Origin of the sequence: Polynucleobacter brandtiae (assembly GCF_002797575.1) — a bacterium.
GTDB lineage: Bacteria > Pseudomonadota > Gammaproteobacteria > Burkholderiales > Burkholderiaceae > Polynucleobacter > Polynucleobacter brandtiae.
Map to the genome: position 1 here is coordinate 1 of NZ_PGTX01000001.1, position 56,159 is coordinate 56,159.

A 56,159-nucleotide genomic window follows, 5' to 3' on the forward strand; every position below is an offset into this window, starting at 1 on the left:
CAGCATTACTGGGACAGCATTAACGAAGTTCAAGAGTTCGCAACGCAATGGATGTATAAATATAACTATGAACGTCCAAATATGGCATTGGGCGGCATTACCCCAAAACAGCGACTGGCCATGGTTGCTTAACTTACTCTACCTCTGAGAGCAGTTAAAAAGGGGAGGATTACCATTGCAAAGCGGGGTTACCCTAAAGTTTTACGAAGTGACAACGGCCCGGAGTTTATTAGTACTATCTTGTTGGAATGGGCTGTAGCCAAAGGTCTACATAACCTACATATTGAACCAGGCAAGCCTTGGCAAAACGGTACTAACGAGAGCTTTAATGGCAAGTTCAGAGATGAATGTTTAGCTTTGAACTGGTTTTACAGCAGGCAGCATGCCAAGGTGATTATTGAAACTTGGCGTAAGCACTACAATTTAATCAGACCGCACTCCAGTTTGGATTATCAAACCCCGCTAGAGTTCGTATCTGAATGGCGTAATAACTTAAACCCTGGAGTCCATGTTTCTAAATGAAAATGGTCCGAAGAAACCAGACAGGTCAGGTCTGATAACCCTATATAAAAGACCCGCTAGCAATCGTTGGCAATGTCGATTTAAGTTATCAACGGGATCTTGGCATGCGGCATCAACTAATCATATTAATATTGATGAGGCCAAACACCAAGCTGGAATAATCCATGCCACAGTTCAGGCAAAGGTAGCCGCTGGATTGTCCGTAACGCAAATCAGCTTTGCCCAGCTGGCCAGAGAAGAGCTGGAAAACATCAAACAAGCTATTCGGGTACATAAGGCTAAACGCACATATGGCAACTATCCTGCCATCATTGATCGTTACCTAATTCCATTCTTTGGTCGCTATGCCATTACCGATATCACCCAAGAATTAGTAGATGACTTTGAGGCTTGGCGAGAAAGCCAAATGGGCAGAAAACCCGCAGCTAGTACTAAACGTTATCACTTGTCCGCATATAGGCGAATCATCAATCTAGCCCAGGCCAAGGGTTTATTAAATAACACCCGAAGCGTTCCAATGCTATCTGCCACAGGCGATAAAGGGCAAGCAAGACCAGCCTTTACAGATCAAGAGATTGCCCACCTAGTAAATTTTATGAAAAGCTGGGAGCAGCAAGGTTATCGACCTCAAAATACCTTAATGAGGCGCTTATTGCGTGTGTATGTGGAGTTCTTGCTCTATACAGGTATCAGGCAGGGTACGGAGTCTTGGCCTATTAGATGGCGGCATCTACAGTGGCATTACATTGGGGAGGAGCGATATCTACGCATCTGGGTGTCTGGTAAAACAGGCCCCAGGTATCTTATTGCCAAACACACATTGATTACCAGTCTTGATAGACTGATTGCTTGGCAGGGCATGGCTTATCCAAACTTAAATGCCGTTATCGAGGCAAGGTTAGATCGAAGGATCTTTGTATTTCCCGATGGAACTTATCCCTATAGTCTGGATGGCACCTTTGCCAACTTGCTACGCGATTGCCACTTACTGAAAGATAGTGCTGGTAAAAATCGCACTTTATATAGCCTAAGACATACCTACGCTACGCAGGCTCTAGCAGAGGGGATTGATATCCATACCTTAGCAAGGCAGATGGGCACTAGCGTAGGAATGATTGAGCGGCATTACAGTAAATTAACAGCAATGATGGCAGCTCATAAGTTGGCGGGGTAGAGCATGCGGTGTCGGTTTAAACCGACACCATATAACGCAGCCGCATATCAATTAATATTTGGTGAATTCAACTACGAAGTGCAACTTTGAACAACTAGGGCTAGTGGCTAAGGATGTTTTAGTATCCAAAGCTTAGGGGCCGGTAAGTCAAAGTAGCCATGACCTATCAACACCTTAGCCAAACTGAACGATATCAGATTTATATCCTTATGAAAGACGGAAAAACCCAAAGCCAGATAGCCCAGCTCCTGGATCGACATAAGTCGACCATTAGCCGAGAGCTTGCTCGCAATACTGGTAATCGGGGTTACCGTCCCAGGCAAGCCTGCCTGTTAGCAGAGGAACGTTCCCAAGGCTCTCGTAATGCCGCCCAAATCACCCCATCTGATTGGGATCAGGCTGTGGAGCGCCTAAAGGACCAATGGAGCCCCGTCCAAATTGCCAATCAGGTTGGTATTAGCATTGAAACCATCTACCGCCATGTGTACGCCGATAAGGCCGCTGGTGGCAGCCTTTACCAGCAGCTGCGCTGCCAAAAGAAACGCAAAAAGCGCTATGCCAGTGGCCGTGACCGGAGGGGTCAGATCGTCGGTAGAAGGCCCATCAGCGAGCGTCCCCAGCACATTGAAGCCAGATCCCAAATCGGCCACTGGGAAGGCGATACCGTCATTGGCGCTGCCCATAAGCAAGCCATCGTGACCTTAGTCGAGCGCAAGAGTGGTTATGCCTTAATAAGCAAAGTGAACAATAAAACCTCAGAGCTTGTCAGTAATGCCATCATTACCAAAATGAATCCCTTAAGCCGACTAGTTAAAACACTGACTTTTGACAACGGAAAAGAATTTGCCGAGCATGCCCGAATTGATGAATCGCTGCAATCAACCACCTACTTTGCAGATCCGTTTGCGAGTTGGCAACGCGGATCCAATGAAAACTTCAATGGTCTGCTGCGTCAATACATCCCTAAAAAGAGACCGCTATCTACTGTGACAGACAAGGAGCTTAGAATGATTGAAACTAAACTGAATAATCGTCCTCGCAAGAGGTTGGGATTTAAAACCCCGAATGAAGTGTTTATGCAGTCCTTAAACCGTGTTGCACTTCGTGTTTGAATCTACGATCTACTGCAATTGACCAATTTTTATTAACATCTATTGATGGTCAAAAAGGGGGATTAGATGTAGATGCCAATTTTTCTGCAGGCTCTGGCGGCGAGATTCGTTCTTTTAACCCCAGCATCACTTTTTATACAGTAGGTATATCTGGATATGATTTACAGGCAAACTATGGCGGTACTTTATATCTTGTTGATCAACAATTAAATAATGCTAGCGTGTTAAAAGATATAAACGCCAAGGCAAGTAATTACCAGGCTAAAAAACCAAACTAGAGAGCCGAACGAATAAATCCTGCGTTGTTATATTTAATTTTTTTCCTTGAATTTAATTAAGCAATTTCGTGAGTATGATCTCTACTTTAAAAGCGCTACTCTGGGTTTAATCTGTGCGTATAGCTGGCGTTGTGATAAAAGAATCCGTAATCAAATCTTGATAGGGAAAAAATGAAACACAAACTATTTGCAGCAATGTTGATTATTTTTTCTACGGCATCTCATGCTCAGATTCTGGATGCCATTACTGGCCATGCTCGTGATATTCGCTCTCGCTTTACTGAGCATCAGGTAATTAAGGGGGCAGTCCTTAAGAAGGGGGATATTGACGTTTTGGCAAAGGGCCAGGACATGATTCACAGCTCGTCAGGTACATGGAGCGTGATTCGAGTGGGCAATGATCTCTTTTTGCAATCTGGAGAAAACTTCCGATCAAGTCCAGGACCAGATTATCACGTCTACGTTAGCAAAGACCCTGCTATTAAAGATAATGAACAGTTTAGTAAAGCGCAAATTGAGGTCGGTAGACTGCTTAAGCCCAATGGTGCGGCGTATTACAAGCTCACGACAGATGATCTCGATAGCATCAATAGCGTTTTAATTTGGTGCAAGCAATTTAAAGAGTACATTGGCTCCGCTGATTTAAAGTAATAAAAATAGGTTGCGCTAAATTTTTCATGTCAGCAAAACCTCATTCATTTTTCAGGAGGTATCCATGTTGATAGTCACATCAATAATTGCCGCTGTTTTAACCATCATCTTTATCAAGTTATCCTTTGCCGTCATTAAATGGAGAAGAAAGCACAAAGTTGCATTAGGAAATGGCGGCTTTGACGACCTAGAGAGGGCGATTCGGGCTCAAGCCAACTTCTCGGAGTATGTACCGCTAGGCATCATTTTAATTGCTTGCTTAGAGCTTAATGGTGCACCATGGTGGCTAGTAAGCGCACTAGGCATTACCTTAATCGTAGGGCGCTTAATTCATGCTGTGGGTATTCAGACACCACCCCCAGATTTCAGTAAGCGTGTACTAGGCATGCAATTTACTTTCAATACTTTAATAGCTCTAGTAGTAGTAAATCTAGGTTGGTCTTTTTACTTATTTATTCAGTAAGACGCTTATTTATCGACCATGCATTTAGTGATGTCAGTAGAACCCATCTAGTACGTCGTTCATTTGATGTTAGGCCAATCGTTACTACACAAATCTCGACTCAGGAGTTAATTTTGCCTAAGCCGGTGAGCTTAGTAGGCACTCCATCAGCAAGTTCTTTGTGCTCAATGCTATTGAAATCGTGCGGAGTAGCTTAAGAGCTTTCACATTTACGGCTTGTATCTATTTCGCAATTTAAGCTGTGAGTAGCCAATAGTGTCACCAGCATGGTTACGAATATTTTTTATCAAGGCAGCAACAGCAGATTGCTTTGCTAGCCCGGTAGGCATGGCCAGAAAAAAGGTTTCAATATTCAGTGGGATAAAATGTAATTTGTATTCTTTAGCAACATGATGAAGTCCTAAACCCGCATCAGCAATATTTGCCAAAATTGCGGTAGCTACGGCGCTATGGGTAAACTCTTCGTGTTGATAGCCTTTAATTTGTTTACTAGCAATTCCTTGGGCCTCCAATAAATTATCAAGCATAAGCCTTGTTCCAGCCCCTTTTTGGCGATTAATAAACCTCACCTCAGGCCGTGCTAAATCACGAATGGTCTTTATTTTGTGGGGATTTCCCTTGGCAACAATTAATCCTTGCTCTCGTTTCATGACGGGTATGGCATCTATTCCTTGCTGCTTCAGTTCTAGGTAGATAGCCTTGATGCTTCCCTCATCAGGAACATGAAATCCAGCAATATCAGATTTACCGGCAATCAGGCTCTCAAGAGATTGTCCGGATCCCATAGTCCTTAGTTCAAAATTAGCTGATTTGCTAATGAGCTTCTCTATGATGGGGTCACTACTAGCAGCTATTTTCCACTTACTATTCAGTTGATTGGTAATGGTCATTAACTGTTCTTGAAGTTTTATCGCCTCACTAGGGAAGAGGGCGCTAAATCTATCCTCTAATTGCTTTGTGGACCCTAATAGCAGTTCGCCTGCTGCTGATAACTTACTTCCATGGCCTTTAACGGAATCGAGAAGCGCGATCCCCAATTCTTTTTCAGCTAACTTGAGATGATTCCATATCGTTCGATAGGAAATTCCTGCGGATTGGGCGGCAATAGTCATACTTTTACCCTCTTTAATGCCACTTAATAGCTCAATGACCCAAGCGAGGTCAATGGATGAGGGCTTGCCCCCGACAGTACTTATCAGAGAGATGCTGGGCTTGATCTTAATTCGCATATGTAATTATTTGCATATTGAGTAATAACTATCAAACATGGATGATAACAATCTTATTAATAAGGGACTGCCATGCTTAAAACATCTTTCTTGCGCCATGTAACTGCTTCGCTAGCTTTTGCATGCATTGCTACTACTTCTACCTATGCTATTGCTCAAAAGAACATCATTGTTTCTTCTACAACTTCGACTGAACAGTCTGGGCTATTTGGACACATTCTGCCTCCTTTTGAAAAGAAAACTGGCATTTCGGTCAAGGTGGTAGCGGTTGGTACCGGTCAGGCGCTGGATATCGGCCGTCGTGGTGATGCTGATGTCGTGTTTGTGCACGATAAGGTGGCCGAAGAAAAGTTTGTGAACGAAGGTTTTGCAGACAAGCGTATTGAGGTCATGTACAACGACTTTGTTCTTATTGGACCAAAGTCTGACCCCGCCAAAATTGAAGGTGGTAAGGATATTAAAGTGGCTCTTCAAAAAATTGCTGATAGCAAGTCCACTTTTGCTTCAAGAGGCGATAAGAGTGGCACTCATGCAGCAGAATTGCGCTACTGGAAAGATGCTGGTGTAGATATTGCTCCCGGATCTGCTTGGTATAAAGAAACAGGCTCTGGCATGGGCCCAGCATTAAATACTGCTTCTGCTATGAATGCGTACATTTTGAGTGATAGGGCAACCTGGCTGACCTTCAAAAATCGAGGTGATTTAGCCATTTTGGTTCAAGGCGACCCTAAGTTATTTAATCAATATGGCGTGATGTTAGTTAGCGCTGCCAAGTATCCGCAGGTAAAGAAAGCAGAAGGACAGGCATTTATTGATTGGCTGATATCAAAAGAGGGTCAAGATACGATTGCATCTTATAAAGTTGCTGGTGAGCAATCGTTCTTTCCTAATGCCAAGAAGTAATTAATAAATAAATGCTCATTATGACAATATCTATACGAATCGGCCTTATTGCTTTACTTTCTTTATTTGGATTGCATGCTATGGCGCAAACAGAGATAAAACCATTTGCTGTCTATGGTAATGGCTCTAATGTATTTAAATTAGCTACCGGTAGTCCAGGGGAATTAGGTTTGCTAGAAAAACTAGGCGATGCGTTTGGTAAAAAAGAGAATGCCAAGATGGAGTGGATTAAAGCTGGTAGTGGTGCGTCCTTAAATATGCTCAAGAATAAGCAAGTAGATATGATCATGGTTCATGCTCCTGAAGCAGTTAATAAAGCCTTAGCGGAAGGGTGGGCTAGTAATAGAACTTTGATTGGCTCTAATGAGTTTTATATTGTCGGCCCTAAAAGTGATCCAGCAAAAATTAAAACGGCTCGTAGCGGAGCGGATGCTTATGCCAAGATTGCCAAAGCACAGGTAAATTTTATTTCTCGTGGTGATAAGAGTGGAACGCATGTAAAAGAAATGGATATATGGAAAAAGGCTGATATCACTCCATCGGGTAATTGGTACATCGTAACCAATGATTTTATGACTGCCTCATTGAAAAGAGCAAACGATGAAAATGCTTACTTCATGACTGATAGCAGTACTTGGGTGGCTGAAAAGGCTATAGCACCAAAACTAGAAATCCAATATCGAGGCGATAAGTTCTTGGTCAATACTTATGATGCTTTGGTAGCTCCGGCAGGCAGTACTTCAGGTAGGGACACTGCCGCTAAATTTGTTCAGTTTGTCGCATCTCCTGAAGGGCAAAAGATTATTCATGACTATGGCAAAGATAAGTATCCTGAGCCACTTTATAATGATGCAGTCTATGCAAAGCAGTATATCTATTAAGGAAACGTATGAAACTCAATGTCGCTCTTAGCGCCCGCAATCAACTCCAAGGCACTATTAAAGTAATTAAGATGGGTCAAACCACATCCCATTTAAAGATTGATATCGGCGGTCATATTGTTACTTCATCTGTAACTAATGAGGCGGTCGAAGAATTGGCGCTAAAGGTTGGTGATACTGTTTGGGCAATTATTAAAGCCTCCGATGTGATGATTGCGAAGTAAACCACTTCAATATCTTCCTGTTTTCTGTGCTGTGCTTGTCATTAGACTGGCTCTGCCCCGGAGTTGTTCGATTGGTTATTTATTAATTTATAAATATAAGTAAGCAAGCTTTGTCTTTACTACTTTTTGAGATTGCACACTATGGCGCAATCAGAGATTAAAACTATTTTCTTTTTATGGTGATTGATCGTAGCTATCTAACATGGCTACTAGAAATCTAGAGGAATTAGATTTGCTAAAAATGCCAAGATGAATTGGATTACAGCACTCGATGGAGTCTTCCAAATAGGCTCAAGAGAAAGCAAGCAAATAGGATCATGAGTTCTGTCTTGTGCACTGTAATTTTTCAAGTGCTAAATTCGTATGTGGTATTGTTGTTTTTTATCAGCAATCATTAGTCTTGCTCTGCAAGCATCATCGATCATCCATCATTAAGCTAGCAGGTGTTCAATCTAGCAATAACTCCTCAGCGTTGTTAATTTTTTTAGGAGGTAGGTATGAAAGTAGGCCTTATTGGTTTTGGAAAAACAGGTCGAGCAGTTGCCACTGTTTTGCTCGAATCGAAATCTACAAACTTACAGTGGGTTGTCAGGCAATCGACCACACTCGAGCATCGTTCTGTTCCTGAGTTTTTAGGAATACAGTCTGACGAACCTGGACTTATCTATTCTAAGGATGAATTTACTGCAGATCAGCTGCTAGACCACATGCCAGTAGATGTCATTATTGACTTTTCTCACGAAACGGGAATTGATTACTACGCACAAGCTGCTGCCAAGCGCGGCATCACAATCGTTAGTGCGGTTTCGCAGTATGAGCCTGCCGCGCTTGCAAAGCTCAAAGATCTCAGTGATAAAACGATTGTGATGCATTCACCGAACATCACCCTAGGCATTAACTTTCTGATGATTGCTGCAAAGATACTAAAAAATATTGCACCTTATACCGATATTGAAATCATTGAAGAGCACTTCAAGAATAAATCCGAAGTCTCCGGTACCGCTAAGGTCATAGCGAGAGAGCTTGGTTTAGCGGAGGATGCGATTAAGACAGTCAGAGCAGGTGGCATTATTGGTACTCATGAAATCTTATTCGGCTTTCCGTATCAAACTGTTCGACTCAAGCATGAGGCCATTTCACGCGAAGCTTTTGGTAATGGCATTTTGTTTGCCGTTGAGCAGCTCAACGGAAAGTCAAAAGGCTTTTACTCCATGGAGGATTTATTGCTACCTTACTTCAAGCTTCAGGAAAATGAAGAGCAAAATATCTTGGAGAATAGAAGGCCTTGGTGGAAATTTTGGATTGAAAATGAGCAACGCTCAAAATGAAGTGTTAATACATCTGACTACTGCCGATAACACTCATCATCTAATCTAATGAGGCTCCAGATTGTTTAACAATCTTTGCCCAACGCGTAATGTCTTCCTGTAGCAGCTTTCCAAATTCGCTCGGCGTCATATTAGAAAGCTCTACACCAGATGCTTGAAGCTTCTCCTTTGAATCGGGATTAGCTAAAGTAGTTTGTAATTTGCTTGTCATATTTTTGCAACATATTTCGATATAATTGGAAATATGAAGAATATTGAGGCAATTTCCGCATTCCTTGCGCTAGGGCAAGAATCCCGCTTAAATGTATTTCGTTTAATAGTGCAGCGAGGAGAGTCTGGACTGACTCCTAGTCAAATCATTAAAAAATTAGGTATTCCGAATGCTACGCTGAGCTTTCATTTAAAAGAATTAACCCAAGCTAATTTACTGATAGTTGAGCGCCAAAGTCGAAATCTTATTTATAGGCCTAATGCCGAGTTGGTGCAAAGCTTGAGTAGTTTTTTACTCGAAAACTGTTGTGGAGGGAAGTCTTGCTTGCCCGAGAAAAAACGCAAGAAAGTAAAAGTAATATGAAATGCTACAACATCCGCTTTGTATATACCCATCATTCAGCGCGCTCTATTTTAGGCAAGTCATTGGCGTCTACTCAACCAAGCGACAGGTTTGTGGGTTTTTTAGCCGAGACCTCGCCAGGTACCTCTGTTAATCCTATTGCATCGCAAATGGATTTTATGGTTACTGTTTGTGATGATGCAGCAGGTAGGCAATCCCCATGGCCTCGTCCTAATGTAACAGCGCATTGGGGATTTCCTGATCCTTTAAAAGTACAGGGTTCTGAATTCGAAAAAAAGACTGCCTTTGTGGATGCGATGAACAGTTTAAAAATGAGTAGATATTTTGGCCTCAATGACTTTGGAGAGATTAGATTCCTTGAGTTTAAAAAATACTCATGCAATAGTATGAAAAATATTATTAGTGAATTTATTGGAACCGCTTTATTGCTCGCCATTGTTGCCGGCTCAGGATTAATGGGTGAGTCTCTAGGCGCGGGTAATGATGCTGTCGCTTTGCTGGGTAATAGTATTGCGACTGGCGCTGGTTTGTATGTGCTCATAACATTACTGGGGCCCATTTCAGGGGCACACTTTAATCCAGTGGTATCTGCTATGTTTTGGCAGTTAGGCTACATCAAAACCAGTCAAATGCTAGCCTATTGGTTGCGGCAGTTGACAGGGGCTGTAATTGGTATTTGGGTGACGCATTGGATGTTCAGTCTACCGATCATGCAGGTTTCTAGCAATATCAGAACTGGTAGCGGCATGTGGGTAAGTGAATTTATCTCCACATTAGTATTATTGGTGGTAATTCGACTTGGGGATCAGGGGGCTAAGGATAAAGTTCCCATGCTTGTGGCATTAACGGTAGTGGCGGGGTATTGGTTTACCTCATCTACCTTCTTTGCAAACCCTGCTGTAGCGATTGCCAGAAGCTTAACCAATACCTTTGTTGGCATTGCTCCCGCGGATGTCAGTGGTTTTATTGTTGCTGAAACGCTAGCAGCTATTATTTTTATCGCTTTATTTTGCCGCAAAGTAGGAAGAACAAAACCGAACCGCAGCATGTGATCAATTCACATCTGTGCGTATCCATTGTCACCAGCAGCCACCAGAGTGATCTAGGGTGCCGATAAAAAACTTAATCTTCTAATAAGCTCCTTAGCATCCACGCTGTTTTTTCATGGATATCTAAACGTTGAGTGAGTACATCAGCAGTTGGCTGATCATTGGCAATAGCGACTACCGGAAATAATTTACGTGCTGTCTTGGCAGTAGCCTCTTGTGCTTTTACCAAGTGCCTTATCATTTCTTCAGCTTTGGGGACACCCTTGATCTCTTTAATGGTGGCACGTTTTACAAATTCACCATAAGTACCAGGTGCAGGGTAGCCTAGCGCCCGAATTCTTTCGGCAATCGTATCTAATGCTATCCACTGTTCGCTGTACTGCGCCATAAACATATTGTGCAGGGTATTAAATTGTGGACCCTTCACATTCCAGTGAAAGTTATGTGTCATTAGATAGAGCGTATAGCTGTCAGCGAGCAGGTTACAAAGACCTTCTGCAATCTTTTTTCTATTTAACTCTGATATACCAATGTCGATGCCCATACTTTTGTTCTTCATAGTTGCCATATATAGCCCTTGATCTTGTCTTCATTCATCTTAACAACTAAAGGCCATTAAAAGTGGCTCATTCACTAACAACCCTCAGGTTAAGGACCTTTATCTCTATATATCAATTAATGTATAAAGAAAACACTTTTAAGTATTTGGTGAAATATAGATTGCCTTTGACAATCAGAGGCTATGTACAAATATGACAGCATTGACCAAACCCTTGTGGACCAACGAGTTTCCCAATTTCGCGAGCAGGTTGGCCGTCGCTTAAATGGTGCTTTGGGTGAGGATGAGTTCAAGCCACTGCGATTACAGAACGGCCTGTATCTTCAACGCCATGCCTATATGCTGCGTGTGGCCATTCCTTACGGCTTGCTCAGTAGTGATCAGTTAAGAGCATTAGCAGCGATCTCTGAAAAGTACGATCGTGGGTATGGCCACTTTACGACCCGTCAAAATATTCAATTTAACTGGGTCTCCTTGGAAGAGACTCCGAATATATTGGCTGAGCTTGCCAAGGTAGAGATGCATGCCATACAGACCTCAGGAAACTGCATTCGTAATATTACAAGCGATGCATATGCAGGCGTTGCGGCTGATGAATATGTTGACCCGCGTCCTATTTGTGAGCTGTTACGTCAATGGTCAACACTACACCCTGAGTTCGCCCATTTGCCTCGCAAATTCAAGTTTGCTATTAATGGTGCGAAAGAGGACCGAACAGTTTTGCTCTGTCATGACGTCGGGATTGAATTAAACATCAACGCAGCTGGCGAGCTATTAGTGGATTTATATGCTGGTGGTGGTATGGGTCGAACACCTATTTTAGGTGCTCTGATTAAGCAGGGTTTGCCATGGCAACTGCTACCAAGTTATCTCACGGCCTTACTAAGAACATACAACCGCTTTGGACGTCGCGATAATTTATATAAAGCACGCATCAAAATATTAGTTAAAGCCCTGGGGCCAGAGGAGTTCGCGCGGCAGGTAGAGACAGAATGGAGTCACATTAAACATGGTGATGATCACTTTACTATTGCTGAATGGGACCGAGTAGCCCAGTACTTTACAAAACCTGCTTACAAAACACTCACTCAAGTTCCGCTCAATGATGTAATCGACATTGCTCCTGATCAGGATCGAGCACATTTTACGCGCTGGTTAGAGCGTAATATCAGGCCACATCAGGTGCCGGGTTATGTCAGCGTCTTGCTCTCTTTAAAGCCTCATGGCACTGTTGCACCAGGAGATGCAACTACCGCGCAGATGCTAGCAATAGCGGACTTAGCGGATCTATATAGTTTTGGCGAGTTACGGGTAACGCATGAACAGAATCTGGTACTTGCTGACGTTGAGCAAAGTCAGTTATTGAGTTTATGGCAGGCTGCTAAAAACCACTTCATCGCATTGCCGAATATTGGTTTACTCACCGATATCATTGCTTGTCCTGGTGGCGACTTTTGTTCTTTAGCGAATGCTAAGTCATTGCCTATTGCAAAGGCCATACAGGAGCGTTTTGATGATCTTGATTATCTCTTTGATTTGGGGGGGATTTCTTTAAATATTTCCGGGTGTATTAATTCATGTGGTCATCACCATGTGGGTAATATTGGCATTTTGGGGGTCGATAAAGATGGTCAAGAGTGGTATCAAATCACGCTTGGTGGCGAGCAAGGATATGCTGCAGCCATTGGAAAGGTGATCGGCCCCGCCTTTAGCGCCGATGACATCCCAGACGTTATTGCACGCATTATTAACTCCTATGTTGATCAAAGATTGGATGGGGAGACTTTCATTCAAGCCTTTAGCCGACTGGGAATGCCGCCTTTTAAGGAGGCGGCATATCAGCAGATAAGTAAGCTCAAGATTGCTAGCCAGGAGCGTGGGGCATGATGGCACAGTCCAAACACATCCTCTCTTTTCCAAAAGATGGAAAACCGGCACTGATACCCAATGAGTGGCAAATTTGTTATGCGGGTGCAGAAAATGAGGACTTACTACATTCTGATTGGGGTGTTCATAAAGTATTACTACCATTTTCGTGGTGGCAAGCACACTTTAATTCAGGCAATACGAGCTCTGCGCTAGTAGCAAAAGTGAAGCAAGGCCATATAGGTGTTTGGTTTTCTGCTGAGGAGGATATTTTGCAGCACTCAGCATTAATCGAAACCGGTAAGTCACTATGGCCTATTGTGGCTTCACACTTTCCTATTTTTAGGGATGGAAGAAGTTTTAGCACTGCAGCCTTACTACGAGAGCGCTTTCAATGGCAGGGCGAGGTTCGGGCAATTGGCGATGTATTGATTGACCAACTAATACAGGGTGCGCGAGTAGGGTTTGATGCTTTTGACTTGCGCCCAGATCAGAGCCTGGATACTGCCTTACAACAACTTAATGTATTCCCCGTAAGCATGCAGAACAGTTGGCGCAATAAACGCACATTAATCGAAGCGCATGCCGATCGGTTTTTGAAATCATGAGCACCAATAAAAATGACTTAGCAACCCTGGGTAAAGTATTTCTTGTTGGCGCTGGGCCTGGCGCGGCAGATCTGATTACGGTTCGCGGTGCCAAATTATTAGCTCAAGCGGATATCGTATTTTATGATTCTTTGGTTGAACCTGAAATGCTAGCACTTTGTCCTCAGGCTATCTTAGTACCAGTAGGCAAACGTTGTGGCAAGCTATCCTCGGCGCAGTATTTTATTAATAAGCGGTTGGTAGATGCGGCTCATCAATATTCCATGATCGTTAGACTAAAGGGAGGCGATCCGATGCTTTTTGGCAGGGCTGACGAAGAGCTTAGCGCTTTAAAAAATGCCGGTATCGAAGTTGGGGTAGTGCCCGGTATTACTGCTGCATTGGCAGCCGCAGCGTCGCTTGGGCAGTCTTTAACCTTACGTGGAGTCAGTAGAAGCGTTGCTTTTGTTACCTTAGCGCAAGGGGAGGACAGTACACCATCTGTCCAACCCATCAGCACTCCTGCCGCAGATACACTGATTTATTACATGGGCCGAAAGGATGCTGTAAAGATTGCCCACCAATTGATTGAGCATTCCTCCAATCAAACTCGAGATACTCCTGTATTTATTTTGGAGTCCGTCAGTACGACCAGAGAGCGGAAATGGTCTGGCACTCTAGGAGAATTGGCGATTGGAAAAGCTGGCCCTTGGTTTAATAGCGCCTCACCGGCATTAATTATGATTGGATCCGCTTTTAGCAAAGCCGACCAGTGCGTAGAAAACTTAGAGGTGCTTGATACCAAACTTGACAATCGCTTGCAGGACAGTTTCACTCTCACCAACAGCCGGCGTTGCGCTTAAGCTTATATCTGGGTATTGACGTCTACAAGCCTCCAGAAGGACTGGAAAATCATTGCGTAAATGCCCGCCTTGACCAAAAAATACAGGCACGATTGTGATGCTGGTCGCTCCTTTGGCGCAAAGTAATCCTATTGCATTCTCGAGGGAGGGCTCCATCAACTCTAAAAAGGCAAGCTCTACGGGGGTGCTAGGAATCTGTTGGCTCCATAGCGCTGCTAAACGATCAAAGGGTTCGCGCCAACGCATATCACGTGCGCCATGTCCAAATAAGATGAGTGCTTTCATAAGATATCGTTATTTTAGGGTGAATTTGGTATTTAAAGACCTGTTTGTATTTATACTGACTTTTGATAATGTTATGGTTAATTTTTAATGGGAGACGTTTGTGAATAGTCAATTGACCAAAAGCTGTTTTGTTGCCGCCACCATTTTGTTCGGCGCTGCCAATGTGAGCGCTGCTAGTCCAACACTTGATAAGATCAAGTCGTCAGGCACGGTGACCATGGGTGTGCGCGAATCCTCTATTCCAATGTCTTATACAACCGGTGATAGCCGCTTCGATGGTTACCATGTTGAAATCTGCCGCATGATTTTGGCGGACATTAAATCAAACTTAGGCCTCAGCACTTTACGGATTAATTATCAGCCAGTCACTTCTCAAAATCGCGTACCTTTAGTTCAAAATGGCACTGTTGATATTGAGTGCGGTACGACAACCAATAATACTGCGCGCGCCAAAACTGTTGGCTTTGCTAATACGCTTTACGTTGAAGAGGTCCGAATTGCCGTAAGGGCCAACTCGGGTATTACGTCGATTGCGCAGTTGAACGGAAAAAAAGTAGCCACCACTACTGGCACGACATCCGTTCAGTTATTGCGCAAGAATGAAAAAGCGACCGGCGTTAACTTTGATGAAGTGTTTGGCAAGGACCATGCAGACAGCTTTTTATTACTTGAGTCTGGTCGTGCTGATGCATTTGTGATGGATGGTTCCATTTTGGCTGGCAACATCGCTAATTCCAAAAATCCAAAGGATTTCAAAATTGTTGGTGAAGTACTAGCAACAGAGCCTATTGCAATTATGGTGCCTAAAAATGATCCAGAATTTATGGCTGCCGTAAATGCATCTATTGCAAAAATAGTTGCTAACGGCAATATGCCCAAGCTGTGGGATAAGTGGTTCTTAAAGCCTATTCCACCTAAGAATATTGTGGTTGGACTCGAGTTATCTCCTGCAACTAAAAATGCTTGGGCGAACCTCAATGACAAGCCTGCGGAAGATTATCAAAAGTAGTAATTTTAAAATAAGCGCCTTATATGTCTTTAGATTTAGGTATTTTTTGTAAAAATACCTTGGATGGAGAAGCGGTAGAACACTGCTTCTCCGCTGTTTTTGGCCTTGCTCAAAACAGTGATCCTAGTTACCTGGATTGGTTGTTAAAAGCCTGGGGTTGGACCTTAGCGGTCGCCGGCCTTGGTTTAGTGATTGCCTTGATTTTGGGCGCACTCATGGGTACACTGCGCACCCTTCCCAATAGCAGTAATTTGAATAACGTATTAGTGAGACTTTCTACAGCCTGGGTAGAGCTATTTAGAAACATCCCTATTCTGGTTCAGGTATTTCTCTGGTACCACGTGATTCCAGCTTTCATCACTCCTCTTAAAGAGCTGCCATCGTATTGGTTGGTCAGCATTGCGCTTGGGTTTTTTACTTCGGCGCGCATTGCAGAGCAGGTGAGGGCTGGTATTGGTGCATTGCCCAGCGGTCAGAGGGCAGCTGCTACCGCACTCGGTTTAACCACGGCGCAAAGTTATCGCTTCATCATTTTGCCTATGGCGCTGCGAATTATCATTCCGCCTCTGACATCAGAGTGTATGAATCTAGTGAAGAATTCTTCGGTGGCCTTTGCAGTTTCGGTACCCGAGCTCACATTATTTGCCATGCAGGCACAAGAGGAGACCTCTAAAGGAGTAGAGGTCTACTTGGCTGTCACACTACTGTATGCGTTGACCGCCTTCTCAGTAAACCGGGTAATGGCATATATTGAAAAAAGAAGCCGCGTTCCAGGATTTATTGTTTCCAACGATGCGAGTTTGGCTCATTAATGGATGGCACTTTATTTAGCCTAGATCTTAGTTTTTATAACTGGGAGCTGTTTACCAATTACATTCTCAAGGGCCTGTTATTTAGCTTGCAGTTGACACTTTTTGCTACGGTGGGCGGGATTATATTTGGGACATTTCTGGCTTTAATGAGGTTATCTGGCCGCTCAGTATTGGTTTATCCAGCCACCTTTTATGTCAACACTATGCGGTCCATCCCGCTAGTCATGGTGATTCTTTGGTTTTTCTTGCTCATTCCGCTTTTGATTGGCCGGCCGATAGGTGCAGACCTTTCGGCTACGATCACCTTTATTGCTTTTGAGGCAGCGTTTTTTTCAGAAATTGTGCGTGCTGGCATCCAGTCGGTACCCAAGGGCCAGACTTATGCTGCTCAAGCGATGGGGATGTCTTACAGTCAAAATATGCGATTTATTGTGTTGCCACAAGCATTTAGAAATATGATTCCGGTATTCATGACGCAGACCATTATTTTGTTTCAAGACACTTCGTTGGTTTATGCGATTGGTGCCTATGACTTGCTCAAGGGATTTGAGATTGCCGGTAAAAATTATGGTCGTCCTATTGAGACTTATATCTTGGCTGCGGTAACTTATTTCTTGATTTGCTTTTCTTTGTCGAAATTGGTGCGCAGAATGCAGGCTAAAGTCGCCATCATTCGTTAAATATTTTTTAAATGGTCTAGATCATTATGATTGAACTTCAACACGTCTCTAAATGGTATGGCGCTTTTCAGGTGCTTACTGACTGTACGACCACAATTAATCAGGGTGAAGTGGTGGTCATTTGTGGCCCCTCCGGATCTGGTAAGTCCACCCTGATTAAAACCATGAATGCCCTAGAGCCATTTCAGGAAGGCGAAATTACGGTTGATGGTGTGAATTTGCACGATCCCAAAACTAAGCTACCAAAGCTCCGGGCAAGAGTGGGTATGGTGTTTCAGAATTTTGAACTCTTTCCGCATCTCAGCGTTACTGAAAATTTGACGCTTGCCCAAATTCAAGTGCTCAATAGATCGGCTGACGAGGCCAAGGTACAAGGCTTAAAGTATCTGGATCGAGTTGGGCTTATTGCTCAAAAAGATAAATTCCCAGGTCAGCTTTCGGGTGGTCAGCAGCAACGGGTTGCAATTGCCCGTGCCTTAAGTATGGATCCCATCGTGATGTTATTTGATGAGCCAACTTCAGCCCTAGATCCCGAGATGGTTGGCGAGGTCTTGGATGTCATGGTAAATCTTGCTAATGAAGGAATGACAATGTGCTGTGTAACCCATGAGATGGGTTTTGCACGCAAGGTTGGAAATCGAGTCATTTTCATGGATCACGGTCGCATCATCGAAGACTGTACTAAAGAAGAATTTTTTGGCAACCCAGATGCGCGCTCACCAAGAGCAAAAGATTTTTTGTCTAAGATACTGGCGCATTAATTCAGGGCTTTTTAACTTTCAGATACCCATCTCTGTAAATACCTCTTTGGCGCAACGAAAGCTATCGATTGCTGCGGGCACTCCACAATAAATAGCTGTTTGTAAAAAGATCTCTTGAATATCTTCCTTGCTTAAGCCGTTATTGATAGCGCCCTTGATATGAAGTTTGAGCTCATGAGGGCGATTTAATGCGGTAATCATTGATAAATTGATAATGCTGCGGGTACGGCGATCTAAGCCAGGACGATTCCAAATTTCATTCCAGCAGTACTCTGTCACCAATTCTTGCATTGGCATATTAAATGCATCTGCATTTTCAATGGACTGATCAACATACTCGGCCCCCAATACTTCACGACGGGTTTTTAAGCCCTTTTCAAATGCCTCTTTGTTCATGAATTTCTCCTTTATTTCTTGCGTGTTATGGATACCTCAATATTGCCACTATTCATAGAGGATTGTTTGCCATAAAATTCGATACATGAATATTATTAATCTGCCTGCATTATTACTATCCGTTTTTACTTTGCTAGGACTATCAGCGTGTAGCACTGATAAGCTAGAGGCTCGACTTCAGGCGGATCCTCAATGTAAATCTGTGATGAATCAGAAAACAGGAGCTCTGATGCCTTGTCCTGGATCAGATAAGGCATTCTATAAGTCAATTCCTTCGCTTAACCCAGTGCCGCCCAAGACAGCGGTAGTGCTTACTTCTGGCTCTCAGGCTTCACCCAACTTGCAGTCAGATTCTGCAAAGCCCAGCGCGATGCCCCTTGAGTGCAAGCCTCAGTTACACCAAAAATCTGGGAGCTTGATGCCTTGCCCAGCTCCTTAGCCTTTGTCGAGGGGTATGATGGTCTGTCTGACTTTATTGGCAGGCCAATTTTTATTGTCAATCCTTATCAGTAAGCTTCCTTAGCAATCTATTCCACCGGATCCCCTTATGAAAATACTTCGCACCTCCATTGCAGCAGTAACAACGGTAATACTGGTAACAGCGTGTAGTAATACGCCTAAATTAGCTAGTCAGCCAATGCCCAAATCAGGCTTTCTACCAAACTATGCTCTTTTAGTGCCGATGGCCACCAGTGAGTCAGATACGCGCATCTGGAGATATCGTAAAGAGGGTGTCAATCCTGGAATGTACAAGGCGGTGATTCTCGATCCGATCTATCTAAATCAAGGCGCTACTAAAGAAGTGACTGCTGAGGCAATCAATCAGGCAAAAGTTGCACTACAAGCCTCCATGGTCGAGGCTGTCAGTAGTCGCGGCAATATCCAAATTGTCAGTCAGCCCGGCCCAGGTGTAGCCCGTATTTCAGTGGGTATTACGGGTGCCGAGAGTTCGACGGACAGTTTGCAGCCTTGGAGCTTCACTCCGGTAGGCCTGGCCTTAAATGCTGCCGCCTTTGCGGGCGGTGTTAATTCTAAGACTCCTGCCATGTTAGTAGAAAGCAAAATTACCGATAGCCAATCCAAAGAAGTTATTGGTGAGGGCCTAGTGACCATTCAGGGCGAATCTTTCAGAACGGGTGGGGGTTCAGTAGAGTCATTTGTAGCAATGGCTAAAAAGGTGGTTCGCGTTGCTATGGAGACTGCAGCCAATACAAGTGCTACTAACGCTTCCGCTACCTCTAAATGAATCCACAGACATTGCGGTAATGGCGAACAGCTAGTCAGTTCAATTTCTATTTTTTAGGGTATTCGAGATGACTTTTATCATTCCGGGATTTCATGAGCAAATTATGACCGTGCCGTCCTCTGATGGCCCGATCAATATTGCCTGCCAAACTGCTGGCTCAGGACCTGCTCTATTGTTGTTGCATGGATTTCCTCAAACAAAAGCCATTTGGCATCGAGTAGCCCCTGAGCTGGCAAAGTCTTTTTCAGTAGTAGTGGCCGATCTTCGCGGCTATGGGGCTTCATCTAAGCCCGAGGGTCAAGAAGACCACTCCACCTACTCAAAAAAGGCTATGGCAGGAGATCAGCATGCCCTCATGCAATCATTGGGTCATGCTAAATTTTTCTTGTTAGGCCATGATCGCGGGGGTAGGGTGGCGCATCGCTTAGCAGTAGATTTTCCAGATAGCGTTGAGCGCTTAATGTTGCTTGATATTTCTCCTACGCTGACAATGTATGAGAATACGTCGATGGCCTTTGCCAAAGGTTACTGGCATTGGTTTTTCCTGATTCAGCCTTATCCTGTGCCAGAGACTTTAATTGGCGCTAATCCAGAGTATTGGCTAAAAAATCATATGGGACGTCATGGAGGCACCCAGATATTTGACCCACAGTGTTGGGCTGAATATCTGAAGGGTGCTAGCGATCCTGAATCAATGCACGCGATGTGCGAAGATTATCGGGCTGCCGCTACCATTGACCTAGTTCATGATCGAGCAGATCGCTTGTTGGGTAAAAAGTTATTGATGCCACTGCGAGTAATTTGGGGTAGTAATGGTTTAGTCAATCAATGTTTCTCGCCGCTGGATGACTGGAGGATAGTCGCAGAAGATGTTTCTGGCACGACCTGCGATTGCGGACATTACATCCCAGAAGAGCTTCCTGAAATGCTGATCAAAGAGGTTAAGCAGTTTTTTGTAGCTCGGCCTGAAGTCTAGTCACTTTGCTAACTTTGGAAGATTTTTAGAGTGCGCCGGCCATCGGAATGCAATATGAGGGTCAAGCTTTAAAAGCGACTGGTCCTTACCCTCATAATGAACTCGCGACAAGAGATCTCGAATAAGATTCAGATGGGTTAATTTTTTATCGTTAGCGTCAATAATGGTCCAAGGCGCATCTTCGCTATTGGTCTTTCTTAACATTTCATCGCGTGCATCGGAATAGGCATCCCATCTTTGCTGAGCTTGCTGATCTATGGGGCTAATTTTCCACTGTTTGAGAGGATCCTGAGCGCGCTCCAGTAGGCGAGCTGATTGCTCTTCCTTAGTGATGTCTAGGTAATATTTAATAATCTGAATATCGGATTGAACCAAGAGGGATTCAAATGTATTAACGGTGGACATGAATTGCTGATGTTGATCAGCCGTACAAAATCCCATAACCTTTTCAACCCCAGCCCTGTTATACCAACTACGATTGAACAGTACGCACTCTCTAGCCAATGGTAATTGCGCTACGTATCTTTGAAAATACCACTCATCTGCTTCGCGAGAGGAGGGTTTGTTGAGGGCGACTACTCTAGTATCGCGTGGACTCAAATGTTCAGTAATCCTTTTAATGCTGCCATCTTTGCCGGCGGCATCCCTTCCTTCGAGGATAACTAATAGGCGAGTACCTTGATGAATGATTTCTCGCTGGAGTTTGACGAGCTCAATTTGCAACAACCGTAAATCTGCCTCATAAGCGTTCCCCTTGCTTGGGTTTTTACTCATGGGCAGTTTTACTCAATACCCTACTAATTATGTGGCGCTTGTATTTACGATTGCTTTATTAGCCACCGTCTTTTTAGCCGTAACCTTTTTAGCAGGTGCTTTCTTAGCTGCCACCTTTTTAGCCGCTACTTTTTTCACCGGCGCTTTTTTTGCCGCCACTTTTTTAGCTGCTATTTTTTTGACGGGAGTTTTTTTCGCAGGCGATTGCGCTTCTAGCTTATCAAGTGCCTTGGCTAATTTATCGATGAGTTTTTCTCTATCAGACTCTAGTTTGTCGAGTTTTTTTAATAGTTGTTTTACTAATTTCTTTTGGCTCATGATTTATTCCTATTCTTGAAGTTCAATATAGTCAGTTGTTTTCCGACTCAAGATCATCCTACGTTTTATTGTGGATACTTTCAAGCATTTGTGACAGATTTAGATACTTTTAGATACTTTGTTCTGGCCAGCTGTCAGAAAGATTTAGCTCATAGCGACGCATCAATCGGCGATGATTTTCAGTATTTTTGATTGCGACATCAAAAGCAGCTTGGGCTCGTAGGGCCCCCATGAAAACATTCACAATAAAAAAACTCCAGATAAAACGCTAGTCTGGAGTTTTGCTATGAAAGAGAAGATCTCTCTACAAGAAATTTATTCTGGATGGAAATTATTGCTCGCCATAAAACTAATAGTCCGTTCAAAACCGAGAATACGGATATAGCGCCAAGCGATATCTCGATATTTTCTATCTAAATAAGCTATTGCGACTTCAGGATCATTCCCCTTGGATAAGTCGATCTCTTGAATTGCGCGGGCCCAGCGTTTTAGTCTTGTTGACATGATTGTTGCCTCCATGAGCATACAACGCCTACAAAAGTGGCTGAGATGACAGGAAATACGATTATTTTTCAATATTTGACAAAAACAGCGCTAAAAGGCGGTTATTTCATGATTTAGGGCTCCCAGCCTCCTTTTTTAAAGCTTTAGCACGTGCCTTAATGGGCTTGAGGAAAGCAAGTAAACAGATAAAACCAATCGTCCCAAGAGTGGTTTCCAGGGTGGCCATCCAAAAATTGGCGCCGGTTTCTAAAATTCGAACGAGGCCTTCAGTGATGTAGAGCAATACCAGCATGGAAGCCCACTGCATGGTGTAAATATTGCCTTTCCATAGCCCAGGAATAGCGAATAGCAGGGGAATGGCTTTTAAGATGAGCCAGGATCCCCCTGGCCTGAGCGGGGAGATGAACCATTCCCATGCGACGCATAGAATAAATAGGTCAACAAAAGCAGCCGTTGCAATGAGTTGATAGGGGTTTTTGGCCAGCCATTGCTTGATCATTTGGAGCCTAGGGTCAATTTAAGAGCGGTTTGTGCAAGACGCTTTCCTTGGGCTCTTGCAAGGCGCTGTTCTTCTGGACTAATAGGCGCACGGCCGTCAGCATGGGCTAAGTGGGTAAGTCCATACGGGCTGCCACCAGTCGTTGTGCTCATGAGATCAGGCTCACTGTAGGGGAGGCCCATGATCATCATGCCATGGTGAAGAAGTGGAATCATCATGGTGAGCAGGGTGCTTTCTTGGCCTCCGTGCAGGCTTCCAGTACTAGTAAAGACACAGGCAGGCTTGCCAATGAGGGCGCCATTAAGCCACTCTGATGAGCTGCCATCCCAAAAATATTTCATGGGGGCAGCCATATTGCCAAAACGCGTTGGGGAGCCTAGGGCCAGCCCAATACATTCCTGAAGATCCGTATATTCAGCATAAGGGGCGCCATCCGAGGGCACTGCTGACTCGGTTGCCTCGCACACGGTAGAAATGGCTGGGACAGTTCTTAGCCTTGCATTGGCTCCTGGTACGCTTTCAATACCCTCGGCGATAAAGCGTGCTAGGTCACGGGTAGCACCATAGCGGGAGTAGTACAACACCAAAATATCTGCTTGACTCATCTTCATCTCTTGTTCGTTATCTTTTATGATGTGGGCAATGCGCCTCATCCGTAATCCTCAATTATGGCTCTCTCTTGCAAAAGAGATCCGGGAGCGCAACCGTGGTCAAAATCTCAAGCAAATTGCTGCTAGCTTAGCCTTCACAACAACCCTGGCTTTGGTTCCTATGCTGACGGTAGCGTCTATTCTTATTGGGTATTTGCCCAGCGTGATCCGAATTAAGTACGCATTTCAGGGGTGGCTACTAGATTCCTATATGCCGGGAGGCTTAAACCAACAGGTATTTAATTATTTGGATAGCTTTTCTTCTCAGGCCAAAGGGTTAACTGTGATTGGACTGATTGGCTTGGTGATTACCACCATCATGACAATGGGGGTGATTGAGAGCGCCTTCAACCAAATATTTCGGGTGGTGGAAAAGCGGCCCATTTTGAGAAAGATTGCGATCTACTCCGCTGCAACAATCTTGGGGCCCATACTGCTGGGTGTAGGTACTTATCTCAGCGGTCTGATGCTCGGTGCAGTAGAGGGCTGGATAGAATCACTAACCTTTGGCTTCAGTTTAATAGCCACCACGGTACCGGTCTTATTGGAGATGGCCGTTTTTTCAGTGGCTTACAAAATATTGCCGTATACAAAAATTCAGTGGCGTGACGCGTTCGGTGGGGCTTTTTTTGCAACGGTCACTTTCGAGCTGATGAAATTTGGATTTGCACTATTTTTGACTAATGTGGCCTTCTATAAAACCGTATACGGCGCCTTCGCCATTTTCCCCTTGGTCCTCATTTGGATTTATTTAACCTGGTGGATTACCTTAGCCGGTGCAGTATTGGTATCGAATTTGCCCAGTCTCCGAAGTGGCTTTATTAGGGTTATTCGTTACTAAATCTGCCTGTTTCCGCCTTGATTCTGCCAAGGCTTGAGCATATATTGTATTAATAGACTGTTATCTGGAGATTAAATGAAAGTTCATGACATATTGCGTCTAAAGGGCAGTACGCTCTTTACAGTGGCTCCTGATACTGCCCTCCAGACTGCTGTCTTGGTGATGAGTGAGCATGACATTGGTTCATTAGTGGTGATGGATTACGACAGGCTGGCGGGAATTCTGACTTTTCGCGAGGTAATTGCTGCCTTAGCTCGGCACCATGGCAAGCTGGATGACATCAAAGTGCATTCGGTGATGAACGCTAATCCGCTCACTTGCAATATGGAAACTGAGATAGATGAAGTTCGGCGCATGATGCTGGTTGATCATGCCCGCTATCTGCCGGTCATTGACCAAAAAATGTTGATGGGCGTCATTTCTTTTTATGACGTCGCTAAATCGGTAGTTGAAGCACAGGACTTTGAAAACTCGATGCTCAAGGCCTACATCCGTGATTGGCCTGAAGATACTGAAAAAGCCCCAGCTCAGTAGGCACTCATCCGTCTCTGGCCAGCTTCCCTCTGACAGATGACATAATGTCAATATGTCAGGAAATTCACTAGGCCTTCTCTTTACTGTCACCACTTTTGGTGAATCCCATGGTCCCGCGATTGGCGCTGTTGTCGATGGCTGCCCCCCGGGTATGGCCCTTTGTGAGGCGGACTTACAGTTTGACTTAGATCGTCGTAGGCCAGGCACGTCACGTCACGTCACCCAGCGTCAAGAGGCTGACACCGTTGAAATTCTATCTGGTGTCTACCAAGGAAAAACAACCGGTACACCCATTGCGCTATTGATTCGCAATACCGATCAGCGCAGTCAAGATTACGGCAATATTTTAGAAACGTTTAGACCTGGTCATGCTGACTATGCCTATCACTACAAGTATGGTTTGCGCGATCCACGCGGCGGCGGCCGCTCTTCTGCACGACTTACTGCACCGGTAGTAGCGGCTGCGGCCATTGCAAAAAAATGGCTACTGGAGCAATATGGCACGCAAATTTATGGCTACATGAGTCAGCTTGGGGAAATTGATGTTCCCTTTGAGGATGCGACATTCATTGCGGATAACCCTTTTTTTGCTGCGAATGCGCAGATCATTCCTGAGCTTGAGGCTTATATGGATAGCCTTCGTAAGGCGGGAGATTCATGCGGGGCGCGGATTGAGGTGCGAGCACGCAACGTACCTATTGGCTTAGGTGAGCCCTTATTCGATAAATTGGATGCCGACATTGCACATGCCATGATGGGTATTAATGCAGTTAAGGGTGTCGAAATTGGCTCTGGTTTTAAGTCTGTTACGCAACGCGGTAGCGAGCATGGAGATGAGCTTCACCCAGATGGCTTTGCTACGAACCATTCTGGTGGCACCCTCGGCGGTATTAGTACGGGCCAAGACTTACGTATCTCTATTGCCATCAAGCCAACATCCAGTATCTTGAGCCCCAAAGAGTCGGTAGATTTAGAGGGCAAGCCAATGACCGTACAAACCAAGGGGCGCCATGATCCTTGTGTTGGCATTCGTGCCACTCCAATCGCGGAAGCGATGTTGGCTTTAGTCTTAATGGATCATGCCTTGCGGCACCGCGCTCAATGTGGTGATGTGCATCATGCTTTTCCATCGATTCAGGCTGCGCGTCCTGGTTCAGCTGCAGACTGAGCTCGGCGAAGTTCAGGACATCACTAACATCAATCAATCGCATTAATCTATAACAAGTAATACCTAAAGAGAAACAAGATCATGACCTCCTCAGTGCGGTGGGCCTTTGGGGCCTTTTTCTTTTTATACTTTGCGTATGTTGGTTTAGTTTCCCCTTATGCCAGTCTATTTTTTTTAGACCGTGGCTTCAGTGTCATGGAGATTGCAATCCTGATGTCGATGTTGCAAATTACGCGCATCATAGGGCCTTTCTCTTGGGGCTGGCTGTCAGATTACCTCTCTAACCGAATTGGCATTATTCGCTTTAGCGCTTGCTTAGCTGCTGCAGTCTTCTTATCCATCTTTTATCTACAGAGCTACACCGCTTTCTTCATATGGATGTTTGTTCTTCATACGATCTTAAGTAGCCTGATGCCTTTGGGTGAGTCTGCAACCGTTCATGCTTTATTTAAAGACAATTCATTTGATCAGCGTTATGGTCGCCTGCGTTTATGGGGCTCTATTGGCTTTATTGTGATGGTGCTTTTTGCAGGTGAGTTTTTTCAGCGCCAGGGTATTGAGTTGTATCCCATAGTGGGCGCCGTTGTACTCTTAGCGCTAGCTTTGGTGACTTTCCGTTTACACGAGCCCAAGATGGAGCGCCGCAAGATGGTCAAGGGCGAGCTCTTAGTGGTTTTATTTAATCCTGATGTACGCTGGTTTTTATTATCAGGATTTTTTATGATTTTTGCGCATGCGGCGCTCTATGTCTTTTATTCTTTATATCTCTCAGACCTGGGCTACAACAAGTTTCAAATTGGATTGTTCTGGGCTTTGGGTGTCTTTGCTGAAGTGATCTTCTTTTATTTCCAAAGCAAAGTGTTGAGTCGACTAGATGCTGAGGTGGTATTACAGGTGGCATTTGGTATTGGAGTAATTCGTTTTGCCTTAATTGCCTTTTATCCTGTTACTTGGGTATTGGTTTTTGCGCAGTTAATGCATGCTGGTACATTTGGGGCTCATCATAGCGCCGCAACAAAACTGCTACAGCGCTGGTTTACTGGTCCCTTGCAGGCACGTGGTCAAGCGCTGATGGCCACGATCTCTTATGGTCTTGGTGGAACGCTAGGGGGCTTACTAGCCGGATGGTTATGGGAAAGTACTCAACCCCGCAATGTTTTTGTGACGTCTGCCTTAGCTTGCGGTTTGGCTGGCATGGCGATTCAAAAACTGAGACCAAGGCACTACGCATCAGCCTAATTTACATGGATGCGTAGTTTGGTCCCCCGCCACCCTCTGGCGTAATCCAAACAATATTCTGACTTGGATCCTTAATGTCACAGGTTTTGCAATGGACACAATTTTGGGCATTAATTTGCAAGTGGGATTGCCCATCTTTTTCAACATACTCATAAACCCCGGCAGGGCAGTAGCGTTGCTCTGGTCCGGCATACGTTTTGAGATTTAGACTGACCGGAACCGAGGCATCTTTCAGCGTTAAATGTACTGGCTGATTCTCGGCATGGTTGGTATTGGAAATAAATACCGAAGAGAGTCGATCAAATGTAATCTTCCCATCTGGCTTTGGGTAGTCAATGGGCTGATGCTGAGCAGCGGGCTCTAAACACTCATGGTCAGCATGGCGGTTATGAATGGTCCAGGGAACCTTGCCCCCAAAGAGTTTTTGTTCTATTCCTACCATCAGCGTGCCAACATAAAGCCCCTTAGACATCCAAGATTTGAAATTACGCGCCTGACTTAATTCTGTATGTAGCCAGCTATTGTTAAAAGCCAGCGGATAGGCTTCCAATACATCAGCGGAACGATTGGCATTGATCGCAGCAACTGCGGCTTCGGCTGCCAGCATGCCAGTCTTGATAGCAGCATGACTTCCCTTGATGCGTGAAGCGTTTAAAAAGCCTGCGTCACAACCAATTAATGCCCCGCCGGGGAATACCGTTTTAGGCAAACTATTTAGCCCTCCAGCTGTCAGCGCACGCGCTCCATAAGCAATACGCTTGCCACCCTCAAAAGTATCTCGAATTTTAGGGTGTAACTTATAGCGTTGAAATTCTTCAAAGGGGGAGAGGTAGGGGTTCTTATAAGCAAGACCTACCACCAACCCAACAGCAACTAGGTTGTCACCCAAGTGATAGAGAAAAGAACCGCCGTAGGTATCACTTTCTAGCGGCCAGCCTGCGGTATGCACCACTAAGCCAGGCTTACTTTTAGAGGGCTCGACTTCCCACAGTTCTTTAATGCCCAAGCCATAGCTTTGAGGGTCTGCATCGGCATCTAAGGCAAAGCGATTCATGAGTTGTTTGCCTAAATGCCCACGAGAACCTTCAGCAAACAAAGTGTATTTGGCTCGCAATTCCATGCCCAGTTGAAATTGATCCGTTGGCAGACCTTCTTTATCAAGGCCCATCGATCCTGTAACGACTCCACAGACGGCGCCTTGATCGTTGTATAAGATTTCTGCTGCTGGAAAACCAGGGAAAATTTCTACGCCCAGGTTTTCAGCTTGCTGCCCAAGCCAGCGGGTAACGTTTGCAAGGCTGACAATATAGTTGCCTTCATTTTTAAAGCAGTGGGGCAGCATCCAGTTGGGCACTTGATACCCACTGTCTTTTGTGAGAAATAAGAACTGATCTTGAGTGACTGGCGTATTTAAGGGCGCGCCTAATGCTTTCCAATTAGGAAAAAGCTCAGTAAGTGCTTTGGGGTCCATGACGGCGCCTGACAAAATATGGGCGCCGATTTCTGATCCTTTTTCGAGAATGCAAACGCTGATCTCCTGGCCAGCAGTTTGTGCGAGTTGTTTTGCTTTAATGGCAGCAGATAAGCCCGCAGGGCCGCCTCCAACGATGACGATGTCATAGTCCATGGATTCTCTGGGGCCAAATTGCTCGATTAGTTCTTGGGAATGCATTTTGTTTCTCCGACGTGGCTTAGGTGCGTATGCGGCAACTTCCTGCTCACTTAACGTTAAATCATTGCATTAGTGTAAATCCCCGAGCCAAAACCGGCTTATCAGCCTGGGACTAATCGTTTTTAAGGGGCTAAAGCGTTATGATCACGTATGACCCATTTTTATTGATTCTTGGCAATATTAGGACGAATGTATGAATAAAACTTACCCATCCGCAGTCGAGGCCCTCAAAGACATTTTAAAGGACGGTCAAAAACTGGCTGTCGGCGGTTTTGGCCTTTGTGGTATCCCAGAAGCATTAATTCAGGCAGTGAAAGATTTGGGTGCTCAGAACCTGACTGCTATTGCCAATAATGCCGGAGTTGATGGTTTTGGACTTGGCCTTTTGCTCAACTCTAGGCAGGTCAAAAAAATGATCGCCTCTTATGTGGGTGAGAACAAAGAATTTGAACGTCAATACTTGGCAGGCGAGCTGGAATTAGAATTTACTCCGCAAGGCACTCTAGCTGAAAAACTCCGCGCTGGTGGCTGCGGCATTCCTGCTTTTTATACTAAAACAGGTGTGGGCACTTTGGTGGCTGAAGGTAAAGAGGTCAAGGAATTTGATGGCGAAAAATACATCATGGAGCGTGCGCTTATTTCAGACATTTCCTTAGTAAAGGCTTGGAAAGCGGATCGCTCCGGTAACTTGATCTATCGCTACACCGCACGCAATTTCAATCCAGTAGTAGCGATGGCGGGCAAGATTACCGTAGCAGAGGTAGAAGAAATCGTAGAAAACGGCACACTAGATCCTGACCAAATCCACACCCCAGGTATTTATGTCCACCGCTTAGTGCTCAACACGACACCAGAAAAACGCATTGAGCAGCGCACTTTAACAACAGTGGCGTAAAAGCCTAAACACAATAGCAATTTTAGGAAGATCAATATGCCTTGGAATAGAGATGAAATGGCGGCACGAGCTGCCAAGGAACTAAAGGACGGCTACTATGTTAACTTGGGAATCGGTATGCCAACCTTGGTGGCTAACCATGTTCCTAAGGACATGGAAGTGTGGCTTCAATCTGAAAATGGTTTGTTGGGTATCGGGCCCTTCCCGACGGAAGCAACAATTGATGCCGACTTAATTAATGCTGGTAAACAAACGATTACCACTTTGCCAGGCTCATCCATCTTCTCTTCAGCAGATTCCTTTGGGATGATTCGAGGCGGAAAAATCAATATTGCCATTTTGGGTGCAATGCAAGTGAGTGAGCACGGAGACCTAGCCAACTGGATGATCCCAGGAAAAATGGTGAAAGGCATGGGCGGTGCAATGGATCTAGTTGCCGGCGTAAAACATGTTGTTGTCTTGATGGAGCATGTAGCCAAGAAAAAAGACGGCACTGAAGAAATTAAAATACTGCCCAACTGCACATTACCGCTAACAGGAGTTGGCGTTATCAGTCGTATCATTACCGACCTTTGTGTTTTAGACATTACTCCAAAGGGGTTGAAGTTAGTTGAATTAGCGCCAGGCGTAAATAAAGATGAGGTCTTGGCTAAAACAGGTGCGCCTGTTGATACCGCGGGCTTCTAATGCTTTGTATCCCACTATCCTCAATAGGATAGGGATCTTCTATGTCTGATTCTGCTCATTCTCAATCATTGCACGCCCATAAGAAGGGCGATGCCAAGCATTCTCACAGTAAAGAAACGGCTAATCAGAACTTATTACTGATTGCTCTGATCTTGACCTTAGGATTTGCTGGGGTTGAAGCCACTGCTGCTTATTTTGCGGGCTCTTTAGCATTAATTTCAGATGCAGGGCATATGGTTACCGATGCAGCTGCATTAGGGCTTGCTCTATTGGCGCAAATGATTGCAAGACGCCCACCGTCGGCTAAACACTCTTTTGGCTTTGGTCGTGCGGAAGCACTGGCAGCGTTTGTAAATGGTATTGCCATGTTGGCCCTTGTGGCCTGGATTGTGGGAGAGGCGCTTACCCGTTTCTTTACCCCACATCAAGTAGACGGCCTAACGGTATCCATAGTTGCAGCCGTTGGTTTGCTGATGAATATTTTAGTAGCCTGGGTGCTGTCGCATGATCTTAAGAGCGTCAATACCCGTGCAGCCTTAGTGCACGTCATGGGCGACCTCCTTGGTTCAGTCGGGGCACTCGTTGCCGGTTTAGTGATTCAATTTACCGGATGGATGCCCATTGATGCGTTGCTATCTATTTTTGTTTCCCTACTTATTTTAAAGTCCACTTTTTCGATCTTGCGTGAGTCTTATCACTTTCTTATGGAAGGTGTTCCTTTGCACATTGATTATCTTCAAGTGGGCAGTGATTTAAAAAAGATACCTGGTGTTTTAGCGGTTCATGATTTGCACGTTTGGGAAATGACTCCTAGTTTCCCGGCCCTTATTGGGCATATTGAAATTGAGAAAATGCAGGATTGGCCAGAGATCATGGCTCGTATTAATGTGATGCTACTCGATCAGCATGGTATTGATCATGTGACTTTGCAGCCAGAGACTGATGCTGATACTAGTGCTGAGATAGCTAGTCCAATGGGATCAAATAATCTGCCAGTACGCAGGGAAGCCAAGGAGCCCAAGGAACCCAAGGCACCATTAGCTGCTCAAGCTCAATCAAGCCATCAGGGCAATACATTCTTTGTTGGCTGTACTAGTCCTGACGGCCCTCATCAGATGGCTTATCACGTGTGGGGCGATCCTAGCAATCCTGTCCTCATGTGTGTGCATGGCCTGACTCGACGCGGAAGTGATTTCACAAGCCTGGCACAAGCGATGTGCGACCAATACTATGTTGTGTGCCCTGACATTGTTGGACGTGGTGATTCAGATCATTTGCATAATCCAATGTTGTATGCCGTTCCACAGTATGTAGCCGATATTGATTGTTTAGTTAAAGCATTGGGTGTGAAGCAAATCGATTGGTTTGGTACTTCGATGGGGGGCTTGATCGGTATGGTGTATGCCTCGATGCCCAATAATCCGATTCGACGCATGCTGATTAACGATGTTGGTCCTACGATTGAGCCTGAGGCTATTGAACGACTTGGCGCTTATGTTGGGCAACCTTTTGCCTTTGCGCAACGTGCCCAAGCACTCTCTCGTTTGAATACTATATGTGCAACGTTTGGCGAGCACACATCAGAAGAGTGGGAGATCTATAACGGTCCTATGTTGATTCAAAAAGATGGCTTATGGCTTATGCACTACGACCCTAATATTGCAGTGCCATTTGCTTCGGTCAATCCCGTGATGGCAAAAGTAGGTGAGATGGCGTTGTGGCATGCGTTTAAGCAAATTCATATTCCGATGCTGATTGTGCGCGGGGGTGATTCTGATTTGTTATCAGCAAAAACGGTAGCGCGGATGTGCAAGGACAATCCTTACTTGCGCAGTATCGAGATCCCAGGTGTAGGGCATGCACCTGCCTTTGTTAAAGCTGAGCAGATTGCTTTGGCCAAAGAATTCTTTAGTTAAGATATTGATTGATCTATGTCAAATGCGGCTAATGCATCTGAGAAATTTAAAATAGTAGATGGCTGGTATGGTGAGCCTGCTCAAGATCATGCTATCGGCGTATTACAAGTTCTGACGAGTTTGCATTTAGACGAGTCGACCCTAACGGCAGCTAGTAACATTGCCCGCACCCATGGCAAAGAAGCGTTAATCAAGTTAATTGGTGAGGAGCCAGCAAAGCTATTAATTGGATATCGAGGGCTAAGACAGGCGCAGGGAAAGTTGGTACGTGATGATGGCGGCCTCACCATTTCCGGACAAGAAGAAATGCTCCGAAAAATGCTATTGGCCTTTGGTGATGATTTGCGAGTGGTATTAATTTATCTTGCTTCGCGCTTGCAAACCTTGCGTTGGATTACCCAGGAGGGGATTGTCATGCCCGTCTCCTGGGCACAAGAGATTCTGAATATCGATGCCACGCTTGCGAATCGATTGGGTATTTGGCAGATGAAATGGGAGATGGAGGATTTAGCCTTTCGGACGCTTTCTCCAGATACGTATCGTGATATTGCGAAGATGCTGGATGAAAAGAGGGTAGAGCGAGAATCTTTTATTGAGCACATTGTTACTCAGCTCAAAACAGAATTGAGTAGTTCAAATATCGTAGGTGAAGTGCAGGGTCGCCCTAAGCACATCTACAGCATCTGGAAAAAGATGCAAGGCAAGTCTTTAGACTTTGCTAATCTTTATGACGTCAGAGCGTTTAGAGTCTTGGTGGATGACGTCAAATCTTGTTATGCGGTTTTGGGTTTAGCTCATAATATTTGGCAACCTGTGCCGCGCGAGTTTGATGACTACATCGCCAGGCCAAAGCTAAACGGATATCAATCTTTGCATACGGTAGTGATGGATGAGCATGGCGCCGCTTTTGAAATTCAGGTGCGTACGCATGAGATGCACCAACAAGCGGAGTATGGTTTGGCGGCTCACTGGCGCTACAAAGAGGGGGCTTACACCGGCGAGGCTACCCCTCGTAAACAAAATAAATTGCCCAACACGCATGCTGATTTAGCAAAGTCTGCGCATCAATCAGGAACGCACAGCGCTGCAGTAGCTTATGAGCGTCAAATTGCATGGGCTAGGCAGCTGATTTCTTGGAAAGAGGATGCTTGGGAGCAGCTCAAACATCATGAGATTGACGACCATATTTATGTGCTTACCCCATTAGGAAAAGTGATTTCTCTTGAGAAGGGTTCAACGCCGATTGATTTTGCTTATGCAGTCCATACCGATTTAGGGCATCGTTGTCGTGGGGCGAGGGTGGATGGTGCTATGGTGCCTTTAGAGACAGCATTAAAAAACGGTCAGACTGTTGAGGTCATTGCCGTAAAGCATGGCGGACCATCCCGCGATTGGATCAGTCCAAGCCACCAATATTTATCCTCTCAGCGTGCCCGTACTCGGGTGCGGGCCTGGTTTAATGCCGTAGACGATGAGGAGGCTGGCGTTGGAGCTAAGTCGACTGAGCTTAAGCATGACCTGAAGCTGGAAAGTAAGGTCGGCACAGCAGAGCCTGAGATTATTCTCAAGCAGAGCACGCGCAAGCAAGGTCAAGCTGGGGATGTTTTGGTTGTTGGAGTCGACTCTTTAATGACACAGTTAGCACGCTGTTGCAGGCCCGTACCCCCGGATGGCATTGCTGGTTTTGTGACGCAAGGTCGCGGCATATCGATTCATCGACGCTCCTGTAAGACCTTCAGAGGCCTTCTAGAGCGGGCACCTGAGCGCGTTATTCAGACATCATGGAATGGAACCTCTCCAGAAAAGTCTACCGGTGGTGATCCCCAAAAGGTCTTTCCTGCAGATTTGGCCATTACAGGTGTTGACCGTCCTGAGCTCATGCGGGAGCTATTTGAGATTTTGACGAGGCAGGGCATCCATGTGATTGATCTACGTAAGTCAGCTAAGCGAGGCATGACTCAAATATTGCTGACAGTCGAAATTCAGGACTCTGATGCCTTAAGATTCATTCAAAATAGCCTCGAAGAGGTCAAAGGGGTGACACAGGTACGCCGCCGGTGATAAACTCTAAGTCGAAATAGGCTCGTAGCTCAGCTGGTTAGAGCACCACCTTGACATGGTGGGGGTCGTTGGTTCGAGTCCAATCGAGCCTACCAACGAATAAAGACCAAAGAGCGCGGTTGCCGAAATGCTTCCGCGCTTTCTTTTTTGGTCAGTAAATAAGATGGGGTTGTCATGCTTGTAGTTACTCTGCCAGATGGATCCAAACGTGAGTTTGATGCCCCTGTACGCATTCTTGATGTTGCCCAAAGCATTGGTAGCGGCCTCGCTAAGGCTGCGTTGGGCGGCATTATTGATGGCAAGATAGTGGATGCCAGTTATGTCATCGACAAAGATAGTCAACTCTCCATCATTACGGACAAAAGCCCAGAGGCTTTAGAGATTGTTCGTCACTCTACCGCACACTTATTGGCCTATGCCGTCAAAGAATTGTTTCCGCAGGCTCAGGTCACTATCGGGCCAGTGATTGAAAACGGCTTTTATTACGATTTCTCGTTTCATCGCCCATTTACACCTGAAGACTTGGTAGCGCTTGAGAAGAAGATGGCTGAGCTTGCCAAAAAAGATGAGCCAGTCATTCGTACTGTGATGCCGCGAGATGCTGCAGTACAGTTTTTCAAGGATCAAGGCGAGCACTACAAAGCAGAAATTATTGCCAGCATTGCACAAGGTGAGGATGTTTCTCTCTACACAGAGGGCAAATTTACCGACTTATGTCGCGGCCCCCATGTCCCGTCCACTGGGAAGCTTAAGGTATTTAAGCTGTTGAGTGTTGCTGGCGCTTACTGGCGTGGCGATAGCAAAAATGAGATGTTGCAGCGGATTTACGGCACTGCCTGGCTTCGAAAAGAAGATCAAGAAGCCCATTTGCATATGCTCGAAGAAGCTGAGAAGCGTGACCATCGTCGCCTTGGTAAGTTTTTGGATCTTTTCCATTTTCAGCCCGAAGCCCCAGGCCTCATTTTTTGGCATCCTAAGGGTTGGTCCATTTGGCAAGAAGTAGAGCAGTACATGCGCCGCGTATACCAACAAGAGGGTTATCAAGAGGTTAAAGCCCCACAGATTTTAGATCGTGGACTTTGGGAAAAGTCAGGCCACTGGGATAACTATAAAGAGAACATGTTTACGACAGAGTCGGAGAATCGTGCTTATGCATTAAAGCCGATGAACTGTCCTGGGCACGTGCAAATTTATAACGCTGGCTTGCATAGCTACCGTGAGCTGCCATTGCGCTTCGGTGAGTTTGGTCAGTGTCACCGCAATGAGCCATCAGGCGCCTTGCATGGCTTGATGAGGGTGCGAGGGTTTACCCAAGATGACGGTCATATTTTCTGTACAGAAGATCAAATTCAATCAGAAGTTGCTGCATTCGATAAAGCGGTTCGTGCTGTTTATCAAGATTTCGGCTTTACCGAGGTAGCTGTAAAGCTGGCTCTTCGTCCTGCAAAACGCGTTGGTGATGATGCTATTTGGGATAAAGCGGAATATGCGCTCAGAGGGGCTTTGACTGCCTCAGGTCAAACTTGGGATGAATTGCCAGGTGAAGGTGCATTTTATGGCCCAAAAATTGAATACCACCTCAAGGATTCGATTGGGCGTACTTGGCAGTGCGGCACTATCCAGGTGGATTTCTCAATGCCGGCGCGTTTGGGTGCTGAATACGTCACAGAAGACAATACTCGCAAGACTCCTGTAATGCTCCACAGAGCAATAGTGGGCTCTTTAGAGCGCTTTATTGGTATTTTGATCGAAAATCATGCTGGAAACATGCCTGTTTGGCTTGCTCCAACTCAGGCAGTAGTACTCAATATCTCTGGTAATTCTGCTGCTTATGCACAGAAAGTTCAGCAATTGCTGAAAAAACAAGGGTTTAGAGTCGAATCTGATTTGCGAAATGAGAAAATTACGTATAAAATACGCGAGCACGCATTACAGAAGATTCCTTTTTTATTGGTTGTAGGTGATAAAGAAGCTGAAAGTAATACGGTGGCCGTTCGTGCCCGTGGCGGAGTTGATTTAGGTGTAATGCCTCTCGATGACTTCGTTGCCCGACTCCAGCAGGATATTGCCCATAAGGTCGGACCCGAGCAAAGCTAGGGGCGGAATGGTTTTGATTGTTTTTTTAAGGGAATTAAGAAGATCGCTACTGATAAATCGCAGCGCATAAATCGGGAGATTACTGCTCCTGAAGTGCGTCTGGTTGGACTAGATGGGGAGCCCATCGGTGTAGTAAGTTTGAGTGAAGCCCTGGCTTTAGCAGAAGAGAAAGAAACCGATTTGGTTGAAATTGCTCCGACAGCTGTGCCACCTGTAGTCCGTATCATGGACTTCGGCAAATTCAAGTACCAAGAAGCCAAACGTTTGCATGAAGCGAAGCTCAAGCAAAAAGTGATTCAGGTGAAGGAAGTTAAATTTCGTCCCGGCACAGATGATGGTGACTATGGTGTGAAACTACGCAATCTAATCCGCTTTTTGGAAGATGGCGATAAGACAAAGATTACGCTGCGGTTTCGGGGTCGTGAAATGGCACACCAAGAAATCGGAGTTCGAATGTTGGAGCGCTTAAAGGTTGACCTGATTGAGTTTGGTCAAGTTGAGCAGTTTCCAAAGATGGAAGGTCGCCAGATGGTGATGGTTTTGGCCCCCATTCGCAAGGTTAAGTAATTAGCGATCTCTATAGAGTTTGCTGGTTGTTAAGTAGTGAGGAGTCGAAAGACTCTGGTTGTCAGAAGTGCTTCTAGGTACAGGAAGCGTAACCGTCGGTTACCACCTATGTCGCACATGCAGAAGAAGGGGTGCTTTATGCCCAAGATGAAGAGCAAGAGTAGCGCCAAAAAGCGCTTCACGGTTCGCGCAGGCGGAACGATTAAACGAGGTCAGGCTTTTAAACGCCATATCCTTACCAAAAAGACTACCAAGAGCAAGCGTCAATTGCGTGGTACTACTGAAGTTTCGAAAGCGGATGTTAAATCTATCCGTTCGATGCTTCCATACGCTTAACCTCAGACTAGATTAGGAGAAATAAATGCCAAGAGTCAAACGTGGGGTTACAGCAAGAGCCCGTCATAAGAAAATCACCGATGCTGCAACAGGCTATCGTGGACGTCGTAAAAACGTATTCCGTGTTGCTAAGCAAGCAGTTATGCGTGCTGGTCAATATGCCTATCGTGACCGTCGCAATAAGAAACGTGTATTCCGTGCATTGTGGATTGCCCGTATCAATGCGGCAGTTCGTCAGCATGACATGACCTATAGCGTATTCATGAATGGCATGAAGAAGGCTGCGATCGAACTTGACCGCAAAGTGCTTTCCGATATGGCAGTTAGGGACAAGCCGGCTTTTGCCGCCTTGGTTACTCGGATTAAATCCGTAGTAAACGCTGCAGCTTAATTTTTAGCTTATCTAAAAAACTAAGCTGCAATGGTTTCTCTCGACCACATTGTCGAGGATGCTAAACGCGATTTCCTCGGAGCTGCAGATGCTGCAGCTCTGGAGGACGCGAAAGCCAAGTATCTCGGTAAATCAGGTGTTCTCACTGAGCGTCTCAAAGCGCTTGGTGGAATGTCGCCTGATGAACGCAAGAGTACTGGCGCCCAAATAAATCAAATCAAAACTCAGGTAGAAGCTGCACTACAAGAGCGTCGCCAAGCCTTGGCTGATGCGGTATTGCTCAATCGCCTTGCTGCTGAATCTATTGATGTTTCTTTGCCAGGGCGTGGTCAGGCAGTTGGTAGTTTGCATCCAGTGATGCGAACCTGGGAACGCGTTGAAGAAATTTTCCGCTCCATTGGTTTTGATGTGGCTGACGGCCCTGAAATAGAGACGGACTGGTTTAATTTCACAGCTTTAAACAGCCCTGAGAATCATCCTGCTAGATCAATGCAGGACACGTTTTACATCGACGGCAATGATTCCTTAGGGAAGCCTTTGTTATTGCGCACACATACCAGCCCCATTCAGGTTCGCTATGCTAGTGAGCACGTTAAAAAATATGCGCATGCTGGTGTCATGCCGCCAATTAAAGTGATTGCACCTGGTAGAACCTACCGTGTAGATAGTGATGCCACCCATTCGCCGATGTTTCATCAGGTTGAAGGCCTATGGATTGCCGAGAGCGTTTCTTTCGCTGATCTCAAAGGGGTTTATACAGACTTTTTGAGAACCTTTTTTGAGACTAATGAGCTGCAGGTTCGTTTTCGTCCCTCCTACTTTCCATTCACAGAGCCCTCTGCTGAAATCGATATGGCTTTTGGCAGTGGAAAACTGGCGGGCCGTTGGCTAGAAATTTCTGGTGCAGGCCAGGTGCATCCCAACGTACTACGTAATATGGGTATCGATCCCGAGCGCTACACTGGCTTTGCCTTTGGATCTGGTTTGGAGCGCCTTTCAATGTTGCGTTATGGCATTGATGATTTGCGCCTCTTCTTTGAGAATGATCTGCGCTTCTTGGCACAATTTCCAGCTTAAGAAAGTCACAATAAGACGATGCAATTTTCTGAATCCTGGTTACGCCAGTACGTCAATCCAGACTTAGATAGCAAGGCCCTTGGTCATGCAATGACGATGGCTGGACTCGAAGTAGAGGAGCAGCATGCCGTTGCTCCTGCCTTTACTCAGATTGTGGTGGCGCAGATTCTGTCTGCAGAGCAGCATCCAGACGCAGATCGTTTGCGCGTTTGTAAGGTTGATGTTGGAACTGGTGAAGCTTTACAAATAGTTTGCGGCGCACCCAATGCACGTGCCGGGATCAAGATTCCATGCGCATTAGTAGGTGCGGTATTGCCCCCCTCTGAGGCTGGTGGAAAACCTTTTCAGATCAAAATAGGTAAGCTACGCGGCGTTGAAAGTCAGGGCATGTTGTGCTCTGGCCGTGAACTTGGCTTGGGTGATGATCATGAGGGCATCTTGGAATTACCACTAGATGCCCCAGTCGGAAAAGACATTCGGGCATTTTTAGATCTTGACGATCAAATTTTTGTGATTAAGCTAACGCCCAATAAGGCAGATTGTTTATCTCTGCTTGGTATTGCCCGTGAAGTTTCTGCTATTACTGGCGCTGTTTTATGTAAGCCACAGTGGACTAATGTCAGTAGCTCTATTCAAGACAAGCTGAAGGTTACTGTTGAGGATATAGACTTATGTGGTCGCTTTGCTGGCCGCGTCATTCGCGGCGTCAATCCGCAAGCAAAAACACCTGAACACATTGTGCAGCGTTTAGCTCGCGCAGGTCAGAGAAGTATTTCAGTATTAGTCGATTTATCTAATTACGTCATGCTGGAGATGGGGCAGCCTACCCATGTATTTGATATTGATCAACTGAACGGCGACCTTGCTGTTCGCTGGGCAAAGCCTGGAGAAAGTTTAGTGCTTTTAAATGGCCAAACAGTGACTCCAGTCCCTGTTGATCCGATTGGTAAAGTGCTGGCAGTCGGTGTTGTGGCCGATCAATCTGGCCCAGTCGCATTGGCCGGTGTGATGGGTGGAAACCATTGCGCTGTTACTGACAACACCCAAAATATTTATGTTGAGGCAGCCTTTTGGAAGCCCTCCGCCATACAGGGACGTGCTCGATCCTTTAATTTTAGTACTGATGCAGCCCATCGTTTTGAGCGAGGAGTGGATCCTCAAAATACGGTTCACTGTCTTGAGTATTTAACGGCATTGATTGTAGAAATTTGCGGTGGTGCTGCGGGCCCAATTGACGACCAGGTATTAGCATTGCCAGAAGAAAAGCCTGTGAGTATGCGTTTAGCGCGGGCCGTGAAGGTCATTGGCATTCCACTAACAAATACGATTGTGAGTGATGTTTTTAATCGTCTTGGTTTTCAATTTAAGCTTGAAGCAAACGATGTTTATGTAGTGACCCCACCTAGTTATCGCTTTGATATTGAAATTGAAGAAGATTTAATAGAGGAAGTCGCTCGGATGTATGGCTTTGAAAACATTCCAGATACACCGCCAAGAGCCTCATTAAAGATGAGTGCTAAAGCTGAGGCAAAACGAGGCGTGCATCTATTACGTCAACGTTTTGCCCTGCAGGGTTACCAAGAGGCAGTGAACTTTGGATTTACGGATTTAGAAAGCGAGCAGCGTTTAGCTGGTGCAACGGAGCAAGACATCATTGCTGTAGTAAACCCGATTGCCAATCAATATGGTGTGATGCGCAGTAATCTTTGGGGTGGTTTGTTAGCGAACTTAAAAAGCAATCTAAACAAAGGTGCCGCTCGTGTTCGCTTGTTTGAAGCGGGGCGCGTTTTTAAGCGTCATGCTGCTATTGAAGAGGCGGCCGGTCAGGTTGCCGGTTTCTATCAGCCTCAGCAAGTGGGTGGCTTAGCTTATGGCTCCTTTGTTCCTGAGCAGTGGGCTAGCATTAATCGACTCGTTGATTTTTTTGATGTGAAGGGTGATTTACAGCGAGCGCTAGATCCTTTATCTTTTACAACTGAGGTGGCGGTACATCCTGCATTGCATCCAGGCCGTAGTGCCCAGATTTTGCTGCACACAACCAAGGGTAGAGCGCCTATTGGTTGGATTGGTGAGTTGCACCCCGGTCTTCAGCAGGTGTATGAGTTGCCACAAGCCCCCGTGTTATTTGAATTAGATTTAGAAGCTATTTTGAACCTCGGACTTCCTCAACCAGAGGAGCTCAGCAAATTTCCTGCGGTGCAGCGAGATTTGGCAGTAGTGGTCAAACAGTCTGTTTCAGCGCAGTCTCTATTAGATGCGATGGCGGCAAGCCGCCAACAATTAGTTACTGATGTCGTGCTTTTTGATGAGTTTAAGCCTAAGGCCGGCTCTAGCAGCATGAGTGATGATGAAAAGAGCTTGGCTTTTCGGGTGACTTTGCTCAGTAAAGCGGAAACACTGCAAGAGGCTCAAATTGAAATAGTAATGAAGTCTTTGCTAGGGGCGCTTGAAAAAAATTGCGCAGCTCGACTTCGCTAGTTTAGTATTGACCCATTGCGCATCTTTGTATCTCAGTTTTATTCAAATAATTAGTAGTAAATATCGCACGAAAAGAGTGACAGCATGACTGAATTAGCCATCAACGATACGGTTACTAAAAATGAGCTATCGGAAGCGCTCTTTGATCAGGTTGGCCTGAATAAGCGAGAAGCTAAAGATATGATTGACGCTTTTTTTGATCATATTGGCCAGTCCCTTGAGGCTGGTGTGGAAGTAAAAATCTCTGGGTTTGGTAATTTTCAGCTGCGAAATAAGTCTGCCCGTCCAGGCAGAAATCCCAAAACAGGTGAGATGATTCCGATTGCAGCCCGTCGTGTAGTGACATTCCACGCTAGTCAAAAACTGAAGGATGTAGTGGAGTCACATGCTAGACAAAACCCTATTTGAGGCTGGCTCGGCATTGCTGAGCTCACAACTTCCGCCTATTCCGGCTAAGCGATATTTCACAATAGGTGAAGTAGCTGACCTTTGCGGAGTCCGGTCACACGTTTTGCGTTACTGGGAGCAGGAGTTTTCCCAGCTAAGCCCGCAAAAGCGCCGTGGTAATCGTCGCTACTATCAGCATCATGAAGTCGTTCTAATCCGCAAGATTAGGGCACTTTTATATGAAGAGGGCTTTACTATCAGCGGTGCACGTAATCGCCTTGAAGAGGCTCGAGGGGAGTTACGCTTGCGCGATGAACTTCAAGCGGTGTTGCAAATTCTGTCCCAATAGTTGCTGATACAATTTTCTATTCCGTCGGGGCGTAGCGCAGCCTGGTAGCGTACATGCATGGGGTGCATGTGGTCGGAGGTTCAAATCCTCTCGCCCCGACCATTTTCTTCTGATTTATGGAAATCCAATGCTCATGGACTCAACTCCAAACACGCTCTATTTTGGTCTTAATATTCCTTTCTTGGCGCATTTAGGGGTAGTTCCTGAATTTGCAGCAGGTGGTAAATCCCAGATAAGCCTGGAAATCAAGCCCGAGTTCGAGAACAGCTTTCATATTGCCCATGGTGGTGTAGTGATGACTCTATTAGATTTTGCAATGGGTGCTGCAGCTAGGAGCGTCTCAAATGAGCCCCTAGGAGCCATGACTATTGATATGAACGTTAGTTTCTTGCGTCCCAGCGTAGGAAAAATTATTGTGCAGGGCAGCGTCCTCAAGTCTGGCAAGACGATTCATTATTGTGAGGCTGTTGTTTTGAACGAGGCTGGTGAGGTTACCGCTAAATCTAGTGGCACCTTTATGCTCAGAAAGTAGCCTTAAACAGTGGTATTAAATATATTATTTATAATGATTATATAATCTATTTTATCTATTAACCTTTGTTTAGAAAAGGTTTTTTAGAAATATCAACTTTATTGCTCATTATTTAATATCGATTTATAATAAATATCAGTAATTCTCATGGATTACTTGTTCATAACATTTATTATTGGAAAAATATTAACCATGTCATCCTATCAAGACCTTCTAGCTCAACGTGAACAATTAGATAAGCAGATTAAAGAGGCTATTGCCCATGAAAAGGCAGATGGCATTGCAAAGGCCAAGCTGATTATTGACCAATATAAACTGACAGCGTCAGATTTGTTTAGCCGTAAATCAGGTTCTCGTGACCCGGGCGGCAAGGTTGCCCCAAAGTACCGCAATCCCAATACCGGCGATACCTGGACTGGTCGAGGTAAGGCTCCTAAGTGGATTGAAGGTAGAGATCGCAGTAGCTTTCTGATTTAAGCTATTGAATTAAATCAATTTATTTAAAAAATAATGGGCCGATTGGTAAAAACGAATCGGCCTTTATTGCTACTAGTTACACTTTTTACTGAGGGCGTCAATAAAGAGATGCTCTAGTAGTCGGTATCGTTGGCTTCCGCCCAGCGATGTCTCCATTTCAGGGTTGGTTGCTGGATAGCCAATAATCAATGGGTTTTGATCAATTAAGCCATTTTCCAGCTCTTCTTGAAGTATTTCCGGGTATTTCGATTTCATGCCAATCGTATTTTCATCTGCTAAGCCCATCACTCCGGGGTGAAGCTTAATAAAACCTTCATCTACTAAAATAGGAATACGCTGCGTGTCATTGTTTTTGCTCAGATAATGAATTAAATGAACCTGTTCAACTGGCGGTATTAAGGCATCCAGAAAGATTAAGTCCGGGGTGATAGAAACGGCTTTCATTAAGCCTTCAAGGCTATCAATGGAGACCTCCATATCTACCTTGAGTTGCCATAACTGCATAGATTCTAGTAAATCATGACTGTTTTCTACTCTTCTGAATATTCCCATGGCGATACAGTTTTGAGTAGTTTTTTGACGCATAGACCGTTTTCGACGGGCTAATTGCTGATCTAAAGAGCTTGCTAGGATTCGGCGATGCCCGCCACGTGTTTTCCAGGCGATTAATTCCCCCAATTCAACCATTTTCTGAACGGTTCCAAGGGAGACCTGCAAAACCTGAGCGCTTTGACGGGTACTCAAATACTCCATTTCTGGGGTGATTGCTTTCATATACTCTTGGTTTCCTTAAACTTATTAATTCATTTGAAGATTTAGAGAATACGAATCAACTTTGAGAGAATCTGTCGGGAGGTACTTAAACCTAGGTAGGAAAATTCTTATTTAGATGAATATGAAGGGGAATTTGCCTTTTATCCCGCCAAGCTATGAAAAGTCCTTTATCTGGCCAAGGTTAATCGTGTTAAATTAGATGGGTACTATTTGAATTCGCACAGATCAATTCGCTCGGCGGTGAAGCCGTAGGGTGAATGGTTATAACCACAGTTTTGATTCGGGAAACCCGATGAAAGGTGAGCATCATGATGCAGGATCAAAGAGATAGTTCCTATCTCTTCGGCGGAAACGCACCCTACGTAGAGGAACTCTACGAATCCTACTTGCACGATCCTGCTTCGGTGGCAGATCACTGGCGAGACTATTTTGATAATGTGAAGCAGGTTCCAGCGGCTGATGGCTCGTCTAGGGTGGATATTGCCCACGCGCCTATCGTCGCCTCTTTTGCTGAGCGAGCCAAGCAAGGACCTATAAGAACAGTTTCAGCAGATTCCGCAGATTCAGAAATGGGTCGTAAGCGAGTTGCAGTTCAGCAGCTCATTGCCGCTTATCGCAACGTTGGTAATCGTTGGGCTGACATTGATCCCTTGAAGCGCCAAGAGCGCCCAGACATTCCTGAGCTGGATCCTGCTTTTTATGGCTTTACTGATGGCGATATGGATATCGTCTTTAATACCAGCAACACTTTTTTTGGCAAGAATCAAATGTCCTTGCGGGATCTACTGCAAGCCTTGCGAGAAACGTACTGCGGCACCTTGGGTGCAGAGTACATGTTTATTGCCGACCAGAAGATCAAAAAATGGTGGCAAGAAAAATTAGAATCTATTCGCTCAACAGGGCACTTTAATGTTGAGCAAAAGCGCGTCATTCTCGATCGTGTTACTGCTGCTGAAGGCTTAGAGCGTTACTTGCAAGCAAAGTATGTTGGCCAGAAACGATTTTCTTTGGAGGGTGGTGAGAGTTTCATTGCCTGTATGGATGAGTTAATTAGTGAAGCAGCTGCAAAGGGCGTGCAGGAGATTGTTATTGGCATGGCACACCGTGGCCGCCTTAACGTGCTTGTAAATACCCTGGGCAAAATGCCGACGGATTTATTTGCAGAGTTTGAGCATAAGGGCCCAGAAACACTGCCTGCTGGTGATGTGAAATACCACCAAGGTTTTTCAAGTGACATCTCGACAGCAGCGGGCCCAGTGCATCTGTCATTGGCTTTTAATCCATCGCATTTAGAAATCGTAAACCCAGTAGTTGAGGGATCTGCGCGAGCCCGTATGGAGCGTCGCGGCGATCTACTGGGTGAGCATGTCTTGCCAGTATTGGTGCATGGTGATGCCGCAATTGCTGGGCAGGGCGTCATGCAGGAAACGCTGATGATGGCCGAGGTGCGGGGTTACTCCACTGGCGGCACTATCCATATAGTGATTAATAACCAAATTGGCTTTACAACCTCCGATCCGCGCGATTTACGCTCTAGCCTTTATTGCACTGATATCATGAAAGTGATTGATGCGCCGGTATTGCATGTCAACGGCGATGATCCTGAGGCGGTGGTATTGGCAACTAAACTAGCGGTCGAGTTCCGCAGTCAATTTCATAAAGATGTGGCGATTGACATTGTGTGCTTCAGAAAGCTGGGGCATAACGAGCAAGATACCCCTGCGATGACTCAGCCATTGATGTACAAAATCATCGCCGCCCATCCAGGTACTCGCAAACTCTATGCCGATAAGTTAGAGGCTCAAGGTGTACTGCCTGCAGGTACTGGCGATTTGATGGTCAAGGAATATCGCGCAGCAATGGATGCCGGTAAACAAACCTCAGACCCAGTATTGAGTAACTTCAAAGGAAAGTTTGCGATTGATTGGTCCCCATTTTTAAATAAAAAGTGGACTGACGAGGCCGATACTGCCATTCCGCTAACAGAGTGGAAGCGATTGGCCGAGAGAGTGACCTCAGTTCGCGAAGGATTTAAAGTACACCCATTGGTTGAGAAGGTGTTGAAAGACCGCTCCGCCATGGGAAGGGGCGAGGCCAATATCGATTGGGGTATGGGAGAGCACATGGCTTTCGCGTCCTTGGTGGCTAGTGGTTACCCAGTACGCCTATCTGGTGAAGATAGTGGTCGCGGAACTTTTACCCATCGGCATGCTGTTTTGCACAACCAGAATCGAGAAAAGTGGGATTCTGGTATCTATATTCCTCTGCGCCATATAGCAAAGGATCAGGCGCCATTTGTGGTGATTGACTCGATTCTGTCAGAGGAGGCGGTACTCGGCTTTGAATATGGGTACGCAGCTGCAGAGCCAAACACACTAACTATTTGGGAAGCGCAGTTTGGTGATTTCGCAAACGGTGCCCAAGTAGTTATTGATCAATTTATTGCCTCTGGTGAAGTGAAGTGGGGCCGTGCAAATGGTCTAGTGATGATGTTACCTCACGGTTATGAGGGGCAAGGCCCAGAGCATTCCTCCGCGCGCTTGGAGCGTTTTATGCAGTTGTGTGCTGATACAAACATGCAAGTGATTCAGCCAACAACTGCGGCACAGATTTTCCATGTGCTGCGACGTCAGATGATTCGTCAATTTCGCAAGCCATTGATTTTGATGACACCAAAATCGTTGCTTCGTAATAAGGAAGCGGCATCACCGTTAATTGAATTTACCAAGGGTGGCTTTCAAACGATTCTGCCTGAACGAGATGCTGCAATTGATGCCAAAGAAGTTACGCGCTTAATTATGTGTTCGGGTAAGGTTTTCTACGATCTAGCTAAAGCACGTGTAGAGAAAAAACAAAACGAAGTTGCGATTATTCGTCTGGAGCAGTTATATCCATTCCCTCACAAAGCCTTAGCAGCGGAGATGAAGAAGTATCCAAAACTAGCGGAAGTAGTGTGGTGTCAGGATGAGCCGCAAAACCAAGGTGCCTGGTTCTTCGTTCAGCATAATATTTTAGAGAATATGTCTGAAGGAATGAAGATGGCTTATGCGGGTCGTCCTGCATCTGCTTCTCCTGCATGCGGATATGCTCACCTTCACCAAGAACAACAAAAGTCACTTCTTACAGCAGCATTTGCAAAACTTAAGGGTTATGTCATTACGAAGTAATCGTAGACATCATCCATCACAAAACATTTAATAGGATTCCTCATGGCCATTTTCGAAGTTAAAGTTCCCCAACTCTCTGAGTCCGTAGCAGAAGCTACTTTGTTGCAATGGAAAAAGAAAGTAGGCGATGCTGTTAGTCAAGATGAGATCTTGATTGAAATTGAAACTGATAAGGTGGTTATGGAAGTTCCTGCTCCGTCCGCTGGTGTGATCACTGAGATTCTGATGGGTGATGGTGACACTGTTATTGCTGAGCAATTAATTGCAAAGATCGACAGTACTGCAGTAGCCTCAGCTGCTCCAGCAGCAGCTTCCACCGCGCCTACAGCAAAAGCAGCGCCAGCTCCAGCTCCAGCTGCAGCCGTTGCTCCCGCTGCTAAAGTAGCCGCACCTGCTGCCCCTTCAGCTGCCAAGTTAATGGCAGAAAGTAATGTCAGCGCTGCCCAAGTTGCAGGCACTGGCCGGGATGGTCGGATTACCAAAGGGGATGTAATTAGTGCAGTAGCCGGCGGCACAAAATCAGCAGCATTACCCATGGCTGCATTGCCATTGGGCGACCGCCCAGAAGAGCGTGTACCCATGAGTCGTTTGCGCGCTCGTATTGCTGAACGTTTGTTAGAGTCCCAGGCAAACAACGCCATCTTGACCACATTTAATGAGGTTAACATGGCCCCTGTTATTGCAATGCGCAATAAGTACAAAGATCAATTTGAAAAAGTGCATGGCGTGAAGTTGGGCTTTATGTCCTTTTTTGTGAAGGCAGCCACGCACGCATTAAAGAAGTTCCCACTACTGAATGCCTCAGTCGATGGTAACGATATCGTGTACCACGGTTATTTTGATATTGGTATCGCAGTAAGTTCACCGCGCGGTTTAGTAGTCCCCATTTTGCGTGACGTTGATCAAATGAACCTAGCAGACATTGAGAAAAAAATTGCCGAGTACGGCGCAAAAGCACGTGATGGTAAGTTGTCTATCGAAGACTTAACCGGTGGTACCTTCTCAATTTCTAATGGCGGTGTATTTGGCTCAATGCTGTCTACGCCTATTATTAATCCACCGCAATCCGCTATTTTGGGCATTCATGCGACCAAAGAGCGTGCCGTAGTTGAGAATGGGCAGATTGTGATTCGCCCAATTAATTATTTGGCTTTGTCTTATGACCATCGCATTATTGATGGTCGTGAAGCGGTGCTGGGTTTAGTTGCAATGAAGGATGCTTTAGAAGATCCTTCACGCCTCTTGCTTGACTTGTAAGAAGGAAAAATCATGAGTCAATCATTTGATGTTTTAGTTATTGGTGGTGGTCCTGGCGGCTACATTGCTGCTATCCGTGCAGCTCAGTTGGGTTTTAAGGTAGCCTGTGCAGAATCCAATGCCTACGATGATCCAAAGGGCGATGTACGCCTGGGCGGCACTTGCTTAAACGTTGGCTGCATTCCTTCTAAAGCCTTGCTCGCCTCATCTGAAGAGTTTGAAAAAATTAGTCACCATGTAGCTGATCATGGCATTACTGTTGGCTCTGTTAAGTTAGATTCAAACAAAATGATTGCGCGTAAAGATGCAATTGTGAGCAAGATGACAGCTGGTATTCAGTTTTTATTTCGCAAAAATAAAATTACCCTCCTCAAAGGGCACGCTTCATTTCTTCCTAAGAGTGTTGATGGTTATCAGGTGCAGATTGATGGTAAAGAGCAGTCGGTAGTCATCGCTAAAAATGTCATTATTGCCACCGGATCAAAGGCGCGCCATTTGCCTAATATTCCTGTGGATAACGTCCTCATCAGCGATAACGAAGGCGGATTAAAATTTGATTCGATTCCAAAAAAATTAGGCGTGATTGGTGCCGGTGTCATTGGTCTTGAGCTTGGCTCAGTATGGCGACGCGTAGGTTCAGAAGTTACTATTCTGGAGGGTTTACCAACATTTTTGGGCGCCGTTGATCAAGGCGTTGCCAAAGAAGCGCTCAAGCTGTTTACCAAGCAAGGTTTAAATATCAACTTAGGCGTTAAGATCGGCGAAGTCAAGGCTGATAAAAAAGGGGTGGTGGTTCACTACACAGATAGTGCTGGTAAAGCTCAGAAATTAGAGTGTGACCGCTTAATTATTTCAGTTGGTCGTGTGCCCAATACGGATAAGTTAGGTTTAGATCACATTGGTCTGAAGGTAGATGAGCGCGGTTTTATTCCTGTCGATGATCACACCTGTCAAACCGCGGCGCCTGGTGTGTACGCAGTAGGCGACGTAGTTCGTGGCCCGATGTTGGCACATAAGGCCGAAGATGAGGGTGTTTTAGTTGCTGAGGTGATTGCTGGTCAAAAGCCCCATATTGATTACAACTGTATTCCTTGGGTAATTTATACCGATCCAGAAATTGCCTGGGTAGGGAAAACTGAGCAGCAATTAACCGAGGCCGGCATCGCTTATAAAGCGGGTCAGTTCCCATTTGCTGCGAATGGCCGGGCTTTAGGAATGGATCGCTCTGATGGCTTTGTCAAAATATTGGCCGATGCCAAAACAGATGAAATCTTAGGGGTACATATTATTGGTGCAAATGCATCTGATTTAATTGCGGAGGCTGCTGTAGCAATGGAATTTAAGGCTGCTGCTGAAGACATCGCCCGTATTTGTCATCCACATCCGAGCTTGTCGGAAGTGATGCGCGAAGCAGCATTGGCAACGGACTCACGTGCATTAAATATGTAATTGAAAGCATTAGAGTACTACCATCAAGAATTAATAGCGCGCGGGTATCAAAGCGATCCCGCGCAGCTTGTTGCTATTGAGCGCTTACAGCACTGTGAAGATGAGTGGATTGCTTACAAAGAAATTCGTAGCAATAGTTTAAAAAAGAAATTCTTTAAGCCAAGACTTCCCCGCGGTATTTATTTGTGGGGTGGGGTGGGTCGGGGTAAGTCTTTCCTGATGGATTGTTTTTTTGCCGCCTCTCCTTTAGAAAAGAAGATCCGGATTCACTTTCATGAATTCATGCGCGAGGTCCATCGAGAATTGCATGAGTTATCTGGCATGGCTGATCCATTAGATGAACTCTCCAAACGCATTGCTGAGCGTTATCGCCTCATTTGTTTTGATGAATTTCACATAAACGATATTGCTGATGCGATGATTTTGTATCGCTTGTTGACGGCACTATTTAAAGATCGTGTTCAATTTGTGATGACATCCAATTACGCACCTAGCCAGCTTTATCCAAATGGCTTGCACCGCGATCGTTTGTTGCCAGCAATTAAATTATTAGAAGAACAGTTGGATGTACTGAACGTCGACGCTGGCAGCGACTACCGTAAATTGCAGATGGCCCAAGTGCAAGCTTACCTGACTCCGTTAAATTCAGGAACACATCTGGCGTTAATGCAGATGTTTCAGCGGCTTATTGGCAATCAGAAAGAGACAAAAAGACCGGTGTTGCGTATTGAGTCTCGAGAACTAAGGCCTCTACATATGGCCGAGGGGGTGGTGTGGTTTGACTTTCAGACACTCTGTTGTGGTCCCCGCTCTCAAAATGATTATCTAGAGATTGCCAAACTGTTCCATACAGTAATCCTATCTGAAGTGTCCTATATGCCTATGAGTAAGACGAATGAAGCGCGCCGTTTTATATGGTTAATTGATGTCCTGTATGACCATAAGATCAAATTAATCATCTCTGCAGAGGTCCCTGCGGTCGATTTGTACACTGAAGGCCAAATTATCAGTGAGTTTTCTAGAACCGTGTCTAGGTTGATTGAAATGCAGTCTCGAGATTATTTAGATGCGCCTCGTCGGGTAATTGACGCCAGCTTGACCTAAAATAGGACATGAACTCATTTTCCAGTCTGAACGCTGACTTGCACTGCCACTCTGTGGTGTCAGATGGTACGTTAACGCCTGAGGCGCTGGCAGAGCGAGCCCATGCCAATGGAGTGCATTTGTGGGCATTAACTGATCACGATGAGCTAGGCGGACAGGAGAGGGCACGCAGTGCCGCTAGCGTACTGGGCATGCAATATGTTTCGGGCGTGGAGATTTCAGTTAGCTGGATGGGTCAAACAATACATATTGTGGGCCTGGGAATTGATGCATTCCATGCTGGTATTTTGGAGGGATTGCGGCGGACGCGGGATGGACGCAGTAATCGAGCCAAGCTGATGGCCGAGCAATTATTGAAAGTGGGCATCCCTGGAGCTTATGAGGGCGCTCTGGTTTTTGCTGGCAATCATGATCTGATTTCGCGTACTCACTTCGCCCGTTTTTTAGTGGAGCAGGGGGTTTGTCGCAATACTGAGCAGGTATTTAAAAACTACCTCATCGATGGCAAGCCCGGCTATGTACCTCATGTTTGGGCAACCTTGGACGATGCTGTTGCTTGGATTACCGAAGCAGGTGGTGTTGCTGTGATTGCTCACCCCGGCCGCTATAAGTTGAGTGCTATGCAGATGGATGAGCTCTATAAGCACTTTAAGGAAATCGGTGGCCTAGCTATTGAAGTTATTACCGGTAGCCACAGTCCAAGTCAATATCAAACCTATGGCAAGATTGCCCAGCACTATGGATTTTTAGCTTCTCGCGGATCCGACTTTCATGATCCTAAAGAAAGTTATATTGATCTTGGTACGTTGCCCCATTTGCCCGATCATTTAACGCCGGTATGGTCACTGTTTCATTAAGCTCTGATATATTTCCAAACTTGCCCTTACCCTTAAAGAATAGATATTAAGATGTTTGCTGAACGCGTTCTCTCTGGCATGCGACCTACGGGCCATTTACACTTAGGTCACTACCACGGTGTCTTAAAGAACTGGGTGCGACTGCAGTCTGAGTATCCCTGTTTCTTTTTTGTGGCTGACTGGCATGCGCTCACCACTCACTACGAAACCCCTGATGTGATTGAGCAATCCGTATGGGATATGGTGATTGACTGGCTTGCTTGTGGTGTGGATCCCAATCAAGCAACTTTATTTATACAAAGTAAGGTACCTGAGCATTCAGAACTATTTTTGCTTTTGGCGATGGGTACGCCATTAGGTTGGCTTGAGCGTGTGCCGACCTACAAAGATCAAATTGAAAAGCTAAAAGAAAAAGACCTGCAAACCTACGGTTTCTTGGGTTACCCCTTGCTGCAGGCCGCTGATATTTTAATTTACCGTGCACAGTTTGTTCCCGTTGGAGAAGATCAAGTGCCGCACGTAGAGATGACGCGTGAGGTAGCGCGGCGTTTTAACTATCTGTATGGCCGTGAACCTGGCTTTGAGGAAAAGTCGCTTGAGGCGGTAAAAAAATTAGGCAGTAAGCGTGCAAAAATGTATGCAGAATTGCGGGTGGCATTTCAGGAGCGCGGAGATGATGAGGCTTTAGAACAAGCCAAAGCTTTGCTGCAGGATGCCCAAAGCCTCTCTATGGCAGATCGCGAAAGATTGTTTGGTTTCTTGGAGGGTGCTCGAAAGATCATTCTTCCTGAGCCGCAAGCCTTACTTACTTCAGCTTCGCGGATGCCTGGTATTGACGGTCAAAAAATGTCTAAGTCGTATGGCAATACGATTGATATTCGTGAAAAGCCAGAAGAAGTGACTCGCTCTATTCGAACGATGCCTACTGATCCAGCCCGCGTGCGTAGAACTGATCCAGGAGATCCGGCACGGTGCCCTGTATGGCAATTGCATACGGTCTACTCCGACGAAGATACGAAAGCTTGGGTGCAAAAAGAATGTCAGTCAGCTGGTATTGGTTGCCTAGAGTGTAAGCAACCCGTGATTGACGCTATTCTGGCTGAGCAGCAACCGATGTTTGAGCGTGCGCAGATGTATTTGGATGATCCAAGCTTGTTGCGTTCCATCATTGCTGATGGTAGCGATAAGGCACGCAAGGTTGCCCAAGAAACTATGCGCGAGGTCCGTGAGTCGATGGGCCTAGCTTACGATTGAGTGGGTGTTACAGGCTCCTCTGATGCATGACGTAATCCTGGATTCATCCGCATGGGTAAGACGTTATGCGCCCCTGATTTCTGATTCAGGGGCGGTGTTGGATTTGGCTTGCGGGTCTGGTCGCCATAGTGGTTTGTTGGCCTCTATGGGGCACTCCGTTTTGGCGGTGGATCAAAATATCCCTTCAGCAGATATATTTAACACCTCCTTCATTGAATTCTTAAAGATGGATTTAGAAGGGGAGATCTGGCCTTTAGAGGGGCGGATGTTTTCCGCTATCGTGGTTACTAATTACCTTTACCGTCCCTATTTAAATAGATTACCGCAGATGCTTCTTGATGGGGGTATTCTGATCTACGAAACCTTTGCCCAGGGTAATGCCCAATTTGGCAAGCCATCTAACCCTGATTTTCTTTTAAATCCTGGTGAATTGCTGGTTCTTGCCGCCCAACATGACCTAAGGGTACTCGGCTATGAGGATATTCGTCTTGAAGAGCCTAAACCAGCCATGGTTCAGCGTATCTGTGCTGTAAAAGGGCAGCTGAAGGGCAACTGAAGGGTAGCCAAAGCCTAGTTAAAGCCTAGTTGCGGTCAAGTTAGGGGATTATCAAAACAATAGTAAAAAGGGCGCATTCCGTTACAATTTCAAGGTAGTGCAGTCAATGCACTGAGATCCAACTAACGCACAATTGGTAACCACTTGGTGACAAATACAACACAAGCTCAAGGTAGTAAAAAGCCCATCGCTGGAAGCATGCCTGCGATAGTGACTCCAATGCATGAGGATGGCAGCCTAGATTTTCCCGCCCTACGTTCTTTATTGGACTGGCATGTTGCAGAGGGCTCTGATGGCATTGTGATTGTAGGTACTAGCGGTGAATCCCCAACAGTGTCGGTTGATGAGCATTGTGAATTAATTCAGGTCACAGTCGAGCACATCGCAGGGCGTATTCCTGTTATTGCGGGCACGGGCGGAAACTCAACTGCTGAGGCTATTGCACTGACGCAATTTGCAAAGTCAGTCGGAGCAGATGCCAGCTTGCAGGTAGTTCCTTATTACAACAAGCCAACGCAAGAGGGTATGTATGCCCACTTCAAAAAAATTGCTGAAGCGGTCGATCTTCCGGTGATGCTGTACAACGTGCCCGGCAGAACCGTAGCCGACTTAGCTGGTGAGACTACAGTCCGCTTAGCGGGAGTCCCTGGGATTATTGGTATTAAAGATGCCACCGGCAGTATGGAGCGAGGCACCCTTTTGCTAGCGGATTTAAAACGGGCTGGTCATGAAGATTTTGCTGTATTTTCGGGTGACGATTTGAGTGCTGCCATGTTGATGCTGATGGGCGGTAAAGGCAATATTTCGGTGACTGCCAATATTGCTCCGCGCCTCATGCATGAATTATGTTGTGCTGCGATGTCAGATGACGTCATCAAAACACGCGCTATTCAATACCAATTACTGGACGTTCATAGAGCCATGTTCACTGAAGCAAACCCAATTCCCGTCAAATGGGCACTCCATGAAATGGGTAAGATCACTTCAGGTATTCGTTTACCCTTAACCCCTTTAAGCGTTTCCTTGCGTGAACCTTTAAAGATTGCAATGAAACAGGCCGGCTTACTATGATTAATTTTATGCAATCTTTGCGCCGCTACTGCGCAGCATCCTTGATTCTTGCTACTGCAACCTTCGTTTTAGTTGGATGCAAAACAGTTACTTCAAACGATACGGTTGACTACAAGTCGGCTGGGGCAGTTCGCGGTCCTAATTTATCGTATCCACCAGATCTCATTACCTCTCAGGCAGATCGCCGCTATATTGTTCAAGACGGTTCTGCAACGATGTCTGAATACAATGCGGCAGTAAAAAAATCAGTCCAGACTCGCAAGAATGTCATGACCGGTATTCCCGGAATGCGGATTGCACGTGATGGTGAGCGTCGTTGGTTAGTTGTTGAGAAGCCCGCGCCTGAACTCTACCCACAGGTAAAGGATTTTTGGCAGGAAAATGGTTTTCTGTTGGTAACGGATTCACCATCAACCGGCATTATGGAGACGGACTGGGCTGAGAATCGCGCTAAGATTTCTCAGGACTTCATTCGTTCAATCGTTGGTAGTGCATTAGATTCCATTTACGATACCGGCGAGCGCGATAAATATAAAACCCGTCTAGAAGTTAGTAAGCCTGGCGAAACAGAGATTTATATTACTCAGCGTGGCGCTATTGAAAAATGTACAACAGATTCGACGGGTGCTTGTATTTCTACAATTTGGACGGCTCGTCCAAACGACCCAGAACTTGAAGCTGTCTTTTTGGCGCGCTTAATGGAGCGATTGGGAATGACGCAAGAGCAGGCTAAAGCTCAAGTGGCTGCTCCATTGGGTCCAAAGACACCGAAGGCTAAGTTGGTTCAAGAGGGTGTAAACACGGCTCACATTGTTATTGCTGCTAGTTTTGATCGCGCATGGCGTGACACTGGGCTAGCGCTAGATCGCTCTAACTTTACCGTGGAAGATCGCAATCGCACAAATGGTGTTTACTACGTTCGCTATGTCAATCCAAAAGATCTCGGTGATACCAAAGGATTCTTTACGAATCTCTTTAGCAGCAAAGATGACTCAAGCTTGAAAGCGAAAAAATACAGTGTGGTCGTCAAATCTACTGGTGAAAATAGCGCTAGCGTCTACGTACAGGATGCAGATGGAAAGCCTGAAAATACCGCCGCTGGTCTACAACTACTAACGTTATTAACAGAGCAGTTGTCTAGGTAGGTTCAGCGTTCTCAAAATTAGGGTAATAAAAAAGCCGCTTTTCAGCGGCTTTTTCTCTTCAAAGAGAAGATTACTTCTTAGCGTCAGCAGCAGGAGCAGCAGCAGGTACAGCAGGAGCAGCAGCAGGTGCATCAGCAGCAGGAGCAGCAGCAGGTGCCATTGGAGCAGCTTCAACTGGCTTAGCTTCTTCTTTCTTACCGCAAGCTGCCAAAACGATTGCTAACATTGCTACTAGGGCTAGTGATTTCTTCATTTGTAATTTCCTCTTTAAAAAATATTAATTACCGGTAATGGATCCATGAAATGCAAAGGGAAACCCCTTAAGTACATCCCATGATTGATTATAGCCAACCTGGAGCAAAACCCTCAAATATTAACCAGCCATCCTGATAGGCCTGATAAAGACTATTTTCAGTATTTATTGCGTCAATTTGGACCTTATTGAGAGATTTTTTTGCAGCAATGCACTGCCAGGCTTTTTGGGTTGCCAGCGTTTGCTTGCCAGTCATTTCCTCGCCATTGCAAAAAACACATTTTTTGAGTGTCAGCAGTCGTGTTTGGGGGTGGGGCACTAATACGAATTTGGATAGTGCGACTGAAAATTGAGCGGGGGTCAGATTGGACGACGAGCCATCAAAAATGGCCTGA

At 45.5% G+C, this 56,159-nt stretch carries 63 protein-coding genes, 2 tRNA genes and 1 pseudogene (1 of these 66 running past the window's edge); 52 read left to right on the plus strand and 14 right to left on the minus strand.

Annotated features, from left to right (window positions below; translation table 11 throughout):
• From B0G85_RS00005 to B0G85_RS00035, 7 genes and pseudogenes are all read left to right on the plus strand, one after another.
• A partial coding sequence (locus tag B0G85_RS00005; RefSeq protein WP_157799255.1) for an integrase core domain-containing protein occupies positions 1-132 on the plus strand: 132 nt, incomplete at its 5' end.
• A gap of 42 nt (positions 133-174) precedes the next feature.
• A pseudogene (locus tag B0G85_RS00010) lies at positions 175-468 on the plus strand (integrase core domain-containing protein); the annotation flags it as partial.
• Positions 469-508: 40 nt separating this feature from the next.
• Positions 509-1,696 (plus strand): tyrosine-type recombinase/integrase, encoded by a 1,188-nt coding sequence (locus B0G85_RS00015; protein WP_100378416.1) that lies wholly within the window; start codon positions 509-511, stop codon positions 1,694-1,696.
• A 158-nt stretch (positions 1,697-1,854) separates the two neighbouring features.
• The gene (locus B0G85_RS00020; protein WP_100378417.1) at positions 1,855-2,808 is read left to right on the plus strand and encodes an IS30 family transposase; all 954 of its coding nucleotides are present in this window, start codon (positions 1,855-1,857) and stop codon (positions 2,806-2,808) included.
• Positions 2,805-3,086: a hypothetical protein gene (locus tag B0G85_RS00025; RefSeq protein ID WP_232725872.1), complete on the plus strand. Its 282-nt coding sequence runs from the start codon at positions 2,805-2,807 to the stop codon at positions 3,084-3,086. Before B0G85_RS00020 ends, B0G85_RS00025 begins: the two co-directional genes overlap by 4 nt.
• A 171-nt stretch (positions 3,087-3,257) precedes the next feature.
• The gene (locus B0G85_RS00030) at positions 3,258-3,737 is read left to right on the plus strand and encodes a DM13 domain-containing protein (RefSeq protein WP_100378418.1); all 480 of its coding nucleotides are present in this window, start codon (positions 3,258-3,260) and stop codon (positions 3,735-3,737) included.
• 64 nt (positions 3,738-3,801) lie between these two features.
• Entirely contained in the window at positions 3,802-4,200 is a 399-nt protein-coding gene (locus tag B0G85_RS00035) for an MAPEG family protein (RefSeq protein ID WP_100378419.1), read from the plus strand.
• 209 nt (positions 4,201-4,409) lie between these two features.
• Here the strand turns inward: B0G85_RS00035 and B0G85_RS00040 are convergent, their stop codons facing one another.
• Positions 4,410-5,429 carry a substrate-binding domain-containing protein gene (locus tag B0G85_RS00040; protein WP_100378420.1) on the minus strand — a complete coding sequence of 340 codons (1,020 nt, stop codon included), beginning with the start codon at positions 5,427-5,429 and terminating at the stop codon, positions 4,410-4,412.
• Positions 5,430-5,501: 72 nt separating this feature from the next.
• Here B0G85_RS00040 and B0G85_RS00045 point away from each other — a divergent pair, with 72 nt between their 5' ends.
• The 4 genes from B0G85_RS00045 to B0G85_RS00060 all read left to right on the plus strand — a co-directional run bounded on the left by B0G85_RS00045 (position 5,502) and on the right by B0G85_RS00060 (position 8,765).
• A complete protein-coding gene (locus B0G85_RS00045) occupies positions 5,502-6,332 on the plus strand; it encodes an ABC transporter substrate-binding protein (protein ID WP_100378421.1) in 831 nt (276 codons plus the stop codon).
• A 20-nt stretch (positions 6,333-6,352) separates the two neighbouring features.
• Positions 6,353-7,213, plus strand: a complete 861-nt coding sequence (locus B0G85_RS00050) for an ABC transporter substrate-binding protein (protein ID WP_100379110.1) — start codon at positions 6,353-6,355, stop codon at positions 7,211-7,213.
• Positions 7,214-7,221: 8 nt separating this feature from the next.
• The gene (locus B0G85_RS00055; protein WP_100378422.1) at positions 7,222-7,437 is read left to right on the plus strand and encodes a TOBE domain-containing protein; all 216 of its coding nucleotides are present in this window, start codon (positions 7,222-7,224) and stop codon (positions 7,435-7,437) included.
• 497 nt (positions 7,438-7,934) lie between these two features.
• Positions 7,935-8,765: a 4-hydroxy-tetrahydrodipicolinate reductase gene (locus B0G85_RS00060; RefSeq protein ID WP_100378423.1), complete on the plus strand. Its 831-nt coding sequence runs from the start codon at positions 7,935-7,937 to the stop codon at positions 8,763-8,765.
• Positions 8,766-8,805: 40 nt separating this feature from the next.
• On the opposite strand, the gene B0G85_RS10215 is transcribed toward B0G85_RS00060, so the two are convergent.
• On the minus strand, positions 8,806-8,976 hold the full coding sequence (locus B0G85_RS10215) for a tripartite tricarboxylate transporter substrate-binding protein (RefSeq protein WP_157799257.1): 171 nt from the start codon (positions 8,974-8,976) through the stop codon (positions 8,806-8,808).
• Between the two features lie 33 nt (positions 8,977-9,009).
• On the opposite strand from B0G85_RS10215, the gene B0G85_RS00065 reads away from it, so the two are divergent.
• Complete coding sequence (locus tag B0G85_RS00065) at positions 9,010-9,339, plus strand: ArsR/SmtB family transcription factor (protein ID WP_100378424.1); 330 nt, start codon at positions 9,010-9,012, stop codon at positions 9,337-9,339.
• A complete protein-coding gene (locus tag B0G85_RS10330) occupies positions 9,336-10,391 on the plus strand; it encodes an aquaporin (RefSeq protein WP_232725873.1) in 1,056 nt (351 codons plus the stop codon). The genes B0G85_RS00065 and B0G85_RS10330 overlap by 4 nt, the downstream gene beginning before the upstream one ends.
• A gap of 70 nt (positions 10,392-10,461) precedes the next feature.
• On the opposite strand, the gene B0G85_RS00075 is transcribed toward B0G85_RS10330, so the two are convergent.
• Positions 10,462-10,947, minus strand: coding sequence for a Dps family protein (locus B0G85_RS00075; protein ID WP_198508693.1), 486 nt, complete (start codon positions 10,945-10,947; stop codon positions 10,462-10,464).
• 183 nt (positions 10,948-11,130) lie between these two features.
• On the opposite strand from B0G85_RS00075, the gene B0G85_RS00080 reads away from it, so the two are divergent.
• The 3 genes from B0G85_RS00080 to cobA are packed head-to-tail and all read left to right on the plus strand — an operon-like array spanning position 11,131 to position 14,263.
• Positions 11,131-12,834 (plus strand): nitrite/sulfite reductase, encoded by a 1,704-nt coding sequence (locus B0G85_RS00080; RefSeq protein WP_100378426.1) that lies wholly within the window; start codon positions 11,131-11,133, stop codon positions 12,832-12,834.
• Entirely contained in the window at positions 12,831-13,421 is a 591-nt protein-coding gene (locus B0G85_RS00085) for a DUF934 domain-containing protein (RefSeq protein ID WP_100378427.1), read from the plus strand. The genes B0G85_RS00080 and B0G85_RS00085 overlap by 4 nt, the downstream gene beginning before the upstream one ends.
• Positions 13,418-14,263: a uroporphyrinogen-III C-methyltransferase gene (cobA, locus tag B0G85_RS00090; protein ID WP_100378428.1), complete on the plus strand. Its 846-nt coding sequence runs from the start codon at positions 13,418-13,420 to the stop codon at positions 14,261-14,263. The genes B0G85_RS00085 and cobA overlap by 4 nt, the downstream gene beginning before the upstream one ends.
• Here the strand turns inward: cobA and B0G85_RS00095 are convergent.
• Positions 14,186-14,548: a sirohydrochlorin chelatase gene (locus tag B0G85_RS00095; protein WP_100378429.1), complete on the minus strand. Its 363-nt coding sequence runs from the start codon at positions 14,546-14,548 to the stop codon at positions 14,186-14,188. The genes cobA and B0G85_RS00095 overlap by 78 nt on opposite strands.
• 112 nt (positions 14,549-14,660) lie before the next feature.
• On the opposite strand from B0G85_RS00095, the gene B0G85_RS00100 reads away from it, so the two are divergent.
• Genes B0G85_RS00100 through B0G85_RS00115 form a run of 4 tightly spaced genes read left to right on the plus strand, consistent with a single transcriptional unit; the run spans position 14,661 to position 17,810 of the window.
• A complete protein-coding gene (locus B0G85_RS00100) occupies positions 14,661-15,557 on the plus strand; it encodes an amino acid ABC transporter substrate-binding protein (RefSeq protein WP_415836311.1) in 897 nt (298 codons plus the stop codon).
• A 23-nt stretch (positions 15,558-15,580) separates the two neighbouring features.
• A complete protein-coding gene (locus B0G85_RS00105; RefSeq protein ID WP_100378430.1) occupies positions 15,581-16,369 on the plus strand; it encodes an amino acid ABC transporter permease in 789 nt (262 codons plus the stop codon).
• Positions 16,369-17,049, plus strand: a complete 681-nt coding sequence (locus B0G85_RS00110) for an amino acid ABC transporter permease (protein ID WP_100378431.1) — start codon at positions 16,369-16,371, stop codon at positions 17,047-17,049. The genes B0G85_RS00105 and B0G85_RS00110 overlap by 1 nt, the downstream gene beginning before the upstream one ends.
• Before the next feature lie 26 nt (positions 17,050-17,075).
• On the plus strand, positions 17,076-17,810 hold the full coding sequence (locus B0G85_RS00115) for an amino acid ABC transporter ATP-binding protein (protein ID WP_100378432.1): 735 nt from the start codon (positions 17,076-17,078) through the stop codon (positions 17,808-17,810).
• Positions 17,811-17,828: 18 nt separating this feature from the next.
• Here the strand turns inward: B0G85_RS00115 and B0G85_RS00120 are convergent, their stop codons facing one another.
• Entirely contained in the window at positions 17,829-18,206 is a 378-nt protein-coding gene (locus B0G85_RS00120) for a carboxymuconolactone decarboxylase family protein (RefSeq protein ID WP_100378433.1), read from the minus strand.
• An 85-nt stretch (positions 18,207-18,291) separates the two neighbouring features.
• Here B0G85_RS00120 and B0G85_RS00125 point away from each other — a divergent pair, with 85 nt between their 5' ends.
• The 3 genes from B0G85_RS00125 (at position 18,292) to B0G85_RS00135 (ending at position 20,428) form a co-directional block, all read left to right on the plus strand.
• The gene (locus B0G85_RS00125; RefSeq protein ID WP_100378434.1) at positions 18,292-18,645 is read left to right on the plus strand and encodes a hypothetical protein; all 354 of its coding nucleotides are present in this window, start codon (positions 18,292-18,294) and stop codon (positions 18,643-18,645) included.
• 108 nt (positions 18,646-18,753) lie between these two features.
• On the plus strand, positions 18,754-19,452 hold the full coding sequence (locus B0G85_RS00130) for a DUF3313 domain-containing protein (RefSeq protein ID WP_100378435.1): 699 nt from the start codon (positions 18,754-18,756) through the stop codon (positions 19,450-19,452).
• Between the two features lie 67 nt (positions 19,453-19,519).
• Positions 19,520-20,428: an alpha/beta fold hydrolase gene (locus B0G85_RS00135; protein ID WP_100378436.1), complete on the plus strand. Its 909-nt coding sequence runs from the start codon at positions 19,520-19,522 to the stop codon at positions 20,426-20,428.
• Here the strand turns inward: B0G85_RS00135 and ppk2 are convergent, their stop codons facing one another.
• The 5 genes from ppk2 to wrbA form a co-directional block, all read right to left on the minus strand.
• Complete coding sequence (gene ppk2 / locus B0G85_RS00140; protein WP_100378437.1) at positions 20,429-21,202, minus strand: polyphosphate kinase 2; 774 nt, start codon at positions 21,200-21,202, stop codon at positions 20,429-20,431.
• A gap of 27 nt (positions 21,203-21,229) precedes the next feature.
• Complete coding sequence (locus tag B0G85_RS00145; protein WP_100378438.1) at positions 21,230-21,520, minus strand: serine/threonine protein kinase; 291 nt, start codon at positions 21,518-21,520, stop codon at positions 21,230-21,232.
• A gap of 315 nt (positions 21,521-21,835) precedes the next feature.
• Positions 21,836-22,024 (minus strand): hypothetical protein, encoded by a 189-nt coding sequence (locus B0G85_RS00150; protein WP_157799258.1) that lies wholly within the window; start codon positions 22,022-22,024, stop codon positions 21,836-21,838.
• A gap of 106 nt (positions 22,025-22,130) precedes the next feature.
• Positions 22,131-22,523: a DUF2069 domain-containing protein gene (locus B0G85_RS00155; RefSeq protein WP_100378440.1), complete on the minus strand. Its 393-nt coding sequence runs from the start codon at positions 22,521-22,523 to the stop codon at positions 22,131-22,133.
• Positions 22,520-23,128: an NAD(P)H:quinone oxidoreductase gene (gene wrbA, locus B0G85_RS00160; protein WP_100379113.1), complete on the minus strand. Its 609-nt coding sequence runs from the start codon at positions 23,126-23,128 to the stop codon at positions 22,520-22,522. The genes B0G85_RS00155 and wrbA overlap by 4 nt, the downstream gene beginning before the upstream one ends.
• Positions 23,129-23,165: 37 nt before the next feature.
• Between wrbA and B0G85_RS00165 the strand changes: the two genes are divergently transcribed.
• From B0G85_RS00165 to B0G85_RS00180, 4 genes are all read left to right on the plus strand, one after another.
• On the plus strand, positions 23,166-24,014 hold the full coding sequence (locus B0G85_RS00165; protein WP_100379114.1) for a YihY family inner membrane protein: 849 nt from the start codon (positions 23,166-23,168) through the stop codon (positions 24,012-24,014).
• Positions 24,015-24,089: 75 nt separating this feature from the next.
• Complete coding sequence (locus B0G85_RS00170) at positions 24,090-24,548, plus strand: CBS domain-containing protein (RefSeq protein WP_100378441.1); 459 nt, start codon at positions 24,090-24,092, stop codon at positions 24,546-24,548.
• Positions 24,549-24,600: 52 nt separating this feature from the next.
• A complete protein-coding gene (gene aroC / locus B0G85_RS00175) occupies positions 24,601-25,716 on the plus strand; it encodes a chorismate synthase (protein WP_100378442.1) in 1,116 nt (371 codons plus the stop codon).
• An 81-nt stretch (positions 25,717-25,797) separates the two neighbouring features.
• Positions 25,798-26,955, plus strand: a complete 1,158-nt coding sequence (locus B0G85_RS00180; protein ID WP_100378443.1) for an MFS transporter — start codon at positions 25,798-25,800, stop codon at positions 26,953-26,955.
• Position 26,956: 1 nt separating this feature from the next.
• Here the strand turns inward: B0G85_RS00180 and B0G85_RS00185 are convergent, their stop codons facing one another.
• Positions 26,957-28,627, minus strand: a complete 1,671-nt coding sequence (locus B0G85_RS00185; protein WP_100378444.1) for an electron transfer flavoprotein-ubiquinone oxidoreductase — start codon at positions 28,625-28,627, stop codon at positions 26,957-26,959.
• Positions 28,628-28,820: 193 nt separating this feature from the next.
• Here B0G85_RS00185 and B0G85_RS00190 point away from each other — a divergent pair, with 193 nt between their 5' ends.
• The 16 genes from B0G85_RS00190 (at position 28,821) to B0G85_RS00265 (ending at position 42,877) form a co-directional block, all read left to right on the plus strand.
• Entirely contained in the window at positions 28,821-29,522 is a 702-nt protein-coding gene (locus B0G85_RS00190) for a CoA transferase subunit A (RefSeq protein ID WP_100378445.1), read from the plus strand.
• Between the two features lie 36 nt (positions 29,523-29,558).
• Positions 29,559-30,209, plus strand: a complete 651-nt coding sequence (locus B0G85_RS00195; RefSeq protein ID WP_100378446.1) for a CoA transferase subunit B — start codon at positions 29,559-29,561, stop codon at positions 30,207-30,209.
• 41 nt (positions 30,210-30,250) lie between these two features.
• Positions 30,251-32,125, plus strand: a complete 1,875-nt coding sequence (locus B0G85_RS10435) for an alpha/beta fold hydrolase (protein WP_100378447.1) — start codon at positions 30,251-30,253, stop codon at positions 32,123-32,125.
• Positions 32,126-32,140: 15 nt separating this feature from the next.
• Positions 32,141-34,186 carry a RelA/SpoT family protein gene (locus tag B0G85_RS00205; protein ID WP_100378448.1) on the plus strand — a complete coding sequence of 682 codons (2,046 nt, stop codon included), beginning with the start codon at positions 32,141-32,143 and terminating at the stop codon, positions 34,184-34,186.
• Positions 34,187-34,204: 18 nt separating this feature from the next.
• Positions 34,205-34,281, plus strand: a tRNA-Val gene (locus tag B0G85_RS00210).
• 79 nt (positions 34,282-34,360) lie between these two features.
• Complete coding sequence (thrS, locus tag B0G85_RS00215; protein ID WP_100378449.1) at positions 34,361-36,283, plus strand: threonine--tRNA ligase; 1,923 nt, start codon at positions 34,361-34,363, stop codon at positions 36,281-36,283.
• 33 nt (positions 36,284-36,316) lie between these two features.
• Complete coding sequence (infC, locus tag B0G85_RS00220) at positions 36,317-36,850, plus strand: translation initiation factor IF-3 (protein WP_415836312.1); 534 nt, start codon at positions 36,317-36,319, stop codon at positions 36,848-36,850.
• 138 nt (positions 36,851-36,988) lie between these two features.
• Complete coding sequence (gene rpmI, locus B0G85_RS00225; RefSeq protein ID WP_100378451.1) at positions 36,989-37,186, plus strand: 50S ribosomal protein L35; 198 nt, start codon at positions 36,989-36,991, stop codon at positions 37,184-37,186.
• Positions 37,187-37,211: 25 nt separating this feature from the next.
• The gene (gene rplT / locus B0G85_RS00230; RefSeq protein ID WP_100378452.1) at positions 37,212-37,577 is read left to right on the plus strand and encodes a 50S ribosomal protein L20; all 366 of its coding nucleotides are present in this window, start codon (positions 37,212-37,214) and stop codon (positions 37,575-37,577) included.
• Positions 37,578-37,607: 30 nt separating this feature from the next.
• Positions 37,608-38,654: a phenylalanine--tRNA ligase subunit alpha gene (gene pheS / locus B0G85_RS00235; protein ID WP_100378453.1), complete on the plus strand. Its 1,047-nt coding sequence runs from the start codon at positions 37,608-37,610 to the stop codon at positions 38,652-38,654.
• A gap of 18 nt (positions 38,655-38,672) precedes the next feature.
• A complete protein-coding gene (gene pheT / locus B0G85_RS00240; RefSeq protein WP_100378454.1) occupies positions 38,673-41,132 on the plus strand; it encodes a phenylalanine--tRNA ligase subunit beta in 2,460 nt (819 codons plus the stop codon).
• Between the two features lie 84 nt (positions 41,133-41,216).
• Entirely contained in the window at positions 41,217-41,540 is a 324-nt protein-coding gene (locus tag B0G85_RS00245; RefSeq protein ID WP_100378455.1) for an integration host factor subunit alpha, read from the plus strand.
• On the plus strand, positions 41,518-41,868 hold the full coding sequence (locus tag B0G85_RS00250) for a MerR family transcriptional regulator (protein ID WP_100378456.1): 351 nt from the start codon (positions 41,518-41,520) through the stop codon (positions 41,866-41,868). Before B0G85_RS00245 ends, B0G85_RS00250 begins: the two co-directional genes overlap by 23 nt.
• A gap of 25 nt (positions 41,869-41,893) precedes the next feature.
• Positions 41,894-41,970, plus strand: a tRNA-Pro gene (locus B0G85_RS00255).
• Positions 41,971-42,001: 31 nt separating this feature from the next.
• Positions 42,002-42,400: a PaaI family thioesterase gene (locus B0G85_RS00260; protein ID WP_100379115.1), complete on the plus strand. Its 399-nt coding sequence runs from the start codon at positions 42,002-42,004 to the stop codon at positions 42,398-42,400.
• 192 nt (positions 42,401-42,592) lie between these two features.
• Positions 42,593-42,877: an H-NS histone family protein gene (locus B0G85_RS00265; protein ID WP_100378457.1), complete on the plus strand. Its 285-nt coding sequence runs from the start codon at positions 42,593-42,595 to the stop codon at positions 42,875-42,877.
• A gap of 72 nt (positions 42,878-42,949) precedes the next feature.
• On the opposite strand, the gene B0G85_RS00270 is transcribed toward B0G85_RS00265, so the two are convergent.
• Complete coding sequence (locus B0G85_RS00270; RefSeq protein WP_100378458.1) at positions 42,950-43,651, minus strand: excisionase family DNA-binding protein; 702 nt, start codon at positions 43,649-43,651, stop codon at positions 42,950-42,952.
• Between the two features lie 308 nt (positions 43,652-43,959).
• Between B0G85_RS00270 and B0G85_RS00275 the strand changes: the two genes are divergently transcribed.
• The 9 genes from B0G85_RS00275 to bamC all read left to right on the plus strand — a co-directional run bounded on the left by B0G85_RS00275 (position 43,960) and on the right by bamC (position 55,511).
• Positions 43,960-46,818: a 2-oxoglutarate dehydrogenase E1 component gene (locus B0G85_RS00275; protein ID WP_100378459.1), complete on the plus strand. Its 2,859-nt coding sequence runs from the start codon at positions 43,960-43,962 to the stop codon at positions 46,816-46,818.
• Between the two features lie 42 nt (positions 46,819-46,860).
• A complete protein-coding gene (gene odhB / locus B0G85_RS00280; RefSeq protein WP_100378460.1) occupies positions 46,861-48,075 on the plus strand; it encodes a 2-oxoglutarate dehydrogenase complex dihydrolipoyllysine-residue succinyltransferase in 1,215 nt (404 codons plus the stop codon).
• Between the two features lie 12 nt (positions 48,076-48,087).
• Positions 48,088-49,524 carry a dihydrolipoyl dehydrogenase gene (gene lpdA / locus B0G85_RS00285; RefSeq protein WP_100378461.1) on the plus strand — a complete coding sequence of 479 codons (1,437 nt, stop codon included), beginning with the start codon at positions 48,088-48,090 and terminating at the stop codon, positions 49,522-49,524.
• Positions 49,525-50,628 (plus strand): cell division protein ZapE, encoded by a 1,104-nt coding sequence (gene zapE, locus B0G85_RS00290; RefSeq protein ID WP_100378462.1) that lies wholly within the window; start codon positions 49,525-49,527, stop codon positions 50,626-50,628.
• Between the two features lie 8 nt (positions 50,629-50,636).
• Positions 50,637-51,485, plus strand: coding sequence for a 3',5'-nucleoside bisphosphate phosphatase (locus B0G85_RS00295; protein ID WP_100378463.1), 849 nt, complete (start codon positions 50,637-50,639; stop codon positions 51,483-51,485).
• Positions 51,486-51,536: 51 nt separating this feature from the next.
• Entirely contained in the window at positions 51,537-52,739 is a 1,203-nt protein-coding gene (locus B0G85_RS00300) for a tryptophan--tRNA ligase (RefSeq protein ID WP_100378464.1), read from the plus strand.
• Between the two features lie 22 nt (positions 52,740-52,761).
• Complete coding sequence (locus B0G85_RS00305) at positions 52,762-53,295, plus strand: class I SAM-dependent methyltransferase (RefSeq protein ID WP_100378465.1); 534 nt, start codon at positions 52,762-52,764, stop codon at positions 53,293-53,295.
• A 198-nt stretch (positions 53,296-53,493) separates the two neighbouring features.
• Positions 53,494-54,366, plus strand: a complete 873-nt coding sequence (dapA, locus tag B0G85_RS00310) for a 4-hydroxy-tetrahydrodipicolinate synthase (RefSeq protein WP_100379116.1) — start codon at positions 53,494-53,496, stop codon at positions 54,364-54,366.
• An 8-nt stretch (positions 54,367-54,374) separates the two neighbouring features.
• A complete protein-coding gene (gene bamC / locus B0G85_RS00315) occupies positions 54,375-55,511 on the plus strand; it encodes an NlpB/DapX family lipoprotein (RefSeq protein ID WP_232725874.1) in 1,137 nt (378 codons plus the stop codon).
• A 70-nt stretch (positions 55,512-55,581) separates the two neighbouring features.
• Here the strand turns inward: bamC and B0G85_RS00320 are convergent, their stop codons facing one another.
• On the minus strand, positions 55,582-55,764 hold the full coding sequence (locus B0G85_RS00320; RefSeq protein WP_100378467.1) for a hypothetical protein: 183 nt from the start codon (positions 55,762-55,764) through the stop codon (positions 55,582-55,584).
• Between the two features lie 88 nt (positions 55,765-55,852).
• Positions 55,853-56,159: the 3' end of a cupin domain-containing protein gene (locus B0G85_RS00325; RefSeq protein WP_100378468.1), read on the minus strand. 947 nt of this gene lie beyond the right edge of the window; only the last 307 of its 1,254 coding nucleotides appear in the window; its start codon lies off the right edge, out of view; the stop codon is at positions 55,853-55,855.

Coding starts and splice junctions, on each gene's coding strand:
- B0G85_RS00015 (WP_100378416.1), top strand. CDS start 509: ATGTTTCTAAATGAAAATGGTCCGAAGAAACCAGACAGGTCAGGTCTG.
- B0G85_RS00020 (WP_100378417.1), top strand. CDS start 1,855: ATGACCTATCAACACCTTAGCCAAACTGAACGATATCAGATTTATATC.
- B0G85_RS00030 (WP_100378418.1), top strand. CDS start 3,258: ATGAAACACAAACTATTTGCAGCAATGTTGATTATTTTTTCTACGGCA.
- B0G85_RS00035 (WP_100378419.1), top strand. CDS start 3,802: ATGTTGATAGTCACATCAATAATTGCCGCTGTTTTAACCATCATCTTT.
- B0G85_RS00040 (WP_100378420.1), bottom strand. CDS start 5,429: ATGCGAATTAAGATCAAGCCCAGCATCTCTCTGATAAGTACTGTCGGG.
- B0G85_RS00045 (WP_100378421.1), top strand. CDS start 5,502: ATGCTTAAAACATCTTTCTTGCGCCATGTAACTGCTTCGCTAGCTTTT.
- B0G85_RS00050 (WP_100379110.1), top strand. CDS start 6,353: ATGACAATATCTATACGAATCGGCCTTATTGCTTTACTTTCTTTATTT.
- B0G85_RS00055 (WP_100378422.1), top strand. CDS start 7,222: ATGAAACTCAATGTCGCTCTTAGCGCCCGCAATCAACTCCAAGGCACT.
- B0G85_RS00060 (WP_100378423.1), top strand. CDS start 7,935: ATGAAAGTAGGCCTTATTGGTTTTGGAAAAACAGGTCGAGCAGTTGCC.
- B0G85_RS10215 (WP_157799257.1), bottom strand. CDS start 8,976: ATGACAAGCAAATTACAAACTACTTTAGCTAATCCCGATTCAAAGGAG.
- B0G85_RS00065 (WP_100378424.1), top strand. CDS start 9,010: ATGAAGAATATTGAGGCAATTTCCGCATTCCTTGCGCTAGGGCAAGAA.
- B0G85_RS10330 (WP_232725873.1), top strand. CDS start 9,336: ATGAAATGCTACAACATCCGCTTTGTATATACCCATCATTCAGCGCGC.
- B0G85_RS00075 (WP_198508693.1), bottom strand. CDS start 10,947: ATGAAGAACAAAAGTATGGGCATCGACATTGGTATATCAGAGTTAAAT.
- B0G85_RS00080 (WP_100378426.1), top strand. CDS start 11,131: ATGTACAAATATGACAGCATTGACCAAACCCTTGTGGACCAACGAGTT.
- B0G85_RS00085 (WP_100378427.1), top strand. CDS start 12,831: ATGATGGCACAGTCCAAACACATCCTCTCTTTTCCAAAAGATGGAAAA.
- cobA (WP_100378428.1), top strand. CDS start 13,418: ATGAGCACCAATAAAAATGACTTAGCAACCCTGGGTAAAGTATTTCTT.
- B0G85_RS00095 (WP_100378429.1), bottom strand. CDS start 14,548: ATGAAAGCACTCATCTTATTTGGACATGGCGCACGTGATATGCGTTGG.
- B0G85_RS00105 (WP_100378430.1), top strand. CDS start 15,581: ATGTCTTTAGATTTAGGTATTTTTTGTAAAAATACCTTGGATGGAGAA.
- B0G85_RS00110 (WP_100378431.1), top strand. CDS start 16,369: ATGGATGGCACTTTATTTAGCCTAGATCTTAGTTTTTATAACTGGGAG.
- B0G85_RS00115 (WP_100378432.1), top strand. CDS start 17,076: ATGATTGAACTTCAACACGTCTCTAAATGGTATGGCGCTTTTCAGGTG.
- B0G85_RS00120 (WP_100378433.1), bottom strand. CDS start 18,206: ATGAACAAAGAGGCATTTGAAAAGGGCTTAAAAACCCGTCGTGAAGTA.
- B0G85_RS00125 (WP_100378434.1), top strand. CDS start 18,292: ATGAATATTATTAATCTGCCTGCATTATTACTATCCGTTTTTACTTTG.
- B0G85_RS00130 (WP_100378435.1), top strand. CDS start 18,754: ATGAAAATACTTCGCACCTCCATTGCAGCAGTAACAACGGTAATACTG.
- B0G85_RS00135 (WP_100378436.1), top strand. CDS start 19,520: ATGACTTTTATCATTCCGGGATTTCATGAGCAAATTATGACCGTGCCG.
- ppk2 (WP_100378437.1), bottom strand. CDS start 21,202: ATGAGTAAAAACCCAAGCAAGGGGAACGCTTATGAGGCAGATTTACGG.
- B0G85_RS00145 (WP_100378438.1), bottom strand. CDS start 21,520: ATGAGCCAAAAGAAATTAGTAAAACAACTATTAAAAAAACTCGACAAA.
- B0G85_RS00150 (WP_157799258.1), bottom strand. CDS start 22,024: ATGTCAACAAGACTAAAACGCTGGGCCCGCGCAATTCAAGAGATCGAC.
- B0G85_RS00155 (WP_100378440.1), bottom strand. CDS start 22,523: ATGATCAAGCAATGGCTGGCCAAAAACCCCTATCAACTCATTGCAACG.
- wrbA (WP_100379113.1), bottom strand. CDS start 23,128: ATGAGTCAAGCAGATATTTTGGTGTTGTACTACTCCCGCTATGGTGCT.
- B0G85_RS00165 (WP_100379114.1), top strand. CDS start 23,166: ATGCGCCTCATCCGTAATCCTCAATTATGGCTCTCTCTTGCAAAAGAG.
- B0G85_RS00170 (WP_100378441.1), top strand. CDS start 24,090: ATGAAAGTTCATGACATATTGCGTCTAAAGGGCAGTACGCTCTTTACA.
- aroC (WP_100378442.1), top strand. CDS start 24,601: ATGTCAGGAAATTCACTAGGCCTTCTCTTTACTGTCACCACTTTTGGT.
- B0G85_RS00180 (WP_100378443.1), top strand. CDS start 25,798: ATGACCTCCTCAGTGCGGTGGGCCTTTGGGGCCTTTTTCTTTTTATAC.
- B0G85_RS00185 (WP_100378444.1), bottom strand. CDS start 28,627: ATGCATTCCCAAGAACTAATCGAGCAATTTGGCCCCAGAGAATCCATG.
- B0G85_RS00190 (WP_100378445.1), top strand. CDS start 28,821: ATGAATAAAACTTACCCATCCGCAGTCGAGGCCCTCAAAGACATTTTA.
- B0G85_RS00195 (WP_100378446.1), top strand. CDS start 29,559: ATGCCTTGGAATAGAGATGAAATGGCGGCACGAGCTGCCAAGGAACTA.
- B0G85_RS10435 (WP_100378447.1), top strand. CDS start 30,251: ATGTCTGATTCTGCTCATTCTCAATCATTGCACGCCCATAAGAAGGGC.
- B0G85_RS00205 (WP_100378448.1), top strand. CDS start 32,141: ATGTCAAATGCGGCTAATGCATCTGAGAAATTTAAAATAGTAGATGGC.
- thrS (WP_100378449.1), top strand. CDS start 34,361: ATGCTTGTAGTTACTCTGCCAGATGGATCCAAACGTGAGTTTGATGCC.
- rpmI (WP_100378451.1), top strand. CDS start 36,989: ATGCCCAAGATGAAGAGCAAGAGTAGCGCCAAAAAGCGCTTCACGGTT.
- rplT (WP_100378452.1), top strand. CDS start 37,212: ATGCCAAGAGTCAAACGTGGGGTTACAGCAAGAGCCCGTCATAAGAAA.
- pheS (WP_100378453.1), top strand. CDS start 37,608: ATGGTTTCTCTCGACCACATTGTCGAGGATGCTAAACGCGATTTCCTC.
- pheT (WP_100378454.1), top strand. CDS start 38,673: ATGCAATTTTCTGAATCCTGGTTACGCCAGTACGTCAATCCAGACTTA.
- B0G85_RS00245 (WP_100378455.1), top strand. CDS start 41,217: ATGACTGAATTAGCCATCAACGATACGGTTACTAAAAATGAGCTATCG.
- B0G85_RS00250 (WP_100378456.1), top strand. CDS start 41,518: ATGCTAGACAAAACCCTATTTGAGGCTGGCTCGGCATTGCTGAGCTCA.
- B0G85_RS00260 (WP_100379115.1), top strand. CDS start 42,002: ATGGACTCAACTCCAAACACGCTCTATTTTGGTCTTAATATTCCTTTC.
- B0G85_RS00265 (WP_100378457.1), top strand. CDS start 42,593: ATGTCATCCTATCAAGACCTTCTAGCTCAACGTGAACAATTAGATAAG.
- B0G85_RS00270 (WP_100378458.1), bottom strand. CDS start 43,651: ATGAAAGCAATCACCCCAGAAATGGAGTATTTGAGTACCCGTCAAAGC.
- B0G85_RS00275 (WP_100378459.1), top strand. CDS start 43,960: ATGATGCAGGATCAAAGAGATAGTTCCTATCTCTTCGGCGGAAACGCA.
- odhB (WP_100378460.1), top strand. CDS start 46,861: ATGGCCATTTTCGAAGTTAAAGTTCCCCAACTCTCTGAGTCCGTAGCA.
- lpdA (WP_100378461.1), top strand. CDS start 48,088: ATGAGTCAATCATTTGATGTTTTAGTTATTGGTGGTGGTCCTGGCGGC.
- B0G85_RS00295 (WP_100378463.1), top strand. CDS start 50,637: ATGAACTCATTTTCCAGTCTGAACGCTGACTTGCACTGCCACTCTGTG.
- B0G85_RS00300 (WP_100378464.1), top strand. CDS start 51,537: ATGTTTGCTGAACGCGTTCTCTCTGGCATGCGACCTACGGGCCATTTA.
- B0G85_RS00305 (WP_100378465.1), top strand. CDS start 52,762: ATGCATGACGTAATCCTGGATTCATCCGCATGGGTAAGACGTTATGCG.
- dapA (WP_100379116.1), top strand. CDS start 53,494: ATGCCTGCGATAGTGACTCCAATGCATGAGGATGGCAGCCTAGATTTT.
- bamC (WP_232725874.1), top strand. CDS start 54,375: ATGCAATCTTTGCGCCGCTACTGCGCAGCATCCTTGATTCTTGCTACT.
- B0G85_RS00320 (WP_100378467.1), bottom strand. CDS start 55,764: ATGAAGAAATCACTAGCCCTAGTAGCAATGTTAGCAATCGTTTTGGCA.